General features: G+C 46.9%; 42 protein-coding genes, 1 pseudogene and 1 riboswitch. Of the genes and pseudogenes, 23 read left to right on the top strand and 20 right to left on the bottom strand.

Annotated elements, in window-relative coordinates:
• Positions 1 to 259 precede the first annotated feature (259 nt).
• The 3 genes from QUA01_RS24375 to cobG form a co-directional block, all read right to left on the bottom strand.
• On the bottom strand, positions 260 to 970 hold the full coding sequence (locus QUA01_RS24375; protein ID WP_333093001.1) for a precorrin-2 C(20)-methyltransferase: 711 nt from the start codon (positions 968 to 970) through the stop codon (positions 260 to 262).
• Positions 967 to 1,596 (bottom strand): precorrin-8X methylmutase, encoded by a 630-nt coding sequence (locus QUA01_RS24370; RefSeq protein ID WP_333093000.1) that lies wholly within the window; start codon positions 1,594 to 1,596, stop codon positions 967 to 969. The genes QUA01_RS24375 and QUA01_RS24370 overlap by 4 nt, the downstream gene beginning before the upstream one ends.
• A gap of 190 nt (positions 1,597 to 1,786) precedes the next feature.
• The gene (gene cobG / locus QUA01_RS24365; RefSeq protein WP_333092999.1) at positions 1,787 to 3,295 is read right to left on the bottom strand and encodes a precorrin-3B synthase; all 1,509 of its coding nucleotides are present in this window, start codon (positions 3,293 to 3,295) and stop codon (positions 1,787 to 1,789) included.
• A riboswitch (adenosylcobalamin-variant (AdoCbl-variant) riboswitch) is annotated at positions 3,282 to 3,361 on the bottom strand. Its footprint overlaps the gene before it by 14 nt.
• 412 nt (positions 3,362 to 3,773) lie before the next feature.
• Here cobG and cbiE point away from each other — a divergent pair.
• The 3 genes from cbiE (at position 3,774) to QUA01_RS24350 (ending at position 6,218) form a co-directional block, all read left to right on the top strand.
• Positions 3,774 to 4,982: a precorrin-6y C5,15-methyltransferase (decarboxylating) subunit CbiE gene (gene cbiE, locus QUA01_RS24360; RefSeq protein ID WP_333092998.1), complete on the top strand. Its 1,209-nt coding sequence runs from the start codon at positions 3,774 to 3,776 to the stop codon at positions 4,980 to 4,982.
• 103 nt (positions 4,983 to 5,085) lie between these two features.
• The gene (locus tag QUA01_RS24355) at positions 5,086 to 5,535 is read left to right on the top strand and encodes a RusA family crossover junction endodeoxyribonuclease (protein WP_333092997.1); all 450 of its coding nucleotides are present in this window, start codon (positions 5,086 to 5,088) and stop codon (positions 5,533 to 5,535) included.
• On the top strand, positions 5,532 to 6,218 hold the full coding sequence (locus QUA01_RS24350; protein ID WP_333092996.1) for a HEPN domain-containing protein: 687 nt from the start codon (positions 5,532 to 5,534) through the stop codon (positions 6,216 to 6,218). The genes QUA01_RS24355 and QUA01_RS24350 overlap by 4 nt, the downstream gene beginning before the upstream one ends.
• 168 nt (positions 6,219 to 6,386) lie before the next feature.
• Here QUA01_RS24350 and cphA read toward each other — a convergent pair whose 3' ends face one another.
• The gene (cphA, locus tag QUA01_RS24345) at positions 6,387 to 9,110 is read right to left on the bottom strand and encodes a cyanophycin synthetase (protein ID WP_333092995.1); all 2,724 of its coding nucleotides are present in this window, start codon (positions 9,108 to 9,110) and stop codon (positions 6,387 to 6,389) included.
• A 520-nt stretch (positions 9,111 to 9,630) separates the two neighbouring features.
• Entirely contained in the window at positions 9,631 to 10,524 is an 894-nt protein-coding gene (locus QUA01_RS24340; RefSeq protein WP_333092994.1) for a cyanophycinase, read from the bottom strand.
• Here QUA01_RS24340 and QUA01_RS24335 point away from each other — a divergent pair.
• Both QUA01_RS24335 and trmD read left to right on the top strand, forming a co-directional pair.
• Entirely contained in the window at positions 10,523 to 10,708 is a 186-nt protein-coding gene (locus QUA01_RS24335) for a hypothetical protein (RefSeq protein ID WP_333092993.1), read from the top strand. The two genes, QUA01_RS24340 and QUA01_RS24335, sit on opposite strands and share 2 nt — an antisense overlap.
• Positions 10,709 to 10,878: 170 nt before the next feature.
• Entirely contained in the window at positions 10,879 to 11,574 is a 696-nt protein-coding gene (gene trmD, locus QUA01_RS24330) for a tRNA (guanosine(37)-N1)-methyltransferase TrmD (RefSeq protein WP_333092992.1), read from the top strand.
• A gap of 47 nt (positions 11,575 to 11,621) precedes the next feature.
• On the opposite strand, the gene QUA01_RS24325 is transcribed toward trmD, so the two are convergent.
• Positions 11,622 to 12,059: a hypothetical protein gene (locus QUA01_RS24325; RefSeq protein ID WP_333092991.1), complete on the bottom strand. Its 438-nt coding sequence runs from the start codon at positions 12,057 to 12,059 to the stop codon at positions 11,622 to 11,624.
• A gap of 71 nt (positions 12,060 to 12,130) precedes the next feature.
• On the opposite strand from QUA01_RS24325, the gene ispF reads away from it, so the two are divergent.
• The 5 genes from ispF (at position 12,131) to larB (ending at position 16,600) form a co-directional block, all read left to right on the top strand.
• Complete coding sequence (gene ispF / locus QUA01_RS24320) at positions 12,131 to 12,610, top strand: 2-C-methyl-D-erythritol 2,4-cyclodiphosphate synthase (RefSeq protein WP_333093005.1); 480 nt, start codon at positions 12,131 to 12,133, stop codon at positions 12,608 to 12,610.
• Between the two features lie 44 nt (positions 12,611 to 12,654).
• Positions 12,655 to 13,200, top strand: a complete 546-nt coding sequence (locus QUA01_RS24315; protein ID WP_333092990.1) for a hypothetical protein — start codon at positions 12,655 to 12,657, stop codon at positions 13,198 to 13,200.
• The gene (locus QUA01_RS24310) at positions 13,178 to 13,753 is read left to right on the top strand and encodes a PIN domain-containing protein (protein ID WP_333092989.1); all 576 of its coding nucleotides are present in this window, start codon (positions 13,178 to 13,180) and stop codon (positions 13,751 to 13,753) included. Before QUA01_RS24315 ends, QUA01_RS24310 begins: the two co-directional genes overlap by 23 nt.
• Before the next feature lie 28 nt (positions 13,754 to 13,781).
• Positions 13,782 to 15,554, top strand: a complete 1,773-nt coding sequence (locus QUA01_RS24305; protein ID WP_333092988.1) for an ABC transporter substrate-binding protein — start codon at positions 13,782 to 13,784, stop codon at positions 15,552 to 15,554.
• A gap of 272 nt (positions 15,555 to 15,826) precedes the next feature.
• Positions 15,827 to 16,600, top strand: coding sequence for a nickel pincer cofactor biosynthesis protein LarB (gene larB, locus QUA01_RS24300; RefSeq protein WP_333092987.1), 774 nt, complete (start codon positions 15,827 to 15,829; stop codon positions 16,598 to 16,600).
• Positions 16,601 to 17,102: 502 nt separating this feature from the next.
• Here the strand turns inward: larB and QUA01_RS24295 are convergent.
• On the bottom strand, positions 17,103 to 17,807 hold the full coding sequence (locus QUA01_RS24295) for a hypothetical protein (RefSeq protein ID WP_333092986.1): 705 nt from the start codon (positions 17,805 to 17,807) through the stop codon (positions 17,103 to 17,105).
• 238 nt (positions 17,808 to 18,045) lie between these two features.
• On the opposite strand from QUA01_RS24295, the gene QUA01_RS24290 reads away from it, so the two are divergent.
• The 3 genes from QUA01_RS24290 (at position 18,046) to QUA01_RS24280 (ending at position 19,786) form a co-directional block, all read left to right on the top strand.
• Entirely contained in the window at positions 18,046 to 18,258 is a 213-nt protein-coding gene (locus QUA01_RS24290) for a chlorophyll a/b-binding protein (RefSeq protein ID WP_194008161.1), read from the top strand.
• Between the two features lie 145 nt (positions 18,259 to 18,403).
• Positions 18,404 to 18,943, top strand: coding sequence for a photosystem II reaction center PsbP (psbP, locus tag QUA01_RS24285; RefSeq protein ID WP_333092984.1), 540 nt, complete (start codon positions 18,404 to 18,406; stop codon positions 18,941 to 18,943).
• A 192-nt stretch (positions 18,944 to 19,135) separates the two neighbouring features.
• Positions 19,136 to 19,786 (top strand): Maf family protein, encoded by a 651-nt coding sequence (locus QUA01_RS24280; RefSeq protein WP_333092983.1) that lies wholly within the window; start codon positions 19,136 to 19,138, stop codon positions 19,784 to 19,786.
• A 335-nt stretch (positions 19,787 to 20,121) separates the two neighbouring features.
• Here QUA01_RS24280 and QUA01_RS24275 read toward each other — a convergent pair whose 3' ends face one another.
• The gene (locus tag QUA01_RS24275; protein ID WP_333092982.1) at positions 20,122 to 21,042 is read right to left on the bottom strand and encodes a calcium-binding protein; all 921 of its coding nucleotides are present in this window, start codon (positions 21,040 to 21,042) and stop codon (positions 20,122 to 20,124) included.
• A gap of 426 nt (positions 21,043 to 21,468) precedes the next feature.
• Between QUA01_RS24275 and eno the strand changes: the two genes are divergently transcribed.
• Positions 21,469 to 22,749, top strand: coding sequence for a phosphopyruvate hydratase (gene eno / locus QUA01_RS24270; protein ID WP_194008157.1), 1,281 nt, complete (start codon positions 21,469 to 21,471; stop codon positions 22,747 to 22,749).
• Positions 22,750 to 22,876: 127 nt separating this feature from the next.
• Here eno and argC read toward each other — a convergent pair whose 3' ends face one another.
• Positions 22,877 to 23,935 carry an N-acetyl-gamma-glutamyl-phosphate reductase gene (gene argC / locus QUA01_RS24265; RefSeq protein WP_333092981.1) on the bottom strand — a complete coding sequence of 353 codons (1,059 nt, stop codon included), beginning with the start codon at positions 23,933 to 23,935 and terminating at the stop codon, positions 22,877 to 22,879.
• A 307-nt stretch (positions 23,936 to 24,242) separates the two neighbouring features.
• On the opposite strand from argC, the gene QUA01_RS24260 reads away from it, so the two are divergent.
• Positions 24,243 to 25,259: a sulfate/molybdate ABC transporter ATP-binding protein gene (locus QUA01_RS24260; RefSeq protein ID WP_333092980.1), complete on the top strand. Its 1,017-nt coding sequence runs from the start codon at positions 24,243 to 24,245 to the stop codon at positions 25,257 to 25,259.
• 211 nt (positions 25,260 to 25,470) lie between these two features.
• Here QUA01_RS24260 and QUA01_RS24255 read toward each other — a convergent pair whose 3' ends face one another.
• Complete coding sequence (locus QUA01_RS24255) at positions 25,471 to 25,812, bottom strand: low temperature-induced protein (RefSeq protein ID WP_194067566.1); 342 nt, start codon at positions 25,810 to 25,812, stop codon at positions 25,471 to 25,473.
• A 594-nt stretch (positions 25,813 to 26,406) separates the two neighbouring features.
• Positions 26,407 to 27,177, bottom strand: a complete 771-nt coding sequence (hisF, locus tag QUA01_RS24250; RefSeq protein WP_194008152.1) for an imidazole glycerol phosphate synthase subunit HisF — start codon at positions 27,175 to 27,177, stop codon at positions 26,407 to 26,409.
• A gap of 862 nt (positions 27,178 to 28,039) precedes the next feature.
• On the opposite strand from hisF, the gene QUA01_RS24245 reads away from it, so the two are divergent.
• The 3 genes from QUA01_RS24245 to nadB all read left to right on the top strand — a co-directional run bounded on the left by QUA01_RS24245 (position 28,040) and on the right by nadB (position 31,886).
• Positions 28,040 to 29,026 (top strand): adenylate/guanylate cyclase domain-containing protein, encoded by a 987-nt coding sequence (locus tag QUA01_RS24245; RefSeq protein ID WP_333092979.1) that lies wholly within the window; start codon positions 28,040 to 28,042, stop codon positions 29,024 to 29,026.
• A gap of 202 nt (positions 29,027 to 29,228) precedes the next feature.
• On the top strand, positions 29,229 to 29,663 hold the full coding sequence (psbU, locus tag QUA01_RS24240) for a photosystem II complex extrinsic protein PsbU (RefSeq protein ID WP_333092978.1): 435 nt from the start codon (positions 29,229 to 29,231) through the stop codon (positions 29,661 to 29,663).
• 570 nt (positions 29,664 to 30,233) lie between these two features.
• On the top strand, positions 30,234 to 31,886 hold the full coding sequence (nadB, locus tag QUA01_RS24235) for an L-aspartate oxidase (protein WP_333092977.1): 1,653 nt from the start codon (positions 30,234 to 30,236) through the stop codon (positions 31,884 to 31,886).
• Between the two features lie 10 nt (positions 31,887 to 31,896).
• On the opposite strand, the gene QUA01_RS24230 is transcribed toward nadB, so the two are convergent.
• The 4 genes from QUA01_RS24230 to btpA all read right to left on the bottom strand — a co-directional run bounded on the left by QUA01_RS24230 (position 31,897) and on the right by btpA (position 37,892).
• Positions 31,897 to 32,175, bottom strand: a complete 279-nt coding sequence (locus tag QUA01_RS24230) for a hypothetical protein (RefSeq protein ID WP_194067562.1) — start codon at positions 32,173 to 32,175, stop codon at positions 31,897 to 31,899.
• A gap of 737 nt (positions 32,176 to 32,912) precedes the next feature.
• Positions 32,913 to 35,018, bottom strand: coding sequence for a CHASE2 domain-containing protein (locus tag QUA01_RS24225; RefSeq protein ID WP_333092976.1), 2,106 nt, complete (start codon positions 35,016 to 35,018; stop codon positions 32,913 to 32,915).
• Between the two features lie 882 nt (positions 35,019 to 35,900).
• A complete protein-coding gene (locus QUA01_RS24220; RefSeq protein ID WP_194067560.1) occupies positions 35,901 to 36,827 on the bottom strand; it encodes a vitamin K epoxide reductase family protein in 927 nt (308 codons plus the stop codon).
• A 177-nt stretch (positions 36,828 to 37,004) separates the two neighbouring features.
• Positions 37,005 to 37,892, bottom strand: a complete 888-nt coding sequence (gene btpA / locus QUA01_RS24215; protein ID WP_333092975.1) for a photosystem I biogenesis protein BtpA — start codon at positions 37,890 to 37,892, stop codon at positions 37,005 to 37,007.
• Positions 37,893 to 38,177: 285 nt separating this feature from the next.
• Here btpA and QUA01_RS24210 point away from each other — a divergent pair, with 285 nt between their 5' ends.
• A complete protein-coding gene (locus tag QUA01_RS24210) occupies positions 38,178 to 39,149 on the top strand; it encodes an SGNH/GDSL hydrolase family protein (RefSeq protein ID WP_333092974.1) in 972 nt (323 codons plus the stop codon).
• Between the two features lie 374 nt (positions 39,150 to 39,523).
• Here the strand turns inward: QUA01_RS24210 and QUA01_RS24205 are convergent, their stop codons facing one another.
• Entirely contained in the window at positions 39,524 to 40,576 is a 1,053-nt protein-coding gene (locus QUA01_RS24205) for a Gfo/Idh/MocA family oxidoreductase (protein ID WP_333093003.1), read from the bottom strand.
• A gap of 209 nt (positions 40,577 to 40,785) precedes the next feature.
• Between QUA01_RS24205 and QUA01_RS24200 the strand changes: the two genes are divergently transcribed.
• Complete coding sequence (locus QUA01_RS24200; RefSeq protein WP_333092973.1) at positions 40,786 to 40,938, top strand: PEP-CTERM sorting domain-containing protein; 153 nt, start codon at positions 40,786 to 40,788, stop codon at positions 40,936 to 40,938.
• A 9-nt stretch (positions 40,939 to 40,947) separates the two neighbouring features.
• Here the strand turns inward: QUA01_RS24200 and QUA01_RS24195 are convergent, their stop codons facing one another.
• The 3 genes from QUA01_RS24195 to def all read right to left on the bottom strand — a co-directional run bounded on the left by QUA01_RS24195 (position 40,948) and on the right by def (position 43,500).
• Positions 40,948 to 42,285: a PrsW family glutamic-type intramembrane protease gene (locus QUA01_RS24195; RefSeq protein ID WP_333092972.1), complete on the bottom strand. Its 1,338-nt coding sequence runs from the start codon at positions 42,283 to 42,285 to the stop codon at positions 40,948 to 40,950.
• Positions 42,286 to 42,739: 454 nt separating this feature from the next.
• Positions 42,740 to 42,940: a hypothetical protein gene (locus QUA01_RS24190; RefSeq protein WP_304941012.1), complete on the bottom strand. Its 201-nt coding sequence runs from the start codon at positions 42,938 to 42,940 to the stop codon at positions 42,740 to 42,742.
• A complete protein-coding gene (gene def / locus QUA01_RS24185; protein ID WP_194008141.1) occupies positions 42,940 to 43,500 on the bottom strand; it encodes a peptide deformylase in 561 nt (186 codons plus the stop codon). The genes QUA01_RS24190 and def overlap by 1 nt, the downstream gene beginning before the upstream one ends.
• A 102-nt stretch (positions 43,501 to 43,602) precedes the next feature.
• On the opposite strand from def, the gene QUA01_RS24180 reads away from it, so the two are divergent.
• On the top strand, positions 43,603 to 44,115 hold the full coding sequence (locus tag QUA01_RS24180; RefSeq protein ID WP_333092971.1) for a DUF1648 domain-containing protein: 513 nt from the start codon (positions 43,603 to 43,605) through the stop codon (positions 44,113 to 44,115).
• 230 nt (positions 44,116 to 44,345) lie between these two features.
• Here the strand turns inward: QUA01_RS24180 and QUA01_RS24175 are convergent, their stop codons facing one another.
• Complete coding sequence (locus tag QUA01_RS24175) at positions 44,346 to 44,801, bottom strand: aspartyl protease (RefSeq protein ID WP_333092970.1); 456 nt, start codon at positions 44,799 to 44,801, stop codon at positions 44,346 to 44,348.
• A 119-nt stretch (positions 44,802 to 44,920) separates the two neighbouring features.
• Between QUA01_RS24175 and QUA01_RS24170 the strand changes: the two genes are divergently transcribed.
• Both QUA01_RS24170 and QUA01_RS24165 read left to right on the top strand, forming a co-directional pair.
• Positions 44,921 to 46,213 carry a pentapeptide repeat-containing protein gene (locus tag QUA01_RS24170; RefSeq protein WP_333092969.1) on the top strand — a complete coding sequence of 431 codons (1,293 nt, stop codon included), beginning with the start codon at positions 44,921 to 44,923 and terminating at the stop codon, positions 46,211 to 46,213.
• 391 nt (positions 46,214 to 46,604) lie between these two features.
• Positions 46,605 to 46,886, top strand: a pseudogene (locus QUA01_RS24165) (hypothetical protein); the annotation flags it as partial.

The raw sequence follows: 46,886 nt of genomic DNA, 5'->3' as shown, positions 1-46,886 counted from the left end.
CGCTTTCGCGCTGCTGTAATGTGGCTGTCATGTTTTTATGATTGCGTTATTTGATTTTCAATGTTCGTGACGGCTTTGTGTTCCGCCATGTAAATAAATATAAAGCATATTCTCAGCTTTGTAAAGGTCTGTAACGACAGTTAAACTTATGAAACCTATAATTTTAACTTATTAATTGGAAGAAAATGGGGTAAATGGGCAAGAATGCACAAAAAAGCAGGAAAAGCCTGGAAGCTTGTCGCCTTCAGGCATGGAAATATTAAGATACAGACTTTTGTTGGCTGGGTACCATCACCAGCGCCCAGTAGGGAACCTCAGCCGGATCGACATCGGCGATCGCCTTAATTCGCTGATTTGGCATAGTTGCGCGTTCTATATATAGTGCGCGATCGAACTGTCCCAACTCAATCAGCACCTCCCGGACTTTCGCAAAGTGCCTCCCCAGCTTAATAATCACAGCAGCATCAACCAGCGCCAGCCGATCGCGCAAAATCTCCGCATCCAGCGTCGCAGGCATAATACTTAACACATCGTTACGATAAGTTAACGGTACTCCCAGCGCACTCGCACTCGCCATAGTCGAAGAAATTCCCGGCACAACTTCGGTAGTAAACTTTCCCGACAAACGGTTGAACAAATACATAAACGAGCCGTAGAGAAAAGGCTCACCCTCGCACAAAACCGCCACATCCCGGCCCTCGGTGAGGTGGGCGGCAATTTTCTCGGCAGCAACATCATAATAAGGTTGCGACGATCGCGTCGGACTAAAAGGCAGCGGCATCGGAATCTCAATTTGTTCTGGACGCAAATAATCTGCGACGATCGCCCGCGCCAGCACCTTACCATTTTCCATCGCCGGATATGCAATGACCGGCACCGATTGCAAAATCCGATAAGCTTTCAAAGTAATCAATTCAGGATCGCCAGGGCCGATGCCCAATCCGTACAATTTACCAGCAGTCTCAGTCATAATTCGTCCTCTTTAGCTAAAGCATTCACGGCCGCCGTTGCCATTGCACTGCCACCGCGCCGCCCCTGCAGCGCGATAAATGGCACTCCCCGACTGTTGGTAGCGAGTTCGGCTTTAGATTCCGCCGCCCCCACAAATCCTACCGGGAAACCGAGAATCAAGGCCGGTTTGGGGGCTCCAGCATCCAGCATTTCCAGCAGTCGGAACAAAGCAGTCGGGGCATTGCCAATGGCCACCACCGCACCATCTAAGTTATCTAGCCACAAATCCAGTGCCGCAGCCGATCGAGTATTTCCGATTTGGCGCGCCAACTCCGGGACATCGGGATGCCAGAGGGTGCAAATCACCTGATTGTTAGCGGGAAGCCGCTTCCGGGTGATGCCTTCGGCTATCATTCGCGCATCGCACAAAATCGGCGCGCCTGCTGCGAGGGCTTGACGCCCGTGGGTGGCGGCACTGGGGGAAGCTGCTAAGTCTTTAACGATGTCGATCATTCCGCAACTGTGAATTAGTCGCACTGCGACGGATTCTAAGTCTGGCGGCAATTTTGACAAGTCTGCTTCGGCGCGGATTGTGGCGAAGGATTTTGTGTAGATTTCTGTTCCGTCTCGGATGTAGTCAATCATTTGTCAGTTGTCAGTTGTCAGTTGTCAGTTGTCATTGGGAGACTATACTTCACTTTATTTGAAACTGCTATTGGTAGTTTGTTTGTTTGGTGAAATAGGTTTTTTAAATGAACCGCGAAGGCGCAAAGGGCGCGAAGGAAGAAAGAGAAGGGGAGATGATTATAATTGGTCTGTTTTAATGGATGTTTTTTTAGTTTAATTTTTGATTTTTGGGATTCAGTAATTTTTGCAATTTGTCGATCGCCCATCGATCGCAAAATTCGCCAAATGACTCGCCCGGTTCTCGAAATTGCTGGTACGCGCGCAGCATTTGCTCGATCGCGCGGGGCATTTCGGCTATAGTCACGGCGGGGAAGATTTGCCGTCCAAAGGGCTGGTCTTTTTTACCTACATAAATGTTGTAACCTGCGATTGTCTGGTTTTCCTGCTGTATCTGAATTCCTATTAGGGTGATGTCAATTGGCTGGTGTTGGGCGCAGGATTTTTCGCAGCCGCTGAAATGGATATTGATCGATCGGTCGATCGTCAGTTTTTTCGCTAAATCCTTCGCCATTGTTAGGGCGTGACTTTGAGTATCTGTCGCCGCCGACGCGCAGCCGCTGCTACCGGCGCAAGCAACTAAGCAGGAATCTAGATTAGTTGCGGATGAGTGCAATCCTAAATCGGCGATTTGCTGTTTGACCTCAAAAACTTGGGAGTTGGGGATGTCGGAAATCAGCAGATTTTGCCACGGTGTAAGCCTCAGAGTGCCGTTGGCGAAATTTTGGGCTAAGTTTGCCAAATTCCGCAGTTGCTTTGATTCTAGCTTGCCTAGAGGCAAGGCAATGCCGATGTAGGAGAAATCCGACTGTTGCTGACGGTGGATGCCGAGATTGGCGTTGGGTTCGATCGCCTTTTCTGAAAGTTCGATTGCGCTTCGCCCCAAGGGAAACGGCAATTTTGTCTCTACTTTTTTGAGATAACTTTCAACGCCCCAATCGGCTAGCAAGTGCCGCAAGCGCGGTTTTTTGCCATCAATTCGCGGCTGATTTTTTGTGTATTCCAGATAGATATTAGCGAGGGCTGCTAATACTAAAATAGTTGGCGATTGTTCGATAATAATTCCTGTGTTGCCGTTCAAATATAGGCGGAAAACTATTTCACAATTGGTCGAACTTTTTTCTGCTACTAATAAAATATCGTTTCGTAAATTGCGAATTGAAACTAATTCTCCGCCATCAAAACCAATGCTGAATTTAGCCGAAAGTTCTCCTAATTCGGGATGTGTTTGCAGGTAATCGTCCCAAGCTTTCACTAAAGGGCGAGTATCGAGTAACTGCTGTCGGTCGATTCCTGCTGTCGGGCTTGCCATCATATTGCGAATCGGGTCAACTTCAACGCGGCGAGATGCTAATCCCAATTCCTGCAAATCTTGCCAAACTTCTGGGGGAATTTCTGAGTGCAATTCTCGGATTTGCAAATTTGCCCGATTTGTGATTTGCAAACAGCCGGTACTGTAGCGATCGACTAAATTGGCGATCGACCAACATTGCTGTACGCTTAAAATTCCCCCCGGAATCCGCATCCTCGATAAAACTCCGTCGCGGGCGCGGGAACCGTAAAATAGGCCGGGACAAGTTGGTAAATCAGTCAAAACTAACAAATAATCTCCTCCCCGTGCGACGCAGGGAATGTAAAGTAAACTTCCTGAAATCGGCATTCTGACTTTCACAGTTGCGGCACAGCGCCGGAATTGCACCGGACTTTCCCGCTTTCAGGTTTAAGAAATGTATCACAAGTCGATCGCCCGCCGCTTAAATTCTCAATTTTCTTAACAAATGCCCGCTAATTTTGTATAGTTTTTAGAGGAATAGCGAGAAACCGGCTTTTTTACAAAAATATAAAGGTTGCAGACGGCAGATTCCCGAAAAAAACCAATTTATCTAGTGAAAATGCACCCAATAGTGAGTTAAAATAATGACTCGTTTGCCCAGATTTATCAATCCGAAAAACAGTGCAAGTGCAGTTACCTGGCATAGCCACAATAGATTTTTTTTAAATTGTTCATCTGCGTGCATCCCTGTCGATCGGCTTGACATCTGCGGTTGACCTTTTGATCAAAAAATTATCCAATAAATACTGTAAATTTAATCTCACATTATTGTTGAAAATTGATAAATCGTAATTACCTTGGCGCAATGCACAAATGGCTTTCGGTGGTGGGAATTGGCGAAGATGGACTTTCGGGATTGAGCTCGATCGCCCGATCGTTACTCGATCGATCTAAAATCGTTGTCGGGGGCGCGCGCCACCTCGCAATGCTACCAACAGACAACACCCGCGAAAAATTAGTTTGGGCTTCACCCCTACAAACAACCATTGACGACATTATCCGCAGGCGCGGAGAATCTGTCTGCGTGTTAGCAAGCGGCGATCCGATGTGTCACGGGATTGGTGTCACGCTGTCGCGCCAAATTCCGATTTCGGAAATGATTGTGATTCCCGCAGCATCGGCTTTTAGTCTGGCTGGCGCGCGTTTGGGTTGGGCGCTGGCGGATGTTGAGACTTTCAGCTTAACAAATCGCCCGATCGCCTCGATCGCCCTTGCTTTGTCTCCGGGGGCGCGCTTGCTGGTGTTGAGTGCCGATCGACACACGCCGGGAAAGGTCGCCGATTTGTTGACTGAGCGGGGGTTTGGCAGCAGTTTGATGACTGTGTTCGAGCGGATGGGGTCGGAGGCGGAACGGCGGATCGAGGGGGTTGCAGCGGCTTGGAATGTGGCGGATTTGGCGGATTTGAATGCGATCGCCATTGCAGTTGCAGCCGATCGACAAACTCTTATCCTTCCCCGCACTTCGGGTTTACCGGATGCTGCGTATCGCCACGACGGACAGTTGACTAAACGGGAGGTTCGAGCCGTTACTCTGTCTGCGTTAGCGCCGATTCCGGGGGAGTTGCTTTGGGATGTGGGGGCGGGCTGCGGCTCGATCGCGATTGAGTGGATGCGGAGTCATCGGGGCTGTCGGGCGATCGCGATCGAACGCCATCCAACTAGACTGGAATACATTGCCGAAAATGCCTCTAATTTGGGTGTTCCCGAACTCAAAATTGTGGCGGGAGACGCACCGGCAGCTTTGGCAAATTTGCCTCAACCAAATGCTATTTTCATCGGCGGCGGTGTCACTGTTGAGGCATTGTTAGAAACTTGTTGGAATGCTTTAAATGAAGGCGGCCGTTTGGTGGTAAATGCGGTGACAATTGAGAGTGAACTTACGGTGCTGCAATGGCATTCTTTGCACGGCGGCGAACTAATTAGAATTGGAATTCAGCGTGTTGGGGCGATCGGTTCTTTTCAGGGTTGGAAACCGCTTGCACCGGTGACTCAGTGGGCGGTAGTTAAGGGTTGAAAGGTAATAAAAATGAGATTCAATATCAAGAATATTATCCCGCAATTGCGATAAAATTCTATGTCACCCTATCCCGATCCGTCCGAGGCGGCAGTCAGGACACTTGCAGTCAGATCAAATAATCCCCGATCTTCTATTTAGACATACTTTGGCGAGATTTGAGTTCATAGTAGATGGGCCACCCGTATCACAACAAGCTCGCAGACGAGATCGTCTTAAAGCTTGGAAAATGACGGTGAGAGAAGAGGCTGAAAAATACTGGTCTTCAGAGCAAAAAACAGCTACCGGGCTCGTTATGCTCCAGATAACTTATTTCTACGATTCTGTTAAAATTGATGTGGATAACATAGTAAAACCAATTCAAGATGCAATTATAGGGTTAGCCTACGTCGATGACGATCAAGTAACCGATGTTATAGTCCGCAAGAGGAATTTATCGGGTAACTTTAAAGTAGAAAATATGACCTCGATTCTAGCGGAAGGATTTGCTCGTGGTAATGAATTCTTGCACATTGTCGTAATTAATGATCCTGACCAAGAGGTACTGACATGATAGCAACCCCAACTGCAAACATAGAAAGAGAGCGCTTACTCCAATTAGCAGAAGAGTATCGTGAGAGAGGTTATGAAGTTTCATTTCATCCAAACCTGGAAGATTTACCTGACTTCCTGAAAACCTATCGCCCCGATATGATAGTGCGCTTGGGTGAAGAGTCAGTAGTTATTGCAGTCAAGTCACGCTCTTCACTCAATTCATCTTCTACTCAATATTTACGCAATTTAGCCCAAGCAGTAGCAGAAAATCCTGGTTGGAGATTTGAGTTAGTGATGACTAACCCGGAGGATGCAGTCTATTTTCCAAAAGCTGAGGGTTCTCTGCAAGAGGATGAAATAGAATCTGGCTTACAAGTGGCAAGGCAACTTGTAGCACAACAACATCTAGAGTCAGCTCTGTTATATTCCTGGTCTTTAGTTGAGGCAACTTTGAGAATTGTTGCGGAAAATGAAGAGCTAAATTTGCTAAGATTAGAGCCACTTTATTTAGTAAAAAAACTGGCAACTGAGGGGATAATTTCTAAATCTGAGTATCAGTTACTAATGAATATGCTTTCATTGCGTAACGCTATTGCTCATGGCTTTAAAACTACACAAGTTACGCAAAACTCTGTATGCGAACTGATTGAACTTGCAGAGGAATTATTGGAATCTCTGCATACTGGCGAAGCAACAGCCTAACCTTTGAAAAAGCCTAAAAATTACGCACTGAACATAAAACAGCCTGGTTTGAGATTTCTCACCCGCTGCAAGGATAAAAAAAATGTAGTGGTGCGTCAGTTTTGTTAAAAAAAATAGGTTGGATTTAATTATGTTAAACCCAACCTATTAATTAAATTACTTAAGACTTTAGCCTTGATTTACCACTGTCGGTTTTAAACTATTCTGCGATTCCAAAGATCGATCGACATTACTGGGATTTACCGCCAATTCCTGAATCGGTTTCCGGGCTTCAATTAAACCCAAAGCTTTCGTGACACCTTCGGGTAAAATCACCACCAAACTACCAGCGGGCGCTTCGTCTAGGGCTTTGTTAACCGCCGTTATTTCGTCGAGAATCAACTCGTATTGAACTTTAGACCGATCGCCCGTGCGGGCAGCAATCCCGTTTGCAATCCCTTGGCAAATTAACTTGGCCACCACACCCGGTTCTCGCCCGCGCCTGTCAATATCTTCTTTGACAATAATGCGATCGAACATTTCGGCCGAAAGTTTGCCCAAGGTGACAAAATCTTCATCTCGCCTGTCCCCCGGCGCACCAACTACCCCGATCCGCATTCCCGGCCAATTCTGCACGAAACTGCCCAAAGCTTGGTAGCTGTGGGGGTTGTGGGCGTAGTCCAGCAAAGCGTGATAGCTGCCCAAATTAAACAAGTTCATCCGTCCGGGAGTTTGACCTACCGATGCCTGAAAGCTTGACAAAGCTGCCCGAATATCTTCTATTTTCAAGCCTTGGGCAAAAGCCGCCAAACAAGCTGCTAAAGCATTAGCAATCATAAACGGCGCGCGCCCGCCCATCGTCAGTGGCACGTTCACAGCCTGCTCGATTCTCAGCGTCCAATCGCCTTTCAAAATCGACAAGTAGCCATTTTCGTAAATCGCCGCCAGCCCGCCCGCAGCGGTATGTTTGGCAACCAGTTCGTTTTCCGGGTTCATCGAAAAATATGCAATTTGAGCCTTGACACGCGGTGCCATTTGTGCTACTAGCGGATCGTCTGCATTTAAAACTGCATAGCCTTTGGGCATTACCGACTCGACGAGGACACTCTTGAGTTTGGCGAGTTGTTCCACGGTGTCGATGTCGCCAATTCCCAAATGATCGGCTGCGACGTTCAAAACTACGCCGACATCGCACTGATTGAAGCCCAAGCCCGATCGCAAAATTCCACCTCTAGCCGTTTCCAGCACCGCCACTTCCACCGTCGGATCGGACAAAATCAAGTGAGCGCTTTGCGGCCCGGTATTATCTCCACTTTCAACCAAATAATCGCCGATGTAAGTGCCGTCGGTAGTCGTGTAGCCGGTAATTTGACCAGTCTGCTTGAGAATGTGGGCCAGCAGGCGAGTTGTTGTAGTTTTGCCGTTGGTTCCAGTCACGGCTAAAATCGGCACCCGGCTGTGTTGAGGCGAGGGGAAAAGCATATCGAAGACTGCGCCGGCAACGTTGCGGGGCAAACCCTGACTCGGGGCGACGTGCATTCTGAAACCCGGTGCTGCGTTGACTTCGACGATCACGCCGTTCGTATCGCGCAGGGGCACAGAAATATCGTCTGTTACTACGTCAATGCCGGCGATGTCCAAACCGATGATTTTGGCCACTCTGGAAAACAGCCAGACGTTTTCCGGGTGAATTTCGTCGGTGCGATCGACTGCAATGCCACCGGTACTCAAATTTGCTGTGGCGCGCAAAAATACTCTTTCGCCCGCCGGCACTACCGAGTCCATCGTGTAGCCTTGTTTTTGCAGCAAATCGAGGGTCAATTTGTCGATCGTGATCCGGGTGAGTACGTTGTCGTGTCCGTCTCCCCGCTGCGGATCGCGGTTTACTTCTGCAACGAGCTGTTCTACTGTATCCCTGCCGTTACCCACAACGTTAGCGGGGACTCGTTCTGCGACTGCTACGACTTGTCCGTTGACTACTAACACTCTGTGGTCGCGGCCGGTGTAGTAGCGCTCGACAATGATGCTTTTTGTTTTTGAGGCGGCGCTGGCTAAGTCGTAGGCTTCTTCTGCTACTTCCCAGGAGTTGATGTCGATTGTGATCCCGCGGCCGTGGTTGCCGTCTAGAGGTTTGAGGACGATCGGAAAACCGCCCACATCTTCGATCGCCCCCTGCAGTTCGTCCAAATAATGAATCACTGTCCCTCTCGGCACCGGCACGCCGGCAGCGCCCAGAATATTTTTGGTACCTTCCTTGTCGCAGGCTAGTTCTACCCCCAAAACTCCCGTGCGGTTGGTCAGAGTTGCCTGAATCCGCTTTTGATGAACTCCGTAGCCTAGTTGAATCATAAACCGGGCGCCCAAGGGCAGCCAGGGAATCCCGCGCGCTTCTGCTTCCTTGATCAGGGTTTCGGTACTCGGCCCGAGGGCTGCAGACAAAGCAAACTCTCTGAGGTCTTTCAAATCTTGCGCTAATTCCGCCGCAGAATAAGAGCCTGTATCGGCAATGCTCTGGCACATCCGCACCCCCGCCCTGGCTGCATAGCGACCTGCTTGTTCGTTTTGATACTCGATTACTACTTGGTAAATCCCTGGTGTGGCAGTCTCGCGGGTGCGACCGAATCCGGCGGGCATTCCTGCCATTTCCTGAAGTTCTAGGGCTACGTGTTCGATTACGTGTCCCATCATTGTGCCTTCTCTGACCCGTTGCAGGAAGCCTCCCCGATGGCCGGGAGAACAGTGATGGTCGTCCAAACTCGGAAGTGCTGCGGTCAAGCCTTCGTAGAAGCCTGGAATTTCAGATGTGGTTTTATCTGCCAACTCCTCTAAATCCAGACGCATGAGTACGAGTTTGTGGCGTCGGATGCTCCAGTAGTTGGGGCCGCGTAAGGTCTGGATTTTAAGTATTTTCATCGCAGTTATAGGGGTATGGGGCGCGAAATCTTATAGGTAATGGGAGCATTTATTCAATTTGGAGCTTGATTGGACGATCGACTGTTCGCAGCGAACAGTTTGACACTGAATTTCTAGTTATTAGCGGGAGTATCAATCTTAGATTTTAGATACTTCGGCTTCGCGAGCGTACAAGTTTTAGATTTTAGATTTTAGGTTTATTCTACAGACAGATCGATGGTCTGGGAGATCCAACAAAATTCTAAAATCTGGGGTTCTCAACACTGATAGCGTCGCGGGCGCGATATCCGTTTTTGGGCCCGTCAGAGTTGAAAATTTATGACAGAGCGATCGGCTCAAAACAAGTAAAAGTCAAGGTTCGGCAGAAACTAGAACGCATAAGGTAGAATTATTTTGTTGATTCTACCTTCTGGGGTCAGCTCGTGGCTTCACGGCTAATCTATTGTATTGCTGCATCCATTATTTGACCGGAATGCCACCTAATTTCTGCCGAATCAATGACTCTAATATTCTGCATTAGTTAGTTAGCTGTGCGACATTCCGAAGGCCAGCCAGACTCCGAACAAGCTGCCGATGCCATTGGTTTACCTAGGGGCATATTGTAGCAATCGCCGTGACACAGCACGTGCAAGCGCATATTGAACAGACTTAAGGGTTCTGTCGCTCCTACTAGAGACTCATTGGTATAAAAGTTTTCCCGAGAATCAACAATAGTCACAGTGCCTTTACCGAGAACTTTCAGAGTATCGTCTCCCTCAAATAAGGCGCAGGTGTCTTCGTCAATACCAATAGCGAGGCGATCGGGATAGCAAGCCACAGCCGACAGCAAGCGAGCCATGCGGTTTCGGTTGTGAAAATGCTGATCGACGATAATCTCTGGAATAATGTTAAGTCCGTTTGCCATATCTACTAAGGAACGATTCGGCGACGCGCCGCTTCCCCCACCTGCAATCATGTGATATCCCATCACCGCAGCACCCGCGCTGGTGCCGGCGAGGGTAATCTTGCCTTCTTGAGCTTCTTTGCGAATTTTCTCCATCAGCGGGGTGTCCGCCAGTAGCCCGCAGAGCCGCAGTTGGTCGCCACCTGTGATGAATACGCCCGTACAGTCTTCTAAATAATCTTTCCAGACGGGATTTTCGGCTTGTTGGCGTTCGCGGATGTCCACTACTTTGACAGCACTAACGCCCATTTCGTCAAATATAGTGCGGTAGCGGTTGCTCGTTCCTTCGGGGTCTCGCGAAGCGCAAGGAACGATCGCCAGCCGAGCGTTTGTACCCCCAGCACGGCAAAAAAAGGTATTCAGAATCTCTCGCCCGTGAACTTTGTCTTCGGCTCCTCCGATGACCATAATCGAGGTTTTGATGCGCTGGGGAAGATTTTGTTCGAGGGCTGGAGATGTCAACTGCTGCATGGTGTGTCTTCCTCTGGTGGATGTGAAATTCAATTTTGCTGTGGTTGTGGGTAGAATTGGGCTTTTTAAGAGTAAATATTTTTTTGTAGCAGTGATGTGCGGGCGCCGTAACTATCCCAAGCCAGAATCGCCTCACGCGCGATCGGGCAGTTTGGGGGCGAGTTTACTCGATCCGCTGTCCTGAGAACTGATTATTTTTGTACAACAAAACCGGACACCAGACAAAGGAAGAGGATTTAACTTGCAAAAATTCTCACAAATTATAAGAAATTATAAATAATAATGCAATTACTGAAAACGGATATCCCTCTAAGGGTCAAACTAGAGGAGATGTATCAATAAATTCCAATTATTTTGCGATTTGACGTTGTAACTCTATTTCCAGAATTTTTTATCGCTCCCCTAGAGTCGGGACTGATGGGCAAAGCCTTAGCTAAAAAGATTGCTGAGGTGAATTTTGTCAATCCCCGCGATTTTACCACAGACAAACACCAGCGAGTCGATGATGAGCCTTACGGGGGCGGAGTCGGGATGCTGATGAAGCCGGAACCGATTTTTGCGGCGGTGGAGTCGCTACCTGTGTTACCGAGGCGCGAGGTGATTTTACTGACTCCGCAGGGCGAACCGATGCAGCAGCCGATGTTTCGGGAGTTCGCCACCGATCGCGATCAGTTGGTGTTGATTTGCGGTCATTATGAAGGTGTGGACGATCGAGTCCTGCATTTGGTAACTCGCGAGGTATCTTTGGGGGATTTTGTGCTCACGGGGGGCGAAATTCCGGCTTTAGCTTTGATAAATGGAGTTTTGCGATTGCTGCGGGGAACTGTGGCGAAGGAAGATTCCCTAAAGTTTGAGAGTTTTGAAGACGGACTTTTGGATTATCCGCAGTACACTCGACCGGCGGATTTTCGGGGATTGAAGGTTCCTGACGTGTTGTTGTCGGGTAATCACGCGGAAATTGCTCGCTGGCGCAGGGAACAGCAAATTGAAAGAACTCGATCGCGCCGGCTGGATTTGTACGATCGGTGGTTGGAGGAAAGGGGAGAATAGGAGAAGGGAGAAAGAAGAAGTTATCTCATATGATTTATCGGGCCAACTCATAGCCCAATTCGATCGACAACGCCGATTGTTGTAACACTTCTGCCGATCTCAGCTTTCAAAGCTTCAGCAGCTAAAAGCTGTTTTAGTCGATCGGCCTCAGATTGAGTTCCGATAAAAACAGAACCAGGCATCTTCTTTTTTAGCTTCATAGCTTCAGCTAAGGACAACGACATAGCCTCACGCAGAATTTTTATTACAACTGTTGCACGTTGTTCTTTTTCCAATACAATCAAGTTCCAAGTCCCTTCTTTTGCTAAAATCTCTTCTCTCATTTCGTTAGGCATAGCATCAGTATTATCTAACTCGATTGCCTCAGAGCAATAAGGACAGCTATAAGATAGATGCCAGACAAGTTTTTTGTCGAACACAGACTGACCAACCGACATCTGTATGTCTTTGCTACAATTACCGCAAAGTCCGTAAATCAAGACCATTCTTTTTCAGCTATCTCCTCACAAATATGAAATAATTGTTTTTTGCTATACTTCCCAAACCTCAATTTTACATGAACATCCGCATCGGTAACGGCTACGACATTCACTGCTTAGTTCCAGATCGCCCCCTCATCCTCGGCGGCGTCCACATTCCCCACGAATTAGGCTTATTAGGGCACAGCGACGCAGACGTGCTCACCCACGCTATCATGGACGCGATGCTCGGAGCTCTCAGCTTAGGAGATATCGGCTTTTATTTCCCGCCGACTGACCCGAAATGGAAAGGTGCTGATAGTCTCGTATTGCTGGCACAAGTCAATCAGTTAATATTAGATAAAGGCTGGGAAATCGGCAATATTGATTCGGTGGTGGTGGCCGAACGTCCAAAGCTGAAACCGCATATTGAGCAAATGCGCGATCGGCTTTCTGCTGTCCTACAATTAAAACCAGACCAAATCGGCATCAAAGCTACTACAAACGAAAAGTTAGGGCCTGTGGGGAGAGAAGAAGGAATTGCAGCCTATGCTGTAGTTTTGTTGATGCTAAAATAGTTGTCAGATTCTAAGGATTTTCAACCCATTTAGGAGTCAAATCTATGCTCGCCGAAAACTTGGAAATTACAACACCGATCGACGTTGACATCATCGCTCTCGATAAGGACGATCGGGTAGTCGTGCTAATTGAGGTCAAAATTATTCAAGCTCAAGAACCAGCAGCAAAGCAGAGGATTGCTGACTACATGATATCTTGGATGAAAGCTGTGTTAGCTAAGATATCCGAGCAGCGCACCATAATTCCCTATGCCATGTTCGTTGACACCGAAGAAATTCTGATTTTCAAATGGAACGGAGAAAATTTATCTAAGCCTGTTTGCACTCTAAACACTGCTAAGATACTTCATTCTTATGAGCCTGAATTTGGTACAAAATGGATATCTGAGCGTTACTTAGAGAGTCTAATCGAATCATGGCTGGAAGACTTAGCATATAATTGGAAATCGGAAATGCCAGCAGCATCAGAACAGATAGCAAGAATTGGCTTGTTACAAAGGCTGGCTGGTGGAACAACAAAATCAGGAGTACAACTTGGTAATTTTGTATATAGAGACAAACTTCTTGATGAGTATTGCCACAGGGCGTGACCCTCAAGCAAGTACGTTGCTGATGCAAACGCCAGCATCTGTAGAGTTGACAATACCGAGTATTTGCTACATGGAATCTTTCTCTGCTTTAGAGGACGAAGTGAAGCGACACAACTATTTTAAACAGCAACTTAAAAATCAAATCAGTGAGGCTAACCGAGATTTGACATCACACCATGCCCGGTCTCTATTTTTCAACTTAGGTCAGTCTAAAATCGACTATGAAAGACGACTAGAGGATATAAATTTGCGTTTGCGCGAATCTATTGAGCAGTTGTCTCAAAATGCTGAGATGATTGATTTAACAGCTAATATTATTCAAGCAAGTTTAAACAAAACTCTCATTACCAAAGATCCAACAGACAATTTGATTCTACACTGTATCCTGAGTCATGCCCGCTTGCACCCCACAGAAACCAAAGCATTTCTAAGCGGGAACATTAAAGAATTTCGCCAACTTCCCGAGGTTCAAGATGCTTTGCGAGAATCAGGAATAACCAAGTATTTCTCGGTCACTAAAGATTTTATAGGTTGGCTACAATCTCAGTCATAATCGCACGTAGATGGTACAGTAAATTATTATGAAAAATTTCTCTATTTTACATTCAAAGCGCCGCTGGTTGGCTGTTTTGCTAGCTCTAATTGCCACTGTCTGTCTGTCTGCTTGTCGTCCCGCCCGATCGCAATTAACCAACAGACTCGTAGTTCCCACCCCCAGCGGCCCGTCTACCTTCAACTACCCGCTAAATCAGTCTGCATATAGCGTTTTTGGCTATATGTACGAGGGATTGATTAACGAAAACGGCTTGACATCTCAGCTAGAACCAGGTTTAGCAGAGTCCTGGAAAGTATCTAAAGATGGCAAAAAGATTGTCTTCACCCTGCGAGAGGGATTGAAATGGTCTGACGGCGAACCCATGACAACAGATGACATTATATTCAGCTATGAAAAGATTTATTTCAATGACAAAATCCCTAGCGGTTTAAAAGATACTCTGAGAGTTGGCATGAGTCGCCAATTCCCCAAACTCAAAAAAATTGACAGCCGCCGCGTAGAATTTTCCGTTGCAGAACCCTTTGCTCCTTTTATTAGATATGCTGGGGGAATCCCGATTTTACCAGCTCATATTTTACAGGAAGCTGTCGAAAATACAGATGCAGACGGCAATCTTAAATTCCTGTCTACTTGGGGCACGGATACTGACCCTAAAAAAATTGTCGGTAACGGTCAGTACCGAATGCTAAGCTATACTCCCAATCAGCGCGTGGTTTTGGAACGAAATCCGTATTTTTGGCGCAAAGATGCTGAGGGAAATGCTCAGCCCTACATCCAGCAAATTGTTTGGCAAATTATTGAAAATACTGACAATCAACTGTTGAATTTTCGATCGGGCGATTTGGATACTCTGGACGTGCAGCCAGAGGTGTTCCCTCTGTTGAAACGAGAGGAAAAACGCGGCAAATATACGGTTTTTAACGGTGGCCCGGACACTGGTAGTGTGTTTATGACCTTCAATCTGAATCAGGGGCGCAATGCTCAAAATCAGCCGTTTGTAGACCCGGTTAAGTCTCGCTGGTTTACCAATCAGGAATTTCGGCAGGCCGTAGCCTACGGTATAGACAGATCCGCCATGACTAACAATATCTATCGCGGACTTGGCGCGCCCCTGTATTCCCCAATTCCGGCACAAAGTCCCTTTTACTTGTCTCCCGAACAGGGATTAAAAACTTACGATTACGATCCGCAAAAATCGAAAGAGTTGCTGTTGAATGCTGGTTTTAAATATAATAGTAACGGCGACTTGTTGGATGCTGGGGGCAACAAAGTCCGATTTACTTTGTTGATAGCGGCAGGGAAAAAAGTTCGGGAACAAATGGCCACGCAAATTAAGCAAGATTTGGGCAAATTGGGGATGCAAATTGACACGCAGTTCCTGAGTTTTAATACTTACGTGGAAAAGCTGCGCCTGACGCGGAATTGGGATACTTACCTCGGCGGTTTTACGGGAGGTACTGAACCGCACAGCGGCTACAATATTTGGTCTGTTAATGGGACTTTGCACAGTTTCAACCAGGGCCCGCAAGCTGGAGAACCGCCGATTAAGGGTTGGGAAGTGTACCAATGGGAGCAAAAAATCGATGACCTTTATGTGAAGGCTTCCCAAGAGCTTGATGAGGCGAAGCGCAAGGAGCTTTATGGGGAGACGCAGGAGATTATAGCGGAACAAGTGCCTTTTATTTATATGGTCAATCCGCTGACTTTTGAGGCGGTGCGCGATCGCATTTCGGGAATTCGCTATAGTGCGATCGGTGGTGCTTTCTGGAATTTGTACGAACTGAAAATGGCAGAATAGTTAGTTGTTATTGGTTATTGGTTAGTTGTTATTGGTTATTGGTTAGTTGTTATTGGTTATTGGTTATTGATAACTAACAACTGACAACTAACAACTAACAACTAACAACTGACAACTAACAACTGACAACTAAGAGGACCCGCACGCACCATCCACCGCCCCTACCAACTAACAACTGACAACTGACAACTAACAACTGACAACTGACAACTGACAACTGACAACTGACAACTGACAACTGACAACTAACAACTGACAACTGACTAATATTTATGCAACCTGAAATTTTACAAAAATTACTCGAATCTGTGGCGGCAGGCGATGTAAGTCCCACCGCAGCTTTGGATAAATTAAAGCATTTTGACTTTCAACAAGTAGGGAATTTTGCCAAAATTGACCATCACCGCACCTTAAGAACTGGTTTTCCTGAAGTCATTTTGGGCCTAGGGAAAACGCCAGACCAAATTGTTGAGATTGTCGAGGCGATGCGTGGGCGAAATCCAGTGGTGATGGCGACGCGAATTGAACCGGAAGTTTTCGAGCAATTGCAACAAAAAATACCCGATTTGTGCTACTACCAAAAGGCTCGAATTTGTGCAATTTCTGCTGATTCCCCAACTCGCCAGCATCCGGGTACTGTGACTATTATCAGTGCGGGAACGGCGGATTTGCCTGTGGCGGAAGAGGCGGCTGTGACGGCGGAACTTTGCGGTTTTGAGGTGCGGCGTTTGTGGGACGTGGGAGTTGCCGGCATTCACCGTTTGCTGAGCAACCGACACGTTATTGCCGATGCTGATGTGTTGATTGCGGTTGCGGGTATGGAAGGTGCTTTGGCCAGTGTGGTTGCGGGTTTGGCAGATTGTCCGGTGATTGCTGTGCCGACGAGTGTGGGTTACGGCGCGAGTTTTGGCGGGATTGCTCCTCTTTTAACTATGCTTAATTCTTGTGCGGCTGGTGTGGGTGTGGTTAATATTGATAACGGATTTGGGGCGGCAATTTTAGCTTGTCAAATCTTAAGAACTGCTGACAAAGTAGGGAAAAATTAAATAAGCTGTATTGCATTTAACTTGCCTTAAACTTGCATTGTACTCCCAACAGAAACTATCCCGAACAGTTTTGGACGCACTTCCGATAAAGCAACCGGGTTTTTTACTTTTTCGGCGGATTGCAGTGAAGGATTTTGGTACAAAAATCTGGTTTCTGGGAAAGGTGCGTTCTGGAGTCCTCGGTTTAAGAGCGGATTCCAGAACGCACTACAAACCGTTTTTGTTATGGTAATCGATCGGACGCGCGATCGCAGTTTTAATTATCCGCCTTGAATCTGCGGTTTCTGTATCGATTCGGTGACTCAATGCAAGTCTTCTCTCCCGAAGCCCAAGGTTCAACAGAGGCAGAGTCTGGTAACGAGCTATCTAAAATCTACAATCTACAATCTCAAATCGATTGATTTTTTACATTTTTGAGAAAGGCTATATTCTTGAGGGCGGGTTCAGAACGCCCGCCCTAGGGATTGTTTGAACAAATGCAGACATATCCCAAACATCAAGCTCAGCCGCCCTGAGCATCCAGCCAATGCGGATAACCGGAAGAATCCTCTGCTTTCAACTTTTGAGCCTGATAGGTCTTGGTAGTCCAATTAGCTACTGTTTGCAGGTTTTCTGTCAGACAACTTTCGCTGCCAAATGCTTCAAATCCCAAAGTCCAAGAGGGATTGCCGTTAATGTTCAATTGAGTAACTTCGACGCTGCAACCTTGGGGAACTGGGGCTTCTACTGGCACAGACATTACAGACATTAAGGAACCGGGGGCTGAAACTTGGTAAAGACGCAGCGCTCGCTTTTTCTTGACTCCCATCCACTTTCCTGTTGCCAGAATATCCGCCGATACCGGCGCCATCGTGTCGGCACAAACCCACTTGAGCCACTTCTCGGCCTTGCCTTCCCAGCGGTTGCCGAACTGCATCGCCCCTAACTCTCCCTGGCGCCACTTTACTTCTAGGGCTTTCCCGCGCAACTTGACTCCCAAGTAGTCGCAACCGGGTACTAGCAAATATATGTCTTCGCGCTCTTCTGGAGGCGACAGATACCCTCCGAGACTATCGCTTCCAAACCATTGCCCGATCGATTTTGGCAACGCACCGTTATAAAACCACCGCATTTCCAGACTGGCCCGCATAAACTTTTCCTCCGTTCCACAATTTTCGTCAAACCCAGACCGGATTTGCCACACACCATCGACTTCTGCACGTCTCAACTCTATCCTCCCCCGTCTTGGGCTCAGAGTCTACTCTCAGAGGATTTGAGATTTGAAAATTGCGAATATGCGAATAATTGATTATATAAGGGTTGAGAGCTTGTCTACTGTGGGATTTTTGGTGGAAACTCAGGTCAAAATAGGGTATTTGAAAAAAAAAATTACGCAATCCTTTACATTTCTTCATAAGTCTGTTACATTTAGTTACAGTACATGAAAAACAATTTAGGAAACAGACATGACTAACAAAGGCTTAATGCTGGACGACCAAGGTAAAATGAACAATTTTGCGATCGAGCCGACAGTATACATCGATGACGAACCCCGCACAGGCTTTACCCCCTACGCAGAACGTTTAAACGGCCGCCTTGCCATGATTGGCTTTGTTTCTCTCTTGGCTTTAGAAGTTTCGACCAAGCACGGACTGATTAGCTGGCTAACCAACCTGTAATGATTTTGTTAAAAATTAAACTTTACGGCTATGGCTTGCCAGCGATGCACAAATGGCAATCCATAGCTTAACTATTTTTAGGGGCTAGGTTTGGTGAGATAATTAAAATTAAATATTTTAGTGTTACCCTACTCGCGTAAAAATAATGCTCAAACGAATTGCGGCCCTACTTCTGGTGGTTCTAAGCCTCACCTTGACCGGTTGTGTGTCTCAAGTGACCGGACTCAAAAGCCACATTGATACTGGCGACGGCTATCAATTTCTCTATCCTAATGGCTGGCTGCCCATCGCAGTTTCTAATGGGCCCGATGTGGTGTTCCGCGATTTGATCCAGCAAACCGAGAATGTCAGCGTGGTAATCAGTCCAGTCGCGAAGGGGAAAACTTTGGCAGATTTGGGAACGCCTACGGAAGTGGGATACAAGCTTAGCAAAAATTCCCTCGTCTCGACAGATTCTGGCCGCGAAGCTGAATTAATCAGTGCAGAAGCTCGCGAATCGCGATCGAAAAGCTATTACATTTTAGAATACGCAGTCAAACTCCCAAACCAAGAACGGCACAACTTAGCCAGCGTAGCCGTCAGCCGCGGCAAACTTTTTACCATTAACGTTTCCACTACCGAAGAACGCTGGCCGAAGGTAAAAGAAGCTTTTGAGAAAGTCGTTAAATCTTTCTCTGTTTATTAAGTTAAAAAGTTATTGGTTATTAGTTATTAGTTATGGGGAATTGGGTCGAAAGCATTGTGGATTGTGCAATGTTATTAAAGCCAACTAATGACTAATGACTGATGACTGATAACTGATGACGGCAGGAGGGCACGCGCGCACCATCCACCGCCCCTAATGACTAATGACTAATGACTAATGACTTCTTAAATTATGAAAATTCCAACTTTTGTATTGGCTTCAGCTTCCCCGGCGCGCCGCAGCCTACTAAATAGTGCTGGGATTCAAGCTGTGATTTGCCCCAGCGACTTTGATGAAGGGCAAATACAAATGAGGGACGCTACTCAATTAGTCCAAGTTTTAGCAGAGGGAAAAGCTGAAGCTGTAGCTAGCTTTTTGCTGGCTAATTCTCACCCGCAAATCCCCAATCCCAAATCGTGTTTGGTGTTGGGATGCGATTCAATTTTGGTCATTGATGGCGAAATTCACGGCAAGCCGAAGGATGCCGAAGAAGCAATTTTGCGCTGGCAGAAAATGTGCGGTAAAGTTGGCGAACTTTATACGGGTCATGCTTTAATTGATACGAGATTTGATAGTTTCGATCGCGCAATCGAGCGATCGATCGTTCGCTATCAAGTTACAAAAGTTCATTTTGCCGAAGTTACCTCGCGCCAAATTGCGGCCTACGTCGCTACCGGAGAACCCCTCGCCTGTGCTGGCTGTTTTGCACTGGAAGGTAAAGGCGGATTTTTTGTGGAAAAAATCGAGGGCTGTCACACGAATGTGATCGGGTTGAGTTTGCCTCTGCTGCGGCGAATGCTGGGCGAAATGGGATATGATGTGGCGGATTTTTGGAAATTTTAATGTTGGCTGGATTGATCGGAAAATTGGTCTACGAATCTAATTCAAGAAACTGAGTTTTTTTGGGTTTCTACACCTGTAAGCTGTCGGACATTTAAATTGTATGTTCAGGGTGATGCTCAAAGCCCACCCCACAATAGTTTTATTGTTTTTTGACATACAGTTTAAATGTAGAACAGCTTAACGAGGTTTTTTCATAAAAACCCGTTTCTGGCCACCCGCGCGAATCTAAGAAACCGGGTTTTTTGGAGTTTCTGCATTGTAACGAATTCTTCTGGCAAAAACCCGGTTTCTGGGCTATGCATCAAAACAAAAAAAACTGGTTTTTTTCACAAATCCTATCCAAGGGCGATCGCCCCGTCGGATACAGAGATAAACTGAAGTTGAGAAGGCGAAACATCTTTCACCAAACCCAAAATATTGCCGGTACTAGCTTCTCGAATCACCGTCGCCTTAGTATTTAACACTCTAAAATCAAGAGTTCGGGGCTGTCCGGGAGGAAAAGGGCCGCTGCTGTCGTAATCTCTGGCATCACCAATTGTTAAAAACCTTTCGCTCAAAACAATGTCATTTCGCGTCAATCCTCCCGCCAATCCAATTACATCACCTTGGGCAGAATTGTAGTCGAGAATAAAATCTGCCGGCACTTCATCTACTTGACCCAGAAAATTGCCAGCAGGACGCGGTTGATCCGAACCAATTTCTCCCGAAGTTGCTTCAGCTTCTCTTCTGAGGACAAATAAATCTGCACCTTCTCCTCCCCAAAGTCGATCGATTCCAGCATCACCAATCAGAGTATCATTGCCAGTTTCACCTACTAAATTATCGCTGCCTTTACCGCCTCGAACAAAATCATTTCCCGTACCTCCGTAAGCTACGTCATCGCCTAAATTTCCACTCAGAACATCGTTAGCGCATTCTCCGTACAGGATGTCAAAATCTTGACCGCCGCGAATAGTATCGTTCCCACAACCTCCGATTAAAGTATCGCTGCCGCTGTTCCCGTTCATCAGTTCGGCACCGCCAGAACCTCGGACAAAATCGTCGCCGGCTAAGGCCCGCAAACCTCCGGGAGTGTTGCGGAGAATGCCGTTAGCTAATTGAACGATATCGTCATTGGGAGTAAGGTCAAAAAAGTTGGGATCGCTACCTGAATTTGGTAAAGGCCCTGTCAGTAATCTGATGTTTGGGGGATCGGGAATTATGGGGTCGGCGTTTTCAGCTAATGCTCTAACTTCTCCAGGATTTGTTTCTAACATTTGAGGTTTTTCCTATTTGATTGAGTTTGTCGATCTTCCGATCTTAACAAAGGTTTCAATGGGAGCATCTGGGGCTTTGCAACAAGCATTTTTTTACTGTGCGTTTGCTCTCCCTCGCGTGCGCTTGCTCCCCTCGCGCGCCAGACAGCTACAGATGCTCGCGCACATATGCTCCCGGTTGCAATTAACTATTCTGCGCGAATCTGCTGTGAAAAAAATTAAATTACTGTCAAAACGATCTAAGATCATTTTTCAACAAATATTGCTTGTTGACACCAAAGCGATCGCCCAAATCCGCAAAAAGTTTGAAATGAGCGCTAATAATTGTGGGGATCGCGTACTCTATTACCCGTTAGCAGTCAGTTACCGAAAGCCTGCTGAATGCTAATTGTCATCAACCATTGAGTTAAGTCAGGAATCGTTAATATGCAAGACACTGCGATCGAATCTATTCAAGCCAGAGAAATTCTCGACTCCCGCGGCCGCCCCACCATTGAAGCTGAAGTTTATCTAGCTAACGGTGTTGTGGGCCTCGCCCAAGTCCCCAGCGGTGCATCTACAGGCTCTTTTGAAGCCCACGAATTGCGAGACGGCGACAAAAACCGTTACGGCGGGAAAGGAGTCTTGAAGGCTGTTGCTAACGTCGAGCACAAAATTGCCCCTGCTTTGGCTAATTTGGATGCGATCGACCAAGCACTGGTAGACCAAACCATGATTGACTTGGACGGTTCCCCCAACAAATCCCACCTCGGAGCCAATGCCATTCTCGGAGTCTCCCTAGCCACGGCAAAGGCTGCCGCCGAGACTTTAGGACTCCCCCTTTATCGCTACTTGGGTGGCACTTTAGCGAACGTTTTACCCGTACCTTTGATGAACGTGATCAACGGTGGTTCCCACGCGGACAATAATGTAGACATTCAAGAGTTTATGATTGTACCTGTGGGAGCTCCTTCTTTTAAGGAAGCTTTGCGCTGGGGAGCAGAAATATTTGCTAGTCTGGCTAATGTTTTGAAAGACAAAAATTTGCTGACTGGTGTTGGCGATGAAGGCGGTTTTGCTCCTAATTTGGGTTCCAATCAGGAAGCTTTGGATTTGTTGATGATGGCAATTGAAAAAGCTGGTTACAAGCCTGGGGAACAAGTTGCTTTGGCTTTGGATGTTGCTGCTAGCGAGTTTTACAAAGATGGGCAGTACACTTACGACGGTGTGGCTCATTCGCCGGCGGAATTAATCGATTATTTGGATGGTTTGGCTGGTCAATATCCGATCGTTTCTATTGAAGATGGTTTGCACGAAGACGATTGGGACAGTTGGGTGGCGCTGACTCAGAAAATGGGTAGCAAAGTTCAGTTGGTGGGTGACGATTTGTTTGTGACTAATCGCACGCGCTTGCAAAAGGGAATTGATTTGAAGGCTAGCAATTCGATTTTGATTAAGCTGAATCAAATTGGTTCTTTGACGGAGACGTTGGATACGATCGACCTCGGCAAACGAAACAGCTATCGATCGGTCATCAGCCACCGTTCTGGTGAAACTGAGGATACCACGATTGCTGATTTAGCGGTAGCGACTCGCGCCGGTCAAATCAAGACTGGTTCTTTGTGTCGCAGCGAACGGGTTGCTAAATACAACCGTTTGTTACGGATTGAGGACGAATTGGGCGATCGGGCGATCTATGCTGGTGCGATCGGTTACGGGCCAAAGTAAAATTTGGGAATGGGTAATGGGGAATGGGTAATTGGGCATGGGTAATTGGTAATCGGTTAGTTTTTAATTTTCAGAACCAATGCCCTGTTTGGCCGATGCCCTGTTTGCCCAATTCCCAATTCCCAATTTAAGGATAGAAAGCCAATTGAGGCAAACCCAAAGTTTCTTCCCAACCCATCATCAAGTTCATGCACTGAATGCCTTGACCGGCTTGACCTTTAATTAAATTGTCGATCGCCGACATCACAATTACCCGATCGGTGCGGGGATCGACTTCCACGGCAATGTAACAAAGATTCGTGCCGCAAGCCCATTTTGTTTGCGGATAAACCCCAGCCGGCAAGACTTTTACTAAAGGAGAATTGCGGTAAAAAGCGCTAAAAATCGTGATTAAATCTTCCCGCACCAATCCCGGATCGCGCAAATTTGCGTAAACAGTTGCCAAAATTCCCCGCACCATCGGTATCAGGTGGGGAGTAAATTGGACTTTGATATCTTGTCCGGCTAAATCGCTGCAAACTTGCTCAATTTCTGGGGTGTGGCGGTGGCGGCCAACTCCGTAAGCGCCTATGGAATTGTCAGCTTCTGCTAATAACAGATTAACTTCGGCTTTGCGGCCTCCTCCCGAAGTTCCTGATTTAGCGTCGATAATTGCTGTTTCTGGTACGATTAGACCTTGTTTTAGCAAGGGTGCCAGGGCTAATAAGCTAGCGGTGACGTAGCAACCGGCACAGCCTACCAATTGAGCGTCTTTAATGCGATCGCGATACAATTCTGGCAAACCGTAAACAGCGGTTGCTGCTAGAGCAGAGTCCGATCGCTCGCCACCGTACCAAGCTTTGTAAGTTTCTAGATTTTCAAATCTGTAATCAGCCGACAAATCCAAGACTTTGCAGCCTTTTTCGATCAGCTTCGGTGCCATTTGGCAAGCTAAACCGTTGGGCAGCGACAGAAACACAACTTCACATTTTTCCGCTACTCGATCTAAGTCGATCGCCTCAATAGTCAAGTCAATGCAGTTAGTCAGATGCGGATAAAGGCTGGAAAAAGGTTTTCCCGCACTGCTATCCCCGCCCACATACACTACTTCCGCCGCTGGGTGATCTGCCAGCAGTCGCACAAGTTGCACGCCGCCGTAACCTGAAGCGCCGATAATTCCTACAGGCACACGTCCAACATCTCCCATTTTCCTTTATCCCCTCAGCCGTTGAAGTCAAAATCGCTTGAACTTTTGCTGCATTGTAGTACCAAACGTCAACTTTGGTGGCAAAGAATTATATTGTTTTGTGATGGAGGTGTATTTTAGAGAATTTTCGGGCTTTCCAGAGGCTGGTAAGACCATAAAATTAAGTAACTGATGCGCGATCGTGCTATAAAATCTTACATAAACCTATCCACAAACCGGGGATTAACATTTTTCGCTCTTTCCTCGAACCTCGCAGCTCAACATCCATCCGTTAAATCCATTACACTCATCCGTTGCCGAACTTCCTATGGGTATCGTCGTAGAAAATGTAAGTAAACAGTTTGGCAGTTTCCAAGCACTCGATAAAGTCAGTTTAGAAATTGAATCCGGTTCCCTAGTCGCACTGCTAGGCCCGTCCGGTTCCGGCAAGTCTACCCTGCTGCGGCTGATTGCAGGTTTAGAAATGCCCGACTCCGGCAAAATCTGGCTGACAGGCCAAGATGCCACAAATACCAGCGTTCAAGACCGCAAAATTGGGTTTGTGTTTCAGCATTACGCGCTTTTCAAGCACATGACAGTGCGAAAAAATATCGCTTTCGGGATGGAAATTCAGAAAACTGCACCCGCCAAAGTCAAATCGCGGGTAGAAGAATTGTTGAATTTAGTGCAATTAGCAGGATTGGGCGATAGATACCCGTCGCAACTCTCAGGAGGTCAGCGGCAGCGCGTGGCCCTCGCGAGAGCTCTGGCTGTGGAACCGAAAGTGTTGCTGCTAGACGAACCTTTTGGAGCTCTTGATGCTAAAGTCCGCAAAGATTTGCGCGCTTGGTTGCGCCGACTGCACGACGAAGTGCACGTTACCACCGTCTTTGTGACGCACGACCAAGAAGAAGCGATGGAAGTTGCCGATCACATTACAGTCATGAATAAAGGTCAAATCGAACAAGTAGGCACGCCCGCAGAAATTTACGACCATCCTGCTAGTGCATTCGTCATGAGTTTTATCGGCCCTGTCAATGTCTTGCCCAGCAGTTCGAGAATGTTTCAAGACAACGGCTTTGACTCAGCCAACCCCGAAATTTTCTTGCGCCCTCACGACGTAGTAATTGAAACCACAGAAAATAGTGCAACAGTGCCTGCAAGAATCAGTCGCTTGATTCATTTGGGATGGGAAATTCAGGTAGAATTAACTTTAGATGACGGTCAAGTGCTCAATGCTAATTTGACCAGAGAAAAGTTTGACCAATTGCTGTTACAGCCGCAGCAAAGAGTGTTCGTCAAGCCGAAAGGTGCAAAGTCTTTTCCACTGTTTTATTCTATCTGAGATCGGGTGCGATCGAGCGATCGAACCCTCTGATACCAATTTCAGTTGCACTCGTCATGACTGTTGACTGTTGACTGTTGGCTGTTGACTGTTGACTCGATTTTATTATTTTGATGCAACCTGAAACCGATATAAATGGAGAGCAAACACACAAAAATCAAGGGACACGGCATTGCCTTGCCCCTAATTTTTTAGGCTGATAACTGTGGAGTTAGTCTTTAATGTTGCTCACAGCTTTTTTGACTTGTTGCTCAAAAGATGTAGCTCTTGTATTAGAAGGATTTTTCATCTTCTCGCTGTCAGCATCTCCCTGAACTTCATTAATCCCTTCATTAGCTTTTTTCTGAGTTTCTTCCAGAGACATCGGGTCTTTCAAAACAGCTTTTTGAGCTTCTTTCTCAATCCCCAAAAGTTGATCTTCACCTTTAGTGGGGCTGCTGGTAACAGCAAAAGCTGGGAAAGCATTGGAAACAAACATCAATGCACAAAAACAAACAGCTATTAAACTGCGAACAAAACGCTTGGCAGGAAGATTAAAGCTGATAAAAGACATACAAATTTTCTCCATTTTTACAAATTTTCATCGCTGAGATTGTTAACAGGCTGAAGCTCGTTCAAATTCTGTACAATCTTTAGCTCAAGTTCGATAAAAGCAACAGCTTTGAGCAGTGCCTCTTTCTTAAATTGAGGTAATATATAATATTTAGCCAAAAAAACGGATATTTGAAATCCTTCTCAGGGAATATTTTGGCTTTGTGTCTTCCGATAGATGAGTCTGGTGCATCGCTGAAGTCCGATTGAGATTTGAGATGGGAGTATCTGTGGCAGCATCTGAGCGGGCTCTCCCCGCTAAGGCAAAAACCCCGGTGTTGTTGAGAATCGTGGCTGCTATTCGACAGAGATCGATCGAGCAACCGGGTTTTTTGTCCCATGCGTAATATCGTTTCCGGTGGCATCGGAATCATAAAATCGAGTCAACGGTGAACAGTCAACCATTCAGTTTTTCGACCCGCCCGCGAACAGTCAACAGTCAACAGTCAACAGTCAACAGTCAACAGTCAACAGTCAACGGCGAACAGTCAACAGTCAACAGTCAACAGTCAACAATCACCTGACGGTGCAACCGGAATTGATATAACTCCTTAAGTTACTGCAGCCGCACGGGAACTTGATGTTGTGCTAGATAAGTCTTAATTTCTCCGACGCTCAGTTGCCCGTAATGTAGGAGGGAAGCCAGGAGTGCGGCTTCTGCTTTGCCCTCTGTCACCGCTTCGTAGATGTGGTGACAGTTACCCGCGCCGCCGGAAGCAATCACCGGAATTTCTACAACTTCGGCGATGCTGCGGGTTAATCCCAAGTCGTAACCGGCTTGAGTTCCGTCAGAGTCCATGCTAGTCAACAGAATTTCGCCGGCACCGCGCTGTGCGGCTTCCTTGGCCCAGACGATCGCATCTTTCCCGGTATTTTCTCGCCCCCCGCGCACGTACACGTCCCAACCGGGATTATCGGCATCTTGCCGTTTGCGGGCGTCGATCGCCACTACAATGCACTGATTGCCGAATCGATCGCTGGCTTTGTCAATCAAACTCGGATCGCGCACTGCTGCTGAATTAATGCTTACCTTATCAGCGCCCGCCCTCAACAAACTTTTAATCGTGTCCAAGGATTGGATGCCGCCGCCGACAGTCAAAGGGATAAATACTCGATCTGCAGTTTGGTATACCACATCAATCATAATGTTCCGGTCTTCGTGAGTCGCGGTAATGTCCAGAAACACCAACTCGTCAGCACCCGCATCGTTGTATACCTGAGCCATTTCCACCGGATCGCCAGCATCCTTAAGGTTGACAAAATTGACACCTTTGACCACGCGGCCGGCTTTCACATCCAAACAAGGCAAAATTCTTTTTGACAACATAAAATTCTCGTGTTTGTAATTTATACCAGTTCCCAAAAAAAATGCAACTGTAGCCTCGCGACCGAAACCATTATGCAGTAAGTCGTATCGTGTCCGATCAATTTTTGCTATGGTAATCGATCGGACATGATATAGCGGTTCTCAAGCTTGGTGAGGTATGCCCTGCGCGGGCCACCCTTCGACTTCGCTCGGGGGGCAAGATGCCCAATGCCCTGCGAGGGCCCATGCCCTGCGCGGGCCACGAGAGCACCTCATGTTACTGACCCAATTTATTGAATCTAAAATCTAAAATGCTATTGTTGACAGATACTTCAAGCCCGGATCGGCCACTGCCTGGAACAGGCTCTGTTGATATCTGGCAAAATTAGAAGTCAAGTAACAAATCTTACAGGTAACTGATGTTTTAATAATTCTCGGTTAAGGTACAGAGCCATCTGCCAGTTTTTTTTTTGCAAAAAGCAGCAAATTTAACTCCTGAGATACATCTCTGGCGTGAAAAATATGACACTTTCGCTTAAGATCGAAACATAACTACCTTCGCTGGCGATCGTATTGTGGTTAGGCAATCCTGTACGGGTTCGGTGCATCGAGGATGGACTAAATAATTTTAAATTTTGAGAACAGCCGATTTAAGGTTTTTTACTGGCAATCATGAGTTATTAATAGTTCGGACAGTTTTCAATCACTAACGGCAGAATGAGGGTTTCATCCTTCTCAGTGAAGTCTAATGCTAACGGTAAAATGAGGATTTCAGCCTCTGTCTCAAAAACTGTCCTGAGTATTCACTTATGAGCCACGTACTAAAGTTAAGATTGAAAGTTGAAAACCTCAAATCGGTTGAATTGATGTTGTTTCTAGGGCTGTGGTGACTTTGCAAGCCAATCCACATTTGTTACTTCGTACAGAAAGCGGCAATCGCTACTTGCCGCTCTCCGGCAGCAATTGCTGGACAGTAGGGCGGAATGATGACAATAATTTTGTATTGACCGATCGCTGGATTTCTCGCAATCACGCGATGTTACAGCAAATGGAGACGGGAGAGTTTTACTTGATCGACTTGGGAAGCCGCAACGGTTCCTTTGTCAACGGGCGGCGGGTGAGTATTCCTGTGACGCTCCGAAATGGCGATCGGATTATTTTCGGTCAAACTGAATTGGATTTCTACAACCCAGCCTCCGGCCGCCGGATCGATCACATACACGAGACAGACTCAGAAGATTTTACGGCGACTTTGACCGTCCGTAGCCTGATTACCGTCATGGTAATGGACATCCGAGATTTTACCGTTTTGACTAGACAGCTAGACGAAACCCTACTCTCCGAAGTCATCGGGAATTGGTTCCGCAAAGCAGGACACATCATTCGCGAACACGGCAGTTGGGTGGACAAATACATCGGCGATGCGATCATGGCCGTGTGGTTTCACAAACCAAGCGGTGTCAGCACCGAGGAAATGATGCGGATTTGCCAAGCTTTGAGCCAACTGCACAAGGCAACAGACGAACTCAGCAGCCGTTACCCCCTGCCTTTTCCTTTGCGAGTAGGGGCTGGCATCAATACCGGTTATGCAATGGTGGGAAATTCTGGCAGCAGCGATCGATCGGACTACACCGCCTTGGGAGATACTGTCAACGCAGCATTTCGCCTAGAATCTTGCACCAAGCAACTCGGCAAAGATATCGCCGTGGGAGAAACCACCTACAAATACCTGACCGAATTGGGTGCTGAGGGTGCTTTCGAGCAGCACACCGTTGCTTTAAAAGGTTACGAAACTCCCAGCGTGACTTACGGCGGTACTTATTCTGACTTGAACGCTTTTCTCAAAACCAAAGGAAAGAGTTCTGAATAGGTAAAAAACTAGGTGCAGCGTCAAAAATCAACCGATCGCCTCACCTGCGACTATTATCATATATAGTCCGCAATGTCAATACATGAATGTAAACTTTTTTGACATTTCTGCGCGTGCTGCGGATTTATCTAACAAACTGTATAAGCAAAATGGTAGTCTCTACATAATAAATGCTTTGCATGAAATTGGGAGACAAAACTTCATGAAACGATTGGGTCGTCTATTGGCAGTATTGGGCCTAGTGCTGGGCTGCTTTGCATGGGCAGGAGACCAAAGCGCGAGCGCGGCGACATTGAGCCGTCTCGTCTTACCACCATCCTCGCTTATAGTGCTTGACGTTCCGACTAGAACAAATCGCGCCGATGACAAACTTGCCACAGAATACGGCAAAAAAATTGACTTGAACAACAGCGGCGTCCGGGATTTTCGGGAATTTCGAGGGTTGTATCCTACTTTAGCTGGACTAATTATTAAGAATGCTCCTTACGAAGACGTTGAGGACGTACTCAACATTTCAGGCTTGACGGAACCTCAGAAAAAGGTGCTGCAGGCTAACCTGGACAAATTCACCGTAACTGATGTCGATTCAATATTTATTGAAGGAGACAACAGATTGAACAACGGTTTTTACGACTAAATAGCAGCGGGCCTCCTTTAAAGGCAGAAAGCAGAAGGCAGAAGGCAGAAAGCAGAAAGAAAAAAAATTTTCTAGAGGCTGATGACTTCTGCCTTCTGCTTTCTCCAGAATTCGGCAAGGCTGGCAAAAATTTGCGAGGTTGAAATCAGCGCGTTTTCGAGATTAAAATCAAATCCGGTAGCATCGGAATGATTCAGATATATATTCTCGGACTCTGTGTACTAATAAGGTTAAATCATTCCGATGCAAGCGGAAACGAGATCATTTGTAGGCTCAATCTAAAATAGACTGGAGTTGCATAAATCCTCGATTAATACATAAACCGCAGATGAAAGGCTGATAAACACAGATATAGCCTTTCGTTCGTAACATGAGGTGCTCTCGGCATAGGGAACAGGCCAAAGCGGGCATACCTGACTGTATTGAGAACCGCTATAGACGCAGATGCTTTTCAGATGATTTGTGAATGAGTGCAAGAAATATCAGATAAAATCGACAGACATTAATTCTCGCCCCAAAATTCAGATTGAGAGTTAATTCTAAAATCTAAAATCTAAAATCGGCAGACTTATGACTGACAAATTTGATGTATTAGTGATAGGTGCTGGGGCAGCCGGTTTGTACACGGCACTTTGCCTTCCAGAGCATTTACAGGTGGGTTCAATTAATAAAAATACCCTGCCTGTTTCTGCCAGCGATTGGGCCCAAGGAGGAATTGCAGCGGCGATCGCCCCGGAAGATTCGGCAGCGCTGCACGTTCAGGATACAGTGGCTGCAGGAGCCGGTCTTTGCGATTTGGAAGCGGTCAAATTTTTGGTCGAGGAAGCTCCCGATTGCATTGATTCCCTAGTGAAAATGGGCGTGGCGTTTGATCGCGCCGGCTCAGATTTAGCCCTCACCCTAGAAGCCGCCCACTCCCGCCGCCGAGTGCTCCACTCCGCCGACACCACAGGGAAAGCAGTGATAGGTACCCTGACAGCAAAAGTATTGAGCCGCCAAAACATTCAAGTCGTATCCCCCGCCTTTGCATTGAGTCTGTGGCTCGACGAAAGCGGCCGCTGTCAGGGCATTAGTGCGATTTGTGGCAACCGAGTCAAATGGCTGCAGGCACCGGCTGTGGTGCTAGCGACAGGCGGCGGCGGACAGGTTTTTGCTCAAACCACCAACCCGTCGGTCAGTACCGGAGACGGGGTGGCAATTGCGTGGCGCGCCGGGGCGCTGCTGCGAGATTTAGAATTTGTGCAGTTTCATCCGACGGCGCTAAGTAAAGCTGGCGCGCCCCGGTTTCTGATTAGCGAGGCGGTGCGGGGAGAAGGAGCTCATTTGGTTGACAGCAAGGGATATCGCTTTGCTTTTGACTCTCACCCCAGCGGGGAACTTGCGCCTCGCGATGTTGTCAGCCGCGCTATTTTTCGCCATTTGCAGAAGACGGGGGAACCTCATGTTTGGCTGGATTTGCGCCCGATTGCGGTCGATCGGCTGCGCTACAGGTTTCCGAATATTATTCAAGTCTGCGCTGATTGGGGAATTGATATTTTTTCCGAACCGGTGCCGGTGACGCCCGCCGCCCATTACTGGATGGGAGGGATTGTGGCTGACAAGTTTAACCAAACTTCGATTCCGGGTTTGTACGCGGTGGGAGAAACTGCCAGCACGGGGGTACACGGCGCTAATCGGTTGGCGAGCAATTCGCTGCTGGAATGTCTGGTTTTTGGCGCGCAGATGGGACTTTTGCAGGTGGAAGGTGAAAAGTCCAAGCCATTCACGGATGAGGTCGATGTAGGGGAAATTTGGGAAAAATCGATTTCTCCACAGGAGATTGAGACGATCGAAAAATTGCGGGTGGAATTGCCGAGTTTGCTGTGGCAGAGTGCGGGAATTTGCCGGGGAATGCGGGATTTGGAAAGTGCGATCGTCCAAGTTGAGATTTGGCGGCAAGAATTTGCCTCTTTGCCCTTGAGTCAAACGCTTGATAATTTGCCGCCCGGACAAACTATTGATTTTTCACCAGATAATGCGGAAAATAGCTCGGTTTTGCGAAATTGGGGAGAACTTGGCAATTTATTGGATATTGGTTACTTAATTCTCAAAAGTGCTGCGTTTCGCACGGAAAGTCGCGGCGGTCACTATCGTGTGGACTATCCACTTACCGATCGAGATTGGTGCAGGCACACTTTAATTAACCAATCGAATTGGTACAAATCTGATCTCATAGAAGATTAAAAAATTGGTCTCAGCGCGTTCCCGTACCGTCACTTTTCGGGTTCCCGTTGGGGTCTGGTTCATATTTTGAGGTATTTCCAGACCTAGAAGTTTTGGCGGCTGCCAAAAATGTGGAGGTCGATCTCGGATTGGTTCGTAGTGCATCCTGGCGTCCGCTCACTTGTTGCGGACTAAAGTCCGCACTACGAACCATTTTTGTGATGGTAGCGGCATTGGCGATGCCGATCGTATTCACTTGCAAGCATACAGCCAGGGTAGCCGTTGTTGTGAGCTGAATCAAAGTACGCATAGTATTTATAGCCTTATTCAAATCACCGAAGTAGATGCAGGTCTGTAAAACCTATTATATCTATCACTTTCCGTATTTACACTGATATCTTTATATTTACTTTACTTAATTTTCGTGAACTTACGTAAAAGATTATAAATAAAGACTTTTTGGCGATTTAAATTTGGTCTTCTAGCTCAGTTTTTGAATCTTTTAATTAGGACTGACGCATGGGGAACTAGAAACCGAGTTTTTTACGAAAAGCGCGTTGCAGCCGCGAAATTCGGCAAAAAACCCGGTTTCTAGTTGTAGGGTGCAGCTCTTTAAAAGACGAGGAAAGAGGCAAAAATTGTTCGTAGTGGCAACGTGCTTTTACGAAATCATGGATTGGGGCATCTTACCCGGATTTGGTATGAGATGCTCCAGCATAACCTCTATCTGTAGGGTGCGGGGTGTATGGACCCTTACCCCTACAAGCAATAAATAATATCGTTTCCGGCTGCATCGTCAGGTGATAAGTTAGAGGGCAATTTATGAAAGATTTTTACAATTCGTTACTCTCGGCGCAATTTTCAGTTGTTCGATTCACAGTCAACAGTCAACACTCAACATCATGAGGAGTGCAACCGGAATTGATATAAAACTCTTTTTTGCCTCAGTCCTGATTTAAATGAGATGGCAATCTCCAGTCATAAGTTTCATGATTTTTGTAAGTCTATCTAATGACTGATGACTGATGACTGATGACTGATGATAAATTACTCAAGAAATTGATATTGATTTTTCCCCCGTTCCTTAGCACGATACATTGCAGCATCGGCATTTTTGACTAAAATCTCTGACTCTTGACCGTCAGTTGGATATAAACTAATACCAATACTTGTAGTTACAGAAACTTTATGTTCTTCTAAAAAAAAAGGCTGCACGATGGCATCGCAAATTTTTTCAGCTACCTTTGCAGCTTCCTCATTACCGGGAATTGCCGACAGGATGACTGTGAACTCGTCGCCGCCCAGCCGCGAGATGATATCGCTGCCGCGCAAGCATTGTCTGAGCCTGTTAGCAACTGATTTTAAGAGTAAATCGCCCACATTGTGTCCGAGAGTGTCGTTGATAGACTTAAATCCATCTAAATCTAAAAACAGTAAAGCTACCAGTTCTTGATTGCAAGAAGCTCTTTCTAGAGACAGATGCAAACATTCGTAAAACATTTTACGGTTGGGCAAACCTGTAAGAGCATCGTGAGAAGCTTGGTGGCTGAGTTCAGCATTTTTTTTCTCTAGAGCGTCTTCGCGAAGTTTGCGCTCGGTAACATCTCTGATCGCTCCGACTAAAAATAAGTTGCCGGCTGCATCTTTGTGCAGGGTTCTTTTAGTCGCAATCAGATGCGTAATTCCGTGAGCATCGGTAAAATATTCTTCATTTTCTTGCGGCTGTTGAGTTTGCAATACTAATTCGTCTTGCTGCCAAAATATATCGGCTTCGGCTTGGGGAAATAAGTCGTAATCTGTGCGATGGGTTAAAATTTCCCAAGGATAGCCGATTAACCGACAATAGGCCTGATTCAACACAACCCAGCGGTGATTTATATCTTTGACAAAAATCGGGTCTGGAATTGTATCGATTAGCGATTGTAAAAATTCTTTAGAGCGTTTTAGTTCTTCTTGCAAGTGAGCCAGATAGCCGACAACTGCTACGCCAGAACCGAAAAGACTGAGGATTGCAGGAATTAATGGCAGCCACCAACCGTCTAAAAAAGCTAAGTATAAACTGGCACTCAAACCGAGACAGATACTTGACAAACACCCAGCCGATCGCCCGAGCGATCGCAACTTCCAGCTCACACTCGCTCCCACCCAAGACCACAGTAAAATCCACAGTAACTCCCCAGCCTCGGGCCAAACATTGATACCTTCGCGTCCGTCGAGGGCCGCACTCAAAATTTGGCTCAAGAAATGAGCCTGAAGCTCGACTCCCGGTATGGGCTGGGGAGGAGCAAACACACCCGAACTGTAAGCATTTTGCTGAAAGTCTTTGAGGCTGGTGGCTGTTGAGCCGATCAACACAACGCGCGATCGCACAAAATCCGCCGGTACTTTGCCAGAAAGCACGTCACCCATCGATGCAGTGCGGAAACTGCCGCTCGGACCGCGCAGAGCAGCCAGAATTTGATAGCCGCGGCTGTCCGCTCGCACGTAAGCACCGTCATTCGGCTCAAAAGGTCGAAACACCCCCTTGCCTAACTGCAAGTATTTAGGATTGACAGTTGCTGGCTGAGGAGAAATCCCTTCGCCTTCGAGGTAAAGCAAAGCTAGTTTGAGCGCGAAGCTTTCATGAGTTTTGCCGTCTCCGGGCCAAGAGTAAAGCAAAGCTCGGCGCACTTTACCGTCAGCATCGATGACAACGTTGTTGAAACCGACGCGCGAGGACTCCTCAAGAACCGGAGGGGGCCGAACTCCAATCCTGGTTTCATCTGGCATCAACTCAATGCCAATTAAGTTAGGAATAGTTTTAAAAGTTTTGAGCAATTCGGCGTTACCCGGTTGAGTGGGCAAATCTCGGTAAACGTCGAGACCGATCGCCCGCGGTTTGCCAGCGTGCAATTTTTGCAGCAATTGGGCCAATACAGCATCGGAAATTGGGTAGCCGTATTTTTGCAAGTCAGCTTCCTTAATTTCTACAATCACGATGCGCGAGTCAATTGGTTCGGCTGGCCGCCCGCGCACAAAGTGGTCGAAAGCAGTCCATTCCCACACCTGCAAAAATCCGAACCAGCGCAGTACAATCACCGTACCGGCAACCGTACTGGCAGTAATCAATACTCTGCGTTCTCGATCGAGCCATTTTTTGATACTTTCTATCATAATTTTGGGAATTTTTGCCTCGCCTTTGGAGCATCTAAGCTACTACTACATATAGCTTTTATATCTTCTCGGCGATCGGCTCAGTCGATCCTGGCAAAATATCTCATTTGACAAGAGACTGGAGTTGCCTAAGTTTTTTATCGCACTTGGCAACCGCAGATTTCAGGCAGATAGACCCAGATAAACGCAGATAATTGCAGGAATTGAAAGCGAATTAATGCAATACCAGTTTAATGAGTCTGGAAGCAGAAATCCGGTTTTTTGATTTTATTTGTAAAATGTCTAGTAGTTCTACTATTTATAAAAATTATAATAAAGCTTGCTACAGCAAAAATGTTGGGCAGTGAAACTCTGGGTTTTTTCGGGATTTTTGAATATATCTGGTGCGGTTATATGAGATTGTTGGTCTTTCTGGAAGATGGTCGATTTATCCGCAGTTTAGGGAAATCTATTGCATGAAGGAATGATAATTGATTTTTTTTCAGACTTAATACTACAATACTTCCGAAAGTATTTTAAAATTCGCACCAACTAATGTTTAATTTTTTTTTATGGATTGTATAGCGGTTCTGAAAAAAGTGAAGATAGCCCGGTTTGGCCTATGCCCGGTTTGGCCTATCCCGGATAGTACCTCATCTTTCGCTTGAAAGGCTATAGATGCGATATTTTTGAGTGATTTTACAACAGCCGAAAAAGATTAGACCTCTTGCACTCATTCGCAGAGCAGATTAAATTATCTGCGTCTATCGGTGTTTATCCGCTTGAAATCTGCGGTTTACCCATCAATCAAATATTTATGCAAGAGGTCTATTAGCTAAGCTTTAAAAAGCTGGATTTTTCCTACCCCAAAAAATCTCGGATCTCAACTCTCAAGCCTTGCTATCATTTTTGAAAGTTGCGCGGGCCAGTGTAACCGGATAACTCAGCGAGTTTATCCAAAGTTTGTGTCCCCGAATAAAACTGACCTTGAATTTCCCAAGTAGGGAAACCTTTAATATTTGCAGCACCAGCTTGGCAAATTTCAGCGCGGGAATTTTGCCCTCTGGGATCGCATTCAAAATAATCAATTATTTTGGCTGCTTCTTTCCCAAATAGCATTTTTTGATCGTGACAGTGGGGACACCAGTAAGCGCCGTATTCTTTAGCGCCGATTTGTCGGAGATGGCGGGCTAAAGCAATTTGTGCCGGCCCGGAGGTTGTGGTGACTGCTGGGGGTAAAATTCCGGGGGTAGCAGAAACAAAAGGAGCGGGTGAGCTGACGCTGTTGTATAGGGCTAAAGCGCCGATCGAACTCACCATCACCACCAAAATGCCTGTAAAAACTAATTGTCCGATATCTTCCCAGTCGCGCCCGACTAGCACCAGCACAAACAGCGACAGGGCAAATAAGGCGGAACTGATGCAGTAAATGCACAGATCCTTAATTTCAAAAGCCATCAAATACATCAAATAGCTGCTGAATATTAGCATCGCAGCGGTGATGATAAATAGGGCTTGCCAAGTCCAATTTTCTAGTTGAGAGTGCAGCCGTTTGTTGTTGTCAGGATTGACGGCTTTGGGAGCTAATGCCAGAATTGCGATGCTCAGGTATGCCAGACAACCTAATAAACTTAAAGGCACTGTGCCAAAGACTGTAGCGTAGGGACTGTTGAGAACTTTGTCGCAGCCGCTGGTGGGACAAATTACTGAGTTTGTTGTGAATTTAGCGATCGTCAGATAGGCCGTTTCTAGGACGCCGATGGCTGCGATGGCTGCCATCACCGTCCTAGACCAGCGATGAATCCAAGGGGTTGAACGTCGGCGAATCATTTTTTTGATTTGGGAATTGTTGATTGTTGACTGTTGACTGTTGACTGTTGACTGTTGACTGTTGGCAGTTGGCTGTTAAGAGGGCGGGCCCGCACCATCCACCGCCCCTACTGACTGTTGCCAACTAACAACTAACAACTGCCAACTAACAACTAACAACTGCCAACAATTCCTATTTTACGTTTTACTTCTGACTCTGCCCGGTTCCGGTGTTAGCCCTCTCGAACCATTAGCGTTTTTGTTTTCTTGTTCGAGCTCTTTCTCGGAAAAGCTGCGATGGGCGGCTTCTACAAATTGACTGACGCGGATGGGATCGATCGGTTGTTCGATGCGGCCATTTCGTTTCAGCGAGCTCGACACAATTACTCCGTCTGCAGCTTGCATGAGGCTGGAAATGTTTTCCCACGATGCACCGCTACCGATGAATACAGGAGTTTCCCCCGCTGCTGCACTCGCAAGTTCTAAGTCTTCGAGATTGGGTGGGCTGCCGGTTGTCCAGCCGGAAAGAATTACGGCGTCGGCTAAGGCGCGCCCGATCGTCTCTGAGACGGCTGTGGTCAAGTTGGAGCCTCCCAGGGGTCGCCCGTGCTTGACTAGCACGTCTGCTAATATTTTGACATCGCTTCCCAATTCCCGACGGTAGCGCAGGAGCTGGTGTGCTTGGCCTTCAATTAAGCCTTGGTCTGTAGCCATGATGCCGTTGAGGACGTTGACGCGGATGAATTGAGCTCCCGTGCAGGAGGCGATGGCGATCGCGCTGTGGGCGTCGTTTCGCAGCACGTTAACGCCGATCGGCAGTGTCACGAGATTTGTTAGCCTCTCGACTACCAGAGTCATCGCACTGACAACAGCCGGATCTACGCTGTCTTTGGCAAAAGGAGCATCAAAAAAGTTCTCGACTATGATACCGTTTGCGCCGCCAGAAGCCAGCGCTGTAGCCTCTTGCTCGGCTCTTCCGATAATAGCTTTGAGGTTCCCGCCCCAGCGGGGAGAAGTTGGCAAAGGCTGTAAATGTACGACACCGATTATGGGATTCGGCGTTTTGAATATTTGTTTTAAGTCCACGGATTTTCCTGAAACCACCAAGTTCACTGACGGCTGACGGCGGATTTTGACGGTATATTCTAGAATTCTATATCCACGCGGGCGATTCCGATGACTCGATCGCGCTGCAGAGTTGCTAAAAGCCTGAATTGGGCAGCATTTAGTCGATTTTCGATTCGGGTATTGCAGATTTTCGATTTACTGAAAGCGGGTGAATTACCGGAGGTTGAACAAAAGTCTCAAATTTTGCACTCTTTACCACAGATAGTACGTAGCACCGTATCCGTTTTAGATTGAGGTTAATCGTTGAAATTTGTTCTGATAATTTTGGCCCTCACCTGCGGATTGTGGGCAGCAATCGAAGTGCTGCTGCGGGTGTTGCTGGGTTTTGGCAATCCCTTGATTTACATTGCTGATGCGGAGTGCGGCTATTTGTTGGCGCCCAACCAGAGGGTGCGCCGTTTGCGAAACCGGATTGAGATTAATGAGTATTCGATGCGTACTGGAACGATCGCCCCACTCCCAGCCTCAGACACTCTGCGGGTTTTGCTGTTGGGAGATTCTGTCGCCAACGGCGGTTGGTGGACAGATCAGACAGATACCATCTCCGAAATTATGGCTCGCCAGTTGAGGCTGCAAGTACAAAATCTGGCAACCAATGCACAATTAAGTTCAAAAGTCAACTACTCAAAGTTTGAAATTCTGAATGCCTCAGCCAATTCTTGGGGGCCGAGGAATCAACTTGCTTACGCCCAGCGGTTCGGTGTTTTTGGGTCAAAAATTCTGGTGTTGCTGCTGAATACGGACGATTTGTTTGCATCTGCTCCTTCTTCTCTGGTGGTGGGGCGCGATCGAGCTTACCCGGATCGCCAACCGCTCTCGGCCGCGCTAGAATTATTGAGCCGTTACTTGCTACCTGCGATGCCAGCGAGCCAATTAGCAGCAGCCGTAGCCAAAAGTGGCGATGTAGTCGGCTGCAACTTAGAAGCTATTCGCCAAATCCAAACAATAGCTGTATCGGCTAACGTCGAGTTTTTGCTAGCGGTGACTCCCAAGCGCCATGAATGCGGCGAGGGCCCTAGAGACTGGGAAGTCAAGGCTAGAGAGCGTCTCGCCGAACTTGTCACACAGGAGAAAATTACTTACATAGATTTTCTTCCTATTTTCAATTGTGCGGCGCAACTTGCAACTTTGTATCGAGACAGCATTCACCCAAGCCCTCAAGGAAATCAGCTAGTTAGCCAAACTATCAGCAGTCAAATAGTCGCTCTTTTTTAAGATCAAAAATTGTGACTTTAGCCAAAGATGGATAATTGCCCTCCCCCGACATAGGTTGTGGAAAGCAAAAAAAAATTAATTTTAGTTTAAGCCTGCAGATTGCATCTGTGGAGTCTACCTCAAATCTGAGATTTCAAATAGACTGTTTCATCTCCCAATAAAGGATGTGAAGTCAATCTCAAATCTTTCATCTAAAATTGACAGTTTAAGCCCGCAGATTGCATCTGTGGAGTCAATCTAAAATCTACAATCTAAAATCTAAAATCTACAATCGAGTGACATCGAATCCGGTTGCGCCCAAACAGTTACCCTATTCAACAAACAACAAACCCCAAACTGTCAAGGCACCCGGAAACGACAGAATTTGTCTCGATTTAGCTAACTTGCAAAGTAGACTCTAGCTTTTGTGGATACCAAGCTTGACCGTCGAGAGCCATTTGCTCGATCAAACTCGCAAGCCGCAGAGCTTTGAGAGCTTGTTCTCCTCCGACTGAAGGCTGATTTCCACCCCGCACGCAATTAATAAAATGCTCCAATTCTGCGTGGAGCGGTTCAATATTGCTGGTGTAAACTTTCTCGATCAACCCATCTTGACGGTAAAGCACCTGACCGTAATCTGTCACGTAATTGGCGGTGGTTTGTCGGTGAATCAAGATTTCGTTGTTAAGAAAATCTGCCTCTGTCAAAGAATTTTTGCAGTGAGCGGCGATTGAACGAAGTTTGCGGTGCGTCACCTTGCTTGCTGTCAGGGTGGCGACAATGCCGTTAGCAAAGTTCAGCGTCGCTGTCACGTAGTCTAAATAACCTGAATCTGATGCGCGGCTACCGCTAGCCGTCAATTTTACTACTTGAGAATTTGCCAATTCCAGAAGCAAGTCGATGTCGTGGATCATTAAATCCAAAACTACCGATACGTCGTTGGCCCGATCGGAATAGGGACTCATCCGGTGAGCTTCCAATGCCAGTAGCTCTTCAGTTTTCAGCACTTTGCCGAGTTCCTGAAAAGCTGGATTGAAGCGTTCGATGTGACCCACTTGCAAAATGCGGTGGGCTTCTGCAGCGGCGTTGACTAAAGATTCGGCTTCAGCAATGCTAGCTGCGATCGGCTTTTCAATTAAAACGTGAACCCCTGCTTGGAGACAAGACATCCCCACAGGGTGGTGCAGGCGAGTTGGAACGGCGACGCAAACTGCATCTACGTGGGCGAGCAAATCTCGGTAGTCTTCAAAGAAGCGAACCCGGTATTTGCTTGCTACATCAATTCCCCGCTCTACATTTATATCTGCAACACCCACGAGTTCGATATCTTTTAGCAAGCTCAAAACTCGCGTATGGTGTTGGCCCATATTGCCAACCCCAATTACCCCAATGCGGAGGGGTTCGGGTTGACTTCGCTTGACGAAAACGTTTGCGTATCCCAATGACATCCTATCTAGCACTCCTGGATTCTCCTCCACCACAGGAATCAAGCCCGTTGGCTTCCCTAAGCTACTCACAGCTCATCCAGATAGTACCACAGTCAAACTATTTGTGAAGAATTTCTAAGTTGGGCTGGGATTCTAGCCGTCAGCAATTACGCAGGCGCTACCTATGGACGAGAGCTTAATATTGCGGTATTTTTCTAGGAAATTACGTATTGACAAATATAATTATACATGATGGATATGCTGCGGGCGATCGCCTGGATACCGCCGCCGAACCAGTTCCCGAACCTCTCACCGTTGGAGGGACAGCTTTAGCATTGGCCGGTTTAAGCTGGTTGAAACATAAGAAAAAAATCGCTGCTTGACCTGCTAGTTCACTTTTCATAAAATATGCGAGTAGCAAAATTTTGCTCTCGATTCGGAGACAAAGCCCTAGCTTTCAAAATAGCCGCCACCAAAAACGCATAGGACAAAACTCCCACCAAGGCCAGCAAAAGTACGCTGACTGCTCCCGACGCATTCCACAATGCGTGAAGTGCGGAGGCGCTAAAATAACCTACGCCCAAAATTTGCCAGCGCTTCCTGGGTTTGAGGGCGCTTAAACCGATAAAATATCCCAAATAGCCGCTGTAAGCCATGTGTCCGGCGGCGGAGCCTAAAATGCGGGGAATGAGCAATTGCAATCCTACTAATTGTCCGGCTTCTGGGCCTGCTTGCAGGGTGATATTTTGGATGATATTGGGAACGTATTGACCGAGAGTTTCTAGTAGTGTAAAGCCGACTGCTGAGGCACTTCCTAACAGAATTCCGTCTAATGGTTCCCAAACGCCGATGCGATCGCGCCAGGGATTTTTTAGTAAATTTCCCAGCAGCATCGCTCCCAAAACGGGCAGGGCTTTCAGCAATTCTTCCATCAGACCCGCCCCGAAGAACATTCTGATTAAAAAAGGTAAAAAACTGATTTGTTCGCCTTCTGTGGGCAAACGACCGGGCAAAATTTCTCTAAATACTAATATAAATCCAATCAATAAGGGGCTTAGCAGTATCAGGACTGTGGCTAAAGCGGTACCGAGCAATACCCACCAAGGTTTGTGTTTGCCGCACAGTTGATAAATGAAGTAGTAGGCTGCACCGGCTAGGTAGGCTGACAGCAGGAAGTTGAAGGCTGCGGAATTTCCGACGGCGAGAAACATCGACACGACAAAAATAACTGTGGCTATACCTGGATATAAGTATGCTTTTTGGCTTAATTGTTTGCCGGTGGAGGCGATCGGGAATAATTGAGTTAAAGTTAGAGCGTCTTTTTCGGGCGGCTCAAAATTGACCGTTGGGGCCTGGGAGAATCCGGGTTTATTTTGGTGAGGGGTTGCGGAAGTTTCAAATATGAATTCAGGGCCGTCTTGACCGAGACTGATACGATCGCCTGTTTGTAAAGTTTGGCAGCCTTGCAGTTTTTGACCGTTGACATAAGTTCCGTTAGCGCTGTTGAGGTCGCAAATTTGCCATCTCGTCCAATTACCATGAGTCAGGGGGCGGACTGCGGCGTGGCGGCGGGAAACCATGCCGTGGGCGATCGACTCTAGGGCTATGTGACAATTGCGATCGCGTCCGATCGCCACTTCCCCATATTCAGAAAGTGGGTACTTGGACGCTGCCGATGCCGCAGAGCCTTTGGCTGGCACTTGTCGCAAAAATCCGATTTCATTAGTCATTAGTTGTTAGTCATTAGTTATTAGTTATTGGTTATTAGTTATTGGTTATTAGTTATTAGTTATTAGTTATTGGTTATTGGTTATTAGTTATTGGTTATTAGTTATTGGTTATTAGTTGGTAGGGCGGTGCCCCCGTACCCGCCCTTATTAGTTGGTATTTGGTAGTTGGTAGTTGGTAGTTGGTAGGGGGGGGGGTGGATGGTGCGTGCCCGCCCTCAGTTGTTAGTCATTAGTCATCAGTCGTTAGCCGATCTAATTTGTTGGCAGTATTGATAACATAGTTATTAGTCATTTTCTCGCTGTTTAGTTATATTGTTTGTTATCCGTAATCTTGATTCCACAATTATGAGATTTTAGATTCCGACTAATAACCTATAACTAATAACCAATAACCAATAACTAATAACTAATAACTAATGACTAACAACTAATAACCAATAACTAATGACTGTACCTATAGATTTGCTCTAGCATCCTGAACGGCGGCATAGAAAAATATGCCTGTTAGCGGTACGCTGAGGGCGAGGATGATACCCGTCACTACATTTCCGAGTTGAGCGTCTCCCGAAGACAACTCAAAGATGGAGCCGACGGCGGCGATCGCAGTGATGCAAGAAAGAGCTAACAATAAACCACTTTTGGGAGTTCCTGCCATCATATTGATTTTACTGCCTTGGGCGAATATTTTTGCTTGACTAATTCTTCATTCAATGCAAGTTTGTTTTCTACTCTGTCTACAAACAGCACGCCGTTGAGATGATCGATTTCGTGTTGGATCACCTTAGACAGCAAGTCTTGAGCTTTGAGTGTTTGGGGGCGACCGAATTCGTCGCGGTAAGACACTTCAATGACTTCTGGGCGTTTGACATCAAAATAAACTCCCGGAATGCTCAAACACCCTTCTTGCAAGATGCAGACTTCGCTGCTGCTACTTTTGATGGTGGGGTTGATCAAAACCAATGGAGGTATCGCCGGATTGTCGGGTTCGCAGTCGATAACAATTACTTGTTTGTGGACTCCGACTTGGGGGGCTGCTAAACCGATGCCGTCGGCACTGTACATGGTTTGCAGCATTTCTCGGACTAACTGCCGAATTTCTGCATCGACGCTGCTGACACGCTTTGCTGGCTGCCGCAGGACGCGATCGCCTAAAGTGTGTATTGTTAGGGGCGGTTTTTCTAACTTTTTCTTTTCCACCAAAACCTGAACCGTCATAAAACCTCACGAGATTGTTTGAAAATCCCCAACGAAAGCTGTTGGGGGAGGAAATGGGAAGCAATACTATTACTTTCAATCTTAATCTAATTTTAAGTAGCCATGACTGGAAACACACCAAACCAAAGGCCTGTTAGATCCCTGGGGCTTTCGCCTGCTGATTTGGCGGTAGAGTTCGCCGGGGCGATCGCGATTGTGCTTGCTGTTTTGCCGATCGTAGAATTTTGGGCTGTTTTGCCCGATCGAATTCCGATTCATTTCGGATTTTCCGGGCAGCCTGATAGTTGGGGCGACAGGGTGACAATCTGGATACTGCCGGCGGTGGCTGCCGTTATTTTTGTGGTTTTAACAGCAGTATCGCGCTATCCGCATACTTTTAATTATCCAGTACGGATTACCGAAGAAAATGCGCGCCGACAATATCTCCTAGCCAGAAGCCTTTTGGTTTGGCTGAAAGCGGAGGTTTGTTGGCTGTTTGCTTTTGTGGTGCGGCAACAAATTCTTGTGGCTTTGGGCAATGCTCAAAAATTTAGTATGGAATTGCTTTTAGGGATAATTGTTTTGATATTTGCGACGGTTGGTTTGTATTTGTTCAAGGCTTATTCTGCTCGCTAGATGTAGGGTTAAAAACTTATATTTACCAACAAAGCTTTTTTGTGGTAGGATGTTTTAAAACTGGATGCAATAGGATTTTTCATAAAAAACAAAAATTATTTGTATATAAGACTAAAGTCATCTAAGTTGTATCAGGAGTTGAGTCCTCACTACAAACATTTTTGATGGCGGGTAATTGACGGGACTTGAGAGAATTACAGGCGAGAGGTTTGTGCTGCGGTAAACGCTGACTAGCCCATCAGATATGTTTGCTGGTTGTTCATCGGCAATACTCGCAACCGTCGATTTTTTAAATCTGGTTCTAGGCCTAGTTCTTCCATTGGAATCACGCCCAACAAAACAGCCGAAACGCCTTCGGGCAATTCCAGACAATCAAATCTGCCTTCTCTCCCCTCTACAATAATTTGAGCACCTGCAAAAATTCGACCTTTTTTGATACCGGCCGATGTTTCTACATCTCTTTCTCCTACTTGTTTTAAACCTAGTTGGCTAATAATGGGAGCAGGCAAGGAAAGCAGAGTTGCTCCGGTATCGACAACAACGTTATCGAGGTTGACAGAGCGAACTTCCTCAGCAGAAATAAATCCCCGTTCTGCCATAACCAGATCGATGAAATTCGTGACTGTGATGGTAGTGATTACTTGACCCATTTGTTTGCTTTGAAGATTGGGGAGTACCAGAGTCATATTATTTTACCTATTGGAGTGTAATAATTGGATATCTATATTGTAATGCTATCTATAATCGTGCTTCATTGGTTAAAATCGTTTTAACGATCGCCAAAAATTAGAATTTGCCTCAACGCATGACACCAGAACCAAACTCTGCTCAACCCAATCCTCCTGATTCCAACGTGACTGTAGAAAGTCCTAACGGTGCGAGTCCTGTTGTCCCACCAGAATCAGCAACAATCGTTGCTACTGCTGAATCGACAAAACCGCGGCCTTCGCGTCCAAACCACATGATTTTTGCGCCGATACAGCCGGCACAAACGACTGCTGAGATGTCGGGTTCGGTGCTGACGCTGGCGGCGATCGTAGCAATGATTGTAGGGCTGGCTAACGATAGCATTTGGATCGGCTTAATTGGGGCCGTCGGTGCGATCGGCATATCGCTGCGGATGATGTGGCCGAGTTGGGGCAAAATTTGGACGCAGGTAATTCCGCCGACTTGGCGCACGCTGATCATCTCCTGCTTCGGGCTTTTAGCTGGGATCGTTGGCTTGCTGATGCTTAGCGGTACTAATACGCAACCGGGAAGCCGCAACATCGAAATCAACTGGGACGCTATCGGAGCTCTCGGCGAGTTAATCGGCGCTTTGGGGCAAATTTTGATCGCAATTTTGGGCGTTTATGTGGCTTGGCGGCAGTACGTAATCTCGAAGGATTTGACGATTCAGCAAAATCGAATTACGCAGCAGCAAACTATTGATGCTTATTTTCAAGGGGTTTCCGATTTAGCCCTTGATGAACAAGGGTTTTTGGAAGATTGGCCGCAGGAAAGGGCGATCGCCGAAGGTCGCACCGCTGCAATTATGAGCAGTGTGGATGCTGAAGGTAAGGCGAAAATTCTACGGTTTTTGTCCCAGTCGAGATTGGTGACTCCTCTGAAGCGCGATCGGCTTTTGGGCCGCGCCATCCTTGACGGCGACGGCGGCTACGCAGAAGACAGATCTCACGGTATCCGCGTCATCGATTTAAACGTGATGTTAGCCGGTGCTGACCTCGCTAGCACCGATTTGCGGTGGACCGAGTTGAGCGAAGCCAACCTTGTCCGGGCCAATCTCAGCAAATGCGATTTAGTCAAAGCCAACCTCTCGCGCGCTATCCTGTACGATGCCAAGCTCGATCGTGCTGACATGAAAGCGGCGATATTATTCTACGGATCGGCAGAAACTGCATCTCCTCGCACCCGCACGGAATTTCCCAACTATGAAACGGGCGAATATACCGGCGCCGTGGTTGAACGCGCTGATTTCACGGCTGTCAAGCGACTGTCAGAGGCTCAGCGCTATTACTGTTGCGCTTGGTGTGGCTCGAAGTCGAGAGACACTATTCCCGGCGGCTGCGAAGGGATTCCCAATAAACTCGGACGTTAAAATTAGCAGTCCCGCTGTACTTACGTATAGCCTTTCTGTGCTCTGGTATGAGGTACTATCCGGGATAGGGCATAGGCCTCCGTGGGCATAGGCCTCCGTGGGCATAGGGCATACCTCACTTTTGTGAGAATCGCTATACATATTTGGCGATCGCGATCGCAGCGGACTATAGTTTAATTTTCCATCGACAGTTTTGCGCTGTTTTGGCCATGAGCAATACTGATTTAGCGGTTTTAGCGCTAGAAGTAAGTCCGCGTCTGGAACGCAACAAAAGCAGGGATGGATGGATTTTTATCACTGCTATGTGGTTTCTGATATCGTTTCCGATAGCATCGGAATTATATATTTTAATCCTTGATAGTGGGAGCGACAGTTTTGCGCTGTTTTGGCCATGAGCAATACTGATTTAGCGGTTTTAGCGCTAGAAGTAAGTCCGCGTCTGGAACGCAACAAAAGCAGGGATGGATGGATTTTTATCACTGCTATGTGGTTTCTGATATCGTTTCCGATAGCATCGGAATTATATATTTTAATCCTTGATAGTGGGAGCGTCCCCGCGAGCGAAGTCGATCGCTCTTCGGGGACGATCGCACTATATAGGGCTTGCTGGATAAGTGCAGAAAGGTTACACGGCGCGGTTATACGATCGCGCGATCGAGAGTTTAGTGCAAGA

This window comes from Microcoleus sp. S36a_B3, from assembly GCF_036700745.1.
Lineage (GTDB): Bacteria > Cyanobacteriota > Cyanobacteriia > Cyanobacteriales > Microcoleaceae > Microcoleus.
The sequence above is the reverse complement of the archived record's forward strand: the minus strand, read 5'-3'. Positions and strand labels throughout refer to the sequence as shown.

What these genes read in the sequence shown, in the direction of transcription:
- QUA01_RS24375 (WP_333093001.1), bottom strand. Translation starts at nt 970, where the DNA reads ATGACTGAGACTGCTGGTAAATTGTACGGATTGGGCATCGGCCCTGGC.
- QUA01_RS24370 (WP_333093000.1), bottom strand. Translation starts at nt 1,596, where the DNA reads ATGATTGACTACATCCGAGACGGAACAGAAATCTACACAAAATCCTTC.
- cobG (WP_333092999.1), bottom strand. Translation starts at nt 3,295, where the DNA reads ATGCCGATTTCAGGAAGTTTACTTTACATTCCCTGCGTCGCACGGGGA.
- cbiE (WP_333092998.1), top strand. Translation starts at nt 3,774, where the DNA reads ATGCACAAATGGCTTTCGGTGGTGGGAATTGGCGAAGATGGACTTTCG.
- QUA01_RS24350 (WP_333092996.1), top strand. Translation starts at nt 5,532, where the DNA reads ATGATAGCAACCCCAACTGCAAACATAGAAAGAGAGCGCTTACTCCAA.
- cphA (WP_333092995.1), bottom strand. Translation starts at nt 9,110, where the DNA reads ATGAAAATACTTAAAATCCAGACCTTACGCGGCCCCAACTACTGGAGC.
- QUA01_RS24335 (WP_333092993.1), top strand. Translation starts at nt 10,523, where the DNA reads ATGGTGTGTCTTCCTCTGGTGGATGTGAAATTCAATTTTGCTGTGGTT.
- QUA01_RS24340 (WP_333092994.1), bottom strand. Translation starts at nt 10,524, where the DNA reads ATGCAGCAGTTGACATCTCCAGCCCTCGAACAAAATCTTCCCCAGCGC.
- QUA01_RS24325 (WP_333092991.1), bottom strand. Translation starts at nt 12,059, where the DNA reads ATGGTCTTGATTTACGGACTTTGCGGTAATTGTAGCAAAGACATACAG.
- ispF (WP_333093005.1), top strand. Translation starts at nt 12,131, where the DNA reads ATGAACATCCGCATCGGTAACGGCTACGACATTCACTGCTTAGTTCCA.
- QUA01_RS24315 (WP_333092990.1), top strand. Translation starts at nt 12,655, where the DNA reads ATGCTCGCCGAAAACTTGGAAATTACAACACCGATCGACGTTGACATC.
- QUA01_RS24310 (WP_333092989.1), top strand. Translation starts at nt 13,178, where the DNA reads ATGAGTATTGCCACAGGGCGTGACCCTCAAGCAAGTACGTTGCTGATG.
- QUA01_RS24305 (WP_333092988.1), top strand. Translation starts at nt 13,782, where the DNA reads ATGAAAAATTTCTCTATTTTACATTCAAAGCGCCGCTGGTTGGCTGTT.
- larB (WP_333092987.1), top strand. Translation starts at nt 15,827, where the DNA reads ATGCAACCTGAAATTTTACAAAAATTACTCGAATCTGTGGCGGCAGGC.
- QUA01_RS24290 (WP_194008161.1), top strand. Translation starts at nt 18,046, where the DNA reads ATGACTAACAAAGGCTTAATGCTGGACGACCAAGGTAAAATGAACAAT.
- psbP (WP_333092984.1), top strand. Translation starts at nt 18,404, where the DNA reads ATGCTCAAACGAATTGCGGCCCTACTTCTGGTGGTTCTAAGCCTCACC.
- QUA01_RS24280 (WP_333092983.1), top strand. Translation starts at nt 19,136, where the DNA reads ATGAAAATTCCAACTTTTGTATTGGCTTCAGCTTCCCCGGCGCGCCGC.
- QUA01_RS24275 (WP_333092982.1), bottom strand. Translation starts at nt 21,042, where the DNA reads ATGTTAGAAACAAATCCTGGAGAAGTTAGAGCATTAGCTGAAAACGCC.
- eno (WP_194008157.1), top strand. Translation starts at nt 21,469, where the DNA reads ATGCAAGACACTGCGATCGAATCTATTCAAGCCAGAGAAATTCTCGAC.
- argC (WP_333092981.1), bottom strand. Translation starts at nt 23,935, where the DNA reads ATGGGAGATGTTGGACGTGTGCCTGTAGGAATTATCGGCGCTTCAGGT.
- QUA01_RS24260 (WP_333092980.1), top strand. Translation starts at nt 24,243, where the DNA reads ATGGGTATCGTCGTAGAAAATGTAAGTAAACAGTTTGGCAGTTTCCAA.
- QUA01_RS24255 (WP_194067566.1), bottom strand. Translation starts at nt 25,812, where the DNA reads ATGTCTTTTATCAGCTTTAATCTTCCTGCCAAGCGTTTTGTTCGCAGT.
- hisF (WP_194008152.1), bottom strand. Translation starts at nt 27,177, where the DNA reads ATGTTGTCAAAAAGAATTTTGCCTTGTTTGGATGTGAAAGCCGGCCGC.
- psbU (WP_333092978.1), top strand. Translation starts at nt 29,229, where the DNA reads ATGAAACGATTGGGTCGTCTATTGGCAGTATTGGGCCTAGTGCTGGGC.
- nadB (WP_333092977.1), top strand. Translation starts at nt 30,234, where the DNA reads ATGACTGACAAATTTGATGTATTAGTGATAGGTGCTGGGGCAGCCGGT.
- QUA01_RS24230 (WP_194067562.1), bottom strand. Translation starts at nt 32,175, where the DNA reads ATGCGTACTTTGATTCAGCTCACAACAACGGCTACCCTGGCTGTATGC.
- QUA01_RS24225 (WP_333092976.1), bottom strand. Translation starts at nt 35,018, where the DNA reads ATGATAGAAAGTATCAAAAAATGGCTCGATCGAGAACGCAGAGTATTG.
- QUA01_RS24220 (WP_194067560.1), bottom strand. Translation starts at nt 36,827, where the DNA reads ATGATTCGCCGACGTTCAACCCCTTGGATTCATCGCTGGTCTAGGACG.
- QUA01_RS24205 (WP_333093003.1), bottom strand. Translation starts at nt 40,576, where the DNA reads ATGTCATTGGGATACGCAAACGTTTTCGTCAAGCGAAGTCAACCCGAA.
- QUA01_RS24195 (WP_333092972.1), bottom strand. Translation starts at nt 42,285, where the DNA reads ATGACTAATGAAATCGGATTTTTGCGACAAGTGCCAGCCAAAGGCTCT.
- QUA01_RS24190 (WP_304941012.1), bottom strand. Translation starts at nt 42,940, where the DNA reads ATGGCAGGAACTCCCAAAAGTGGTTTATTGTTAGCTCTTTCTTGCATC.
- def (WP_194008141.1), bottom strand. Translation starts at nt 43,500, where the DNA reads ATGACGGTTCAGGTTTTGGTGGAAAAGAAAAAGTTAGAAAAACCGCCC.
- QUA01_RS24180 (WP_333092971.1), top strand. Translation starts at nt 43,603, where the DNA reads ATGACTGGAAACACACCAAACCAAAGGCCTGTTAGATCCCTGGGGCTT.
- QUA01_RS24175 (WP_333092970.1), bottom strand. Translation starts at nt 44,801, where the DNA reads ATGACTCTGGTACTCCCCAATCTTCAAAGCAAACAAATGGGTCAAGTA.
- QUA01_RS24170 (WP_333092969.1), top strand. Translation starts at nt 44,921, where the DNA reads ATGACACCAGAACCAAACTCTGCTCAACCCAATCCTCCTGATTCCAAC.